The organism is Rivularia sp. UHCC 0363 (assembly GCF_034931125.1).
GTDB lineage: Bacteria > Cyanobacteriota > Cyanobacteriia > Cyanobacteriales > Nostocaceae > Rivularia.
On record NZ_JAYGHM010000032.1, the window covers coordinates 1 to 51513 of the forward strand.

The 51513-nt window shown below is 39.1% G+C and carries 41 protein-coding genes; 22 read left to right on the forward strand and 19 right to left on the reverse strand.

What is annotated here, in order from left to right:
* Positions 1-223: 223 nt before the first annotated feature.
* Positions 224-1255: a hypothetical protein gene (locus VB797_RS18560; protein WP_323239204.1), complete on the reverse strand. Its 1032-nt coding sequence runs from the start codon at positions 1253-1255 to the stop codon at positions 224-226.
* A 241-nt stretch (positions 1256-1496) separates the two neighbouring features.
* Between VB797_RS18560 and VB797_RS18565 the strand changes: the two genes are divergently transcribed.
* Positions 1497-2120, forward strand: coding sequence for a helix-turn-helix transcriptional regulator (locus tag VB797_RS18565; RefSeq protein WP_323239205.1), 624 nt, complete (start codon positions 1497-1499; stop codon positions 2118-2120).
* Between the two features lie 84 nt (positions 2121-2204).
* Here the strand turns inward: VB797_RS18565 and VB797_RS18570 are convergent, their stop codons facing one another.
* Positions 2205-2696: a Coq4 family protein gene (locus tag VB797_RS18570; RefSeq protein ID WP_323239206.1), complete on the reverse strand. Its 492-nt coding sequence runs from the start codon at positions 2694-2696 to the stop codon at positions 2205-2207.
* A 263-nt stretch (positions 2697-2959) separates the two neighbouring features.
* Between VB797_RS18570 and cofG the strand changes: the two genes are divergently transcribed.
* The 3 genes from cofG to VB797_RS18585 all read left to right on the forward strand — a co-directional run bounded on the left by cofG (position 2960) and on the right by VB797_RS18585 (position 7320).
* Complete coding sequence (gene cofG, locus VB797_RS18575; RefSeq protein ID WP_323239207.1) at positions 2960-3946, forward strand: 7,8-didemethyl-8-hydroxy-5-deazariboflavin synthase subunit CofG; 987 nt, start codon at positions 2960-2962, stop codon at positions 3944-3946.
* Between the two features lie 309 nt (positions 3947-4255).
* Positions 4256-5602 (forward strand): ATP-binding protein, encoded by a 1347-nt coding sequence (locus VB797_RS18580; protein ID WP_323239208.1) that lies wholly within the window; start codon positions 4256-4258, stop codon positions 5600-5602.
* Positions 5599-7320, forward strand: coding sequence for a tetratricopeptide repeat protein (locus VB797_RS18585; protein WP_323239209.1), 1722 nt, complete (start codon positions 5599-5601; stop codon positions 7318-7320). The genes VB797_RS18580 and VB797_RS18585 overlap by 4 nt, the downstream gene beginning before the upstream one ends.
* Before the next feature lie 26 nt (positions 7321-7346).
* Here the strand turns inward: VB797_RS18585 and VB797_RS18590 are convergent, their stop codons facing one another.
* The 4 genes from VB797_RS18590 to VB797_RS18605 form a co-directional block, all read right to left on the reverse strand.
* The gene (locus VB797_RS18590) at positions 7347-9728 is read right to left on the reverse strand and encodes an ATP-binding protein (RefSeq protein WP_323239210.1); all 2382 of its coding nucleotides are present in this window, start codon (positions 9726-9728) and stop codon (positions 7347-7349) included.
* Between the two features lie 4 nt (positions 9729-9732).
* Complete coding sequence (locus tag VB797_RS18595) at positions 9733-10257, reverse strand: Rab family GTPase (protein WP_323239211.1); 525 nt, start codon at positions 10255-10257, stop codon at positions 9733-9735.
* 51 nt (positions 10258-10308) lie between these two features.
* Positions 10309-12492, reverse strand: a complete 2184-nt coding sequence (locus tag VB797_RS18600) for an OmpA family protein (protein ID WP_323239212.1) — start codon at positions 12490-12492, stop codon at positions 10309-10311.
* A gap of 87 nt (positions 12493-12579) precedes the next feature.
* Positions 12580-13221, reverse strand: coding sequence for a hypothetical protein (locus tag VB797_RS18605; RefSeq protein ID WP_323239273.1), 642 nt, complete (start codon positions 13219-13221; stop codon positions 12580-12582).
* Positions 13222-13586: 365 nt separating this feature from the next.
* Between VB797_RS18605 and VB797_RS18610 the strand changes: the two genes are divergently transcribed.
* Positions 13587-14798 carry a response regulator gene (locus VB797_RS18610; RefSeq protein WP_323239213.1) on the forward strand — a complete coding sequence of 404 codons (1212 nt, stop codon included), beginning with the start codon at positions 13587-13589 and terminating at the stop codon, positions 14796-14798.
* Between the two features lie 159 nt (positions 14799-14957).
* Here VB797_RS18610 and VB797_RS18615 read toward each other — a convergent pair whose 3' ends face one another.
* Positions 14958-17441: a response regulator gene (locus VB797_RS18615; protein ID WP_323239214.1), complete on the reverse strand. Its 2484-nt coding sequence runs from the start codon at positions 17439-17441 to the stop codon at positions 14958-14960.
* A gap of 159 nt (positions 17442-17600) precedes the next feature.
* Here VB797_RS18615 and hflX point away from each other — a divergent pair, with 159 nt between their 5' ends.
* The 3 genes from hflX (at position 17601) to gshB (ending at position 21418) form a co-directional block, all read left to right on the forward strand.
* The gene (gene hflX, locus VB797_RS18620) at positions 17601-19352 is read left to right on the forward strand and encodes a GTPase HflX (RefSeq protein WP_323239215.1); all 1752 of its coding nucleotides are present in this window, start codon (positions 17601-17603) and stop codon (positions 19350-19352) included.
* A gap of 619 nt (positions 19353-19971) precedes the next feature.
* On the forward strand, positions 19972-20229 hold the full coding sequence (grxC, locus tag VB797_RS18625; RefSeq protein WP_323239216.1) for a glutaredoxin 3: 258 nt from the start codon (positions 19972-19974) through the stop codon (positions 20227-20229).
* 214 nt (positions 20230-20443) lie between these two features.
* Positions 20444-21418, forward strand: coding sequence for a glutathione synthase (gene gshB, locus VB797_RS18630; RefSeq protein ID WP_323239217.1), 975 nt, complete (start codon positions 20444-20446; stop codon positions 21416-21418).
* 117 nt (positions 21419-21535) lie between these two features.
* Here gshB and VB797_RS18635 read toward each other — a convergent pair whose 3' ends face one another.
* The 4 genes from VB797_RS18635 to VB797_RS18650 form a co-directional block, all read right to left on the reverse strand.
* Positions 21536-21757, reverse strand: coding sequence for a hypothetical protein (locus VB797_RS18635; protein WP_323239218.1), 222 nt, complete (start codon positions 21755-21757; stop codon positions 21536-21538).
* Between the two features lie 27 nt (positions 21758-21784).
* Positions 21785-23086: a cell division protein FtsZ gene (ftsZ, locus tag VB797_RS18640; protein WP_323239219.1), complete on the reverse strand. Its 1302-nt coding sequence runs from the start codon at positions 23084-23086 to the stop codon at positions 21785-21787.
* An 868-nt stretch (positions 23087-23954) separates the two neighbouring features.
* Positions 23955-24122 (reverse strand): hypothetical protein, encoded by a 168-nt coding sequence (locus tag VB797_RS18645; protein WP_323239220.1) that lies wholly within the window; start codon positions 24120-24122, stop codon positions 23955-23957.
* Between the two features lie 278 nt (positions 24123-24400).
* Positions 24401-25240, reverse strand: coding sequence for a cell division protein FtsQ/DivIB (locus VB797_RS18650; RefSeq protein ID WP_323239221.1), 840 nt, complete (start codon positions 25238-25240; stop codon positions 24401-24403).
* Between the two features lie 744 nt (positions 25241-25984).
* Between VB797_RS18650 and VB797_RS18655 the strand changes: the two genes are divergently transcribed.
* Both VB797_RS18655 and VB797_RS18660 read left to right on the forward strand, forming a co-directional pair.
* Positions 25985-27340, forward strand: coding sequence for an ATP-binding protein (locus VB797_RS18655; RefSeq protein WP_323239222.1), 1356 nt, complete (start codon positions 25985-25987; stop codon positions 27338-27340).
* Between the two features lie 217 nt (positions 27341-27557).
* Positions 27558-32756 carry an eIF2A-related protein gene (locus VB797_RS18660; RefSeq protein WP_323239223.1) on the forward strand — a complete coding sequence of 1733 codons (5199 nt, stop codon included), beginning with the start codon at positions 27558-27560 and terminating at the stop codon, positions 32754-32756.
* A 131-nt stretch (positions 32757-32887) separates the two neighbouring features.
* Here VB797_RS18660 and VB797_RS18665 read toward each other — a convergent pair whose 3' ends face one another.
* Positions 32888-33190 (reverse strand): hypothetical protein, encoded by a 303-nt coding sequence (locus tag VB797_RS18665; protein ID WP_323239224.1) that lies wholly within the window; start codon positions 33188-33190, stop codon positions 32888-32890.
* Between the two features lie 646 nt (positions 33191-33836).
* On the opposite strand from VB797_RS18665, the gene VB797_RS18670 reads away from it, so the two are divergent.
* The 7 genes from VB797_RS18670 (at position 33837) to psaI (ending at position 41462) form a co-directional block, all read left to right on the forward strand.
* Positions 33837-33968: a hypothetical protein gene (locus VB797_RS18670; RefSeq protein ID WP_323239225.1), complete on the forward strand. Its 132-nt coding sequence runs from the start codon at positions 33837-33839 to the stop codon at positions 33966-33968.
* 338 nt (positions 33969-34306) lie between these two features.
* Positions 34307-35149 carry a photosystem II manganese-stabilizing polypeptide gene (locus VB797_RS18675; RefSeq protein WP_323239226.1) on the forward strand — a complete coding sequence of 281 codons (843 nt, stop codon included), beginning with the start codon at positions 34307-34309 and terminating at the stop codon, positions 35147-35149.
* 809 nt (positions 35150-35958) lie between these two features.
* A complete protein-coding gene (locus tag VB797_RS18680; protein WP_323239227.1) occupies positions 35959-36738 on the forward strand; it encodes an RNA polymerase sigma factor SigF in 780 nt (259 codons plus the stop codon).
* A gap of 191 nt (positions 36739-36929) precedes the next feature.
* Positions 36930-37901 (forward strand): hypothetical protein, encoded by a 972-nt coding sequence (locus VB797_RS18685; RefSeq protein WP_323239228.1) that lies wholly within the window; start codon positions 36930-36932, stop codon positions 37899-37901.
* A 3-nt stretch (positions 37902-37904) separates the two neighbouring features.
* Complete coding sequence (locus tag VB797_RS18690; protein WP_323239229.1) at positions 37905-38144, forward strand: hypothetical protein; 240 nt, start codon at positions 37905-37907, stop codon at positions 38142-38144.
* Between the two features lie 464 nt (positions 38145-38608).
* Positions 38609-41239, forward strand: coding sequence for a hypothetical protein (locus VB797_RS18695; RefSeq protein ID WP_323239230.1), 2631 nt, complete (start codon positions 38609-38611; stop codon positions 41237-41239).
* A gap of 112 nt (positions 41240-41351) precedes the next feature.
* On the forward strand, positions 41352-41462 hold the full coding sequence (gene psaI, locus VB797_RS18700; protein WP_323239231.1) for a photosystem I reaction center subunit VIII: 111 nt from the start codon (positions 41352-41354) through the stop codon (positions 41460-41462).
* A gap of 219 nt (positions 41463-41681) precedes the next feature.
* Here the strand turns inward: psaI and VB797_RS18705 are convergent, their stop codons facing one another.
* The 6 genes from VB797_RS18705 to VB797_RS18730 all read right to left on the reverse strand — a co-directional run bounded on the left by VB797_RS18705 (position 41682) and on the right by VB797_RS18730 (position 44172).
* Positions 41682-41801, reverse strand: a complete 120-nt coding sequence (locus tag VB797_RS18705; protein WP_323239232.1) for a photosystem II reaction center protein J — start codon at positions 41799-41801, stop codon at positions 41682-41684.
* A gap of 247 nt (positions 41802-42048) precedes the next feature.
* Positions 42049-42168, reverse strand: a complete 120-nt coding sequence (locus VB797_RS18710) for a photosystem II reaction center protein L (RefSeq protein WP_323239233.1) — start codon at positions 42166-42168, stop codon at positions 42049-42051.
* Between the two features lie 9 nt (positions 42169-42177).
* Positions 42178-42315 carry a cytochrome b559 subunit beta gene (gene psbF, locus VB797_RS18715; protein ID WP_323239234.1) on the reverse strand — a complete coding sequence of 46 codons (138 nt, stop codon included), beginning with the start codon at positions 42313-42315 and terminating at the stop codon, positions 42178-42180.
* Between the two features lie 9 nt (positions 42316-42324).
* On the reverse strand, positions 42325-42573 hold the full coding sequence (gene psbE, locus VB797_RS18720; RefSeq protein WP_323239235.1) for a cytochrome b559 subunit alpha: 249 nt from the start codon (positions 42571-42573) through the stop codon (positions 42325-42327).
* 140 nt (positions 42574-42713) lie between these two features.
* Positions 42714-43736 (reverse strand): photosynthesis system II assembly factor Ycf48, encoded by a 1023-nt coding sequence (locus VB797_RS18725; RefSeq protein ID WP_323239236.1) that lies wholly within the window; start codon positions 43734-43736, stop codon positions 42714-42716.
* A gap of 103 nt (positions 43737-43839) precedes the next feature.
* Positions 43840-44172 (reverse strand): rubredoxin, encoded by a 333-nt coding sequence (locus tag VB797_RS18730; protein WP_323239237.1) that lies wholly within the window; start codon positions 44170-44172, stop codon positions 43840-43842.
* 189 nt (positions 44173-44361) lie between these two features.
* Between VB797_RS18730 and ndhC the strand changes: the two genes are divergently transcribed.
* From ndhC to VB797_RS18745, 3 genes are read left to right on the forward strand one after another with little or no spacing between them, the layout of a single operon-like run.
* Positions 44362-44724, forward strand: coding sequence for a photosynthetic/respiratory NAD(P)H-quinone oxidoreductase subunit C (ndhC, locus tag VB797_RS18735; RefSeq protein WP_193920417.1), 363 nt, complete (start codon positions 44362-44364; stop codon positions 44722-44724).
* On the forward strand, positions 44715-45437 hold the full coding sequence (locus VB797_RS18740) for an NADH dehydrogenase subunit K (protein ID WP_323239238.1): 723 nt from the start codon (positions 44715-44717) through the stop codon (positions 45435-45437). Before ndhC ends, VB797_RS18740 begins: the two co-directional genes overlap by 10 nt.
* The gene (locus VB797_RS18745; protein ID WP_323239239.1) at positions 45430-45954 is read left to right on the forward strand and encodes an NAD(P)H-quinone oxidoreductase subunit J; all 525 of its coding nucleotides are present in this window, start codon (positions 45430-45432) and stop codon (positions 45952-45954) included. Before VB797_RS18740 ends, VB797_RS18745 begins: the two co-directional genes overlap by 8 nt.
* A 250-nt stretch (positions 45955-46204) precedes the next feature.
* On the opposite strand, the gene VB797_RS18750 is transcribed toward VB797_RS18745, so the two are convergent.
* The gene (locus VB797_RS18750; protein WP_323239240.1) at positions 46205-47092 is read right to left on the reverse strand and encodes a hypothetical protein; all 888 of its coding nucleotides are present in this window, start codon (positions 47090-47092) and stop codon (positions 46205-46207) included.
* 1247 nt (positions 47093-48339) lie between these two features.
* Here VB797_RS18750 and VB797_RS18755 point away from each other — a divergent pair.
* Both VB797_RS18755 and VB797_RS18760 read left to right on the forward strand, forming a co-directional pair.
* On the forward strand, positions 48340-50667 hold the full coding sequence (locus VB797_RS18755) for a ribonuclease R family protein (RefSeq protein WP_323239241.1): 2328 nt from the start codon (positions 48340-48342) through the stop codon (positions 50665-50667).
* Positions 50668-50877: 210 nt separating this feature from the next.
* Positions 50878-51495, forward strand: coding sequence for a flavin prenyltransferase UbiX (locus VB797_RS18760; RefSeq protein WP_323239242.1), 618 nt, complete (start codon positions 50878-50880; stop codon positions 51493-51495).
* Positions 51496-51513: the final 18 nt, after the last annotated feature.

Consider the following 51513-nt stretch of genomic DNA (forward strand, 5'->3'; position numbering starts at 1 on the left):
TATCAAATGAATGATTTATTAGGTCTTTTGACCCATGTATTTATACTATCCTAAATATTTCAGTTTGTAAAGCTTTTTCAGAAAACAAATGTAGCTAATCTTGCAATCCTAAAGATGTATATTGTTCAAAAAGCTTACTGTGCAAAGATTAAAAGCTAATCTAATCAAAAATAAATTCTCATAAATCAAATTGAATTATTAAAATATTATTAAAGTCGCGGCATTAATCAAGTTTAAGATTTGATATAGCTTGTTCAATATCGAGGGTCAAATACTTATCTAGCGCCATGTACATCCAATAAAGAGATGTCTGTGGGTCTTGGCTAGTTTTCTGAAAACCCATAGCTAATGCCAAACTTTGGGCGAATGGATGAATAGTCAAGGTATATAAATCGCAAAGGTTGGGAAAATCTGCCTGCATACTAATTAGAGTTTGTCGGGCATCTTTTAATAATTGACACAAACTTTCGTGGTGCAGATAGCTCGAATCGATTTGAAAGCTGCGGATAAAAAGAGAAGTGCAATCTTCATTACCGGGTTCTGCAATATTAAAAGGGTCGGTTTGACTTGCAGTACTCATATGTAGACTTTTACTCGGAGGTAGAAAAAAATTCTCTTCAGATTCGGAAGCTACAGGATAAAGAATGTAAACACCAACGGGGTCTTGAGTATCGCAACGACGTAAAACCCGCATCCCTTGAGAATATTGTTTAGCCCAAGTACGCAGTTTGTGGGCTATTCTTTGGGGTGCAGCGGTAGTTTTTTTATTCATCCAATCGTATTGACGAGCTAAAAAAGTTGCAACGGGTATAGCGTCTGTACGGGGATTAAAGCGATCGGTGATAAGTTCGATTGACTCAGCAACTTGTGTAGATTCATTAATATCTGACAATGTAGAGCAAATACGAATACAGATATTATTGCCGTCGAATTCCTTTTCAATCAGCCCTAGAGCCACCAACTTATCAATCATCATCCCCGCAGCACGTTCGCTTCCTCTGTCTTCTTCTGCGTAAAACAGTTCGTTGGCTTCGCGGTGAGTACAAGGAACGAAACCTTGAGGTAAATCAAGTTCCGTCAAAGGTTTGACAGCAATTCCTAATTCTTGCTGCTGCTTGAGCAATAGATACGCCCATAACTTTACAAAACATTCAGATCGACGGCGTGTCAAACCGACTCTTCCTTTCAAAAGAGAAATATACTTATGCCGATGTTCGACACAAAACCACTCATCAATACTGGCAAAATCCCTCACCGCAGAAATCCCTGGTAAATTCTTCTAAAAGTAAAGTAGCAATGTTCACAGTCATTATGAATCGATTAACCATACTATACTGCTGAACTTAAGAAAAACTTCACCTCACTTCAGAGGAATTCTTTAAATTTCACTGTACCTTCACTTACTTCAATACGGGTTATAGGGTTGCCGCTCAGTCATTGCGAGTACAGAATCCCGACTATAACAATACTGCTAAGAACTTAAAAGGACATAAATAATGAGTGTTTCGCTTTTAGAGCAGTATCAAAAAATTACATCTACCCAAAGAAGTAAATTTTACAATGGGGCAGCAAAAACTGATATACAGCCTGTATCTAAACTTCATCTGATGCAAGCTGTAATTGAAAGTTTTCTTGACGGAATTTTCATCCTGACAATACAAGGTGATTTAGTTCATGCTAATGAACGTGCGCGTAATATTTGTCAGCAACTTGGGGGTATTGATACAAATCGAGTCCCCGATGAAGTTCAACGTATTTGTCAATCTTTAATCGAAAGTCATCAACTATTTCCCAATCAAAACATATCGATTGAATCAGAAATTGAGACACATACATCAGTCAAAATAAGGATTCGCGTTCGATGGTTACAAACAAATCAAAATAACGATAAGTACTTGCTAGTTACTTTAGAAGACCGCAAACAAACTAATCAAATTATGGCAATTTCTGAAGCTAAAAAATATGGCTTAACTGAAAGAGAATCGCAAGTTTGGTTATTGCGTAGAGCTAATTATTCTTACCAAGAAATTGCTCACGAACTTTATATTACTATCAATACAGTAAAAAAACACTTGAAAAACATTTACGCTAAACAGGAGACAGTTATCAATTATCAATGAACAATTATCAATTATCGTTAACTGTAATAGCTTATCTGTATAAAGATCCGTTTAAATCAGGCTATGCGGGTAGGCTTTATAATATTAGCTGCGGGTGTTTTTGTAAGGCACGGAAGCAATAACACCTAATTTTTCTCTAACTTCATTTAAAGGAGTAGCCCAATCAGATTCTATATCCCAATCAATTAAATCTTTCGCCATTTTGCCATTTTTGATCGCATGAATAATTTCTTTTAAATTACATCTATGTATTAGTAAACCAGCTAATACGAGTATGGCACTAGAAGGACGAAAAACTTGAGAACGAGTAAAAGCTTGCAATATGAATTCATCATTTTTAGATGGAGAAAGCCCGGTAACAACGTGCCAAATATCATGAGTGCGCTGTATCCAATCTCCGGATTTCAGCGGTTCAAAACCATTGTCATCGAAAAACCGTGCTACTTCTCTACCTAATGTACCTTCGGGAAGTTGACGTAATTCTAGCAAATTGATGTCTAACTCTCGTCCAGGATAAATCTGAGGATTTATCGTTTGAGCCATCTTTAAAATAAAGCCGAGATTCCCTTTCTCCATAGTTTAATTTATCCTGTAAACAAATTAATACTTCACAGTCATTTCTGTTAAATGGCAGCTTTACTAAACTTCGCTTACCGTCATGTATCTATTTTAAAAAGGATTGCTTTTTATGCGAAGTACCCCAGCGGGTACCTTTTTTTATGTAGATGATAGAATATGTGGAATAATCCTATATATAGATTTGTATTTAGAATAAAATTATTGCAATATAGATTGCAAATTCAGATTATTTTAAGATTTATTTTTATATTATTTATCTGATGTCATTTTCTAATTCTCGTACAGTTTCCTATAGCCCTGCTTACACTATAGTTCCCACCTACGAATGCTTTAACAGGTGTAGTTACTGCAACTTTCGCACCGACCCCGGAAGTCCGATGCTTTCGTTATCTACGGCAAAAGATATTTTCAAAAGACTCCAAAACCAAAATGTTTGTGAAATATTAATACTTAGTGGAGAAGTACATCCACATTCATCACGCCGAGAACAATGGTTTAACTTGATTTATGATTTGTGCGAATTAGCGTTATCAATGGGTTTTTTACCTCATACAAATGCGGGAATTTTGAGTTTTGGGGAAATGCAAAAGCTAAAAAAAGTTAACGTTTCAATGGGGTTAATGTTGGAACAGTTAACACCGGCTTTATTGCAAACCGTTCATAAACACGCACCAAGTAAATTACCGGAATTGCGGTTGCAACAATTACAGTGGGCTGGTGAATTAAAAATACCTTTTACAACCGGATTATTATTAGGAATTGGAGAGACAGAAGTAGATTGGTGGGATACATTAGAAGCGATCGCTCAACTGCATCAAAGTTATCAAAATATTCAAGAAGTGATCTTACAACCGCACAGTCCGGGTACTCAGCAAAGTTTCGATTTTCCACCCTTTAATCCGCATCAACTACCAGAAGTTATTGCTAAAGCACGGCAGATATTACCAGCAGATATTACAATTCAAATTCCGCCAAACTTAGTTAAAGATCGACAATGGTTGCTTGCTTGTATCGAAGCAGGTGCAAGAGATTTGGGCGGAATTAGTCCTAAAGATGAAGTAAACCCCGATTATCCGCATATTCAAGAAAAGGAATTGCGAGAAATATTGCAACCAGCAGATTGGGATTTGGTAACGAGATTACCCGTTTATCCGCAGTTCGATGGATGGTTGTCTGGGGATTTGGAAGCTGGTGTGAGGAGGTGGAGGGAAGAGTTTGGAGTGTTATCTTCCAGCATTCTCAGTTAGCCTCGCAAACCGCCTTGGAATAAATTCCCAAAGTCAAAGTCAAAGTCTGATAAATCTTACATCTTGCACCAGTTGCAATAACCGCCTTGGAATAAATTCCCAGGCTCATATACGAAGTCTTCTAAAGAAGACTGGGTAAGAATTTTAGTGCGTTTTAACGTACTTTGTATATTAGCCCTAAAATTGATTTCAAGGCGGATTTTTAGGCTTAAAGAAATAGTTCAAGATTTTAGTTGGAATAAGCTTAAAAATTTTTACTGATATAGCCAATTTTTCTTATACTTAAAAAATACCGCTAGAGTGCGAAATATGCTTCAAAACTCTCCACAAGAAAAGGAATTACTCAAAAATCTATACAATGCCTTTGACCCTTTTCGTCCTTTACCTGCTGGCGATCCAACTTATGTAGATTGTCGCGAGGTGCGCGGTGATGGGGATATTTTGGAGGATTTGGGGAATCGGATTTTGCTTTCTGATACAAAGACTTGTCAGCTATATTCCGGTCATCGGGGTGCTGGTAAATCTACGGAATTGCTGAAATTAAAGCAAGCTTTGGAAGAACAAAAGTTTTATGTGGTTTATTTCGCTGCTGATGAGGAAGATATTGAATCGGAAGATGCTGAATATACCGACATTCTGCTTGCTTGTACTCGACACATTTTAGAGGAACTGAAAAATAGCGCTAATCCTAACCTATTATTAGACTGGTTAAAAGACCGTTGGGAAGATATCAAAGATTTAGCGCAAACGGAAATGTCCTTTGATGGGATGAGTGTGGAAGGACAAATATCTCAGTTTGCAAAACTAACAGCGAATTTGAGAACCGAACCTACTCTACGTCATAAAATTCGCAAAAAAGTAGACCCTTATACAGTTACTTTAATTGATGTTTTAAACCAGTTTCTCAAAGAAGCAAAAAAGCAACTTCCTAACGGTTGTACAAAATTAGCGGTAATTGTTGATAATTTAGATCGAATTGCACCAATTATTAGTGATGATAATCAAAAGACTAATCATGAAGAAATATTTCTTGACCGTAGCGAACAACTCAAAGCTTTAGATTGTCATCTAATCTACACCGTACCCATATCATTAGTATATTCGCGACGGGGAACCGATCTCAGAGATATTTATAGTGATACTCAAGTTTTACCAATGGTTATGGTGCGGACTCCCGATGGAAAAGTTTACCAACCGGGGTTAGATAAAATTAAAGAAATAATTATTAAAAGAGTCAATCAACATACGACTTATTTAACTATAGATACAGAAATATTTGACAGTCCCGAAACATTCGATCAACTGTGTTTAATGAGCGGGGGACACGTGCGAAATTTACTGTTGTTAACTCAGGATGCTATCGCTCGTACAGCACAATTACCAATTTCTCAAAAAGCAGTCAGACGAGCCATTACGGAAGCAAGAAATACTTATCGTCAAACGGTTGAACATAGTGAATGGGATTTGTTAGCAGAAGTATTTCGTTCCAAGCGAGTAGTTAACGACAAAAAGTATCGCAGTTTATTGTTTAATCGCTGTCTTTTGGAATATCGTTACTTAGATGCAGAAGGTGAAATTGAGCGTTGGTGTGACGTTCATCCTTTGATTCAAGGAATACAAGAATTTAAAGAATTAGTGGCGAAAAATCAGCCATGACATCAGAAATTGATTGGGACGAAGATTTACCCGCTCAACCAGAAGAAGAAATAAGCGCATTTGTTCGCACTTTGGAACGATCGCAAGGTTTTCGTTTATTATTTGTGCGCTGTACTCCAGTTGAAGGTGAAGAGTTAATTATTAAAGTTAAAGAAGATTTACCGAAAAAGACAATTGAAGTTTTACGGTTTGACGAACCCATCGATAATTTATATGAGATTGTCAAAAAATTACCAAACCGAGAACAGATAAATATTTTATTTATTCAGGGTTTAGAACATTCACTATACGAGTACGAGCAAACCAAATTTGGTGAAAAAAGCGAACGATTTGCTTATAGTTGGAAAGGGATTCCGAAAATCCTTAACCACTTAAATTTACATCGAGAAAGATTTCGAGATACATTTAATATTTGCTTTGTTTTTCTGCTTCGTTCGTTTTCCTTAAAATACTTTATCCATCGCGCTCCAGATTTTTTTGATTGGCGCTCTAGCATTTTTGAGTTTCCGACGAAGCCGGAATTATTAGAGCAAGAATCATCTCGTTTGATTGATGAAGGGGATTATAAAAAATATTTAAGCTTAACTCCACAACAGAAAATTCAAAAAATTCTGGAAATTGAAGAATTACTGGAAGAAAAGCACCAGACTCTTGATAAGAAAGCTGAATTATTAAGAGAGCAGGGAAGATTACAGATTGCTGCCCAAGAGTATGAAGCAGCTTTTGAAGCATTAGACAAAGCAGTTGAAATTAAACCCGATTATCACCAAGCTTGGTACAACCGGGGTAATGCGCTGCGTCAGTTGGGAAGATTAGAAGAAGCACTCGCATCTTACGATAAAGCAGTTGAAATTAAACCCGATTATCACGATGCTTGGAACAACCGGGGTATAGCGCTCGATGATTTGGGAAGATTAGAAGAGGCGATCGCATCCTACGACAAAGCTGTTGAAATTAAACCCGATGATCACCTAGCTTGGGGAAACCGGGGTATAGCCCTGCGTGAGTTGGGAAGATTAGAAGAGGCGATTGCATCTTACGATAAAGCAGTTGAAATTAAACCCGATTATCACGAAGCTTGGAACAACCGGGGTATAGCCCTGCGTAAGTTGGGAAGATTAGAAGAGGCGATCGCATCCTACGACAAAGCCATTGAAATTAAACCCGATGATCACCAAGCTTGGTACAGCCGAGGTATAGCGCTGCGTCAGTTGGGAAGATTAGAAGAGGCGATCGGATCTTACGATAAAGCAGTTGAAATTAAACCCGATTATCACCAAGCTTGGTACAGCCGGGGTTTAGTGCTGCGTCAGTTGGGAAGATTAGAAGAGGCGATCGCATCCTACGACAAAGCTGTTGAAATTAAACCCGATAAACACGAAGCTTGGTACAACCGGGGTATAGCCCTGCGTGATTTGGGAAGATTAGAAGAGGCGATCGCATCTTACGATAAAGCTGTTGAAATTAAACCCGATAAACACGAAGCTTGGTACAACAAAGCTCGCTGTTACGCTCTACAAAATAACATCGACCAAGCAATTGAAAACCTACAAATCGCCATCAATCTAAATCCCGAAGAATATCGAGAAATGGCAAAAACGGATAGTGATTTTGCTTCCATTCGTAATCACGATCGCTTCCAAAAACTTATATACAAGGCTCAATCTAGTCAGCGCAAGTGGGGTTTGCTTGGATGGTTCTCCAGATTTATAAACTGAGGGCTATTTGATGCGTCGCTTTCCACTTAATACTTCTCCCGCTCCTGTATCAAAGCAATTTCTACATTTTCATATTCAGCTTTAATTTTATCAATTTGTTCTTTTACTTCTTCCCACATTTCATTGATTAACGTCATCTCTAATTCCGTACATAAACCGGCAAAATTAGATGCTCCTAATGTTGCACTACTCGAAGAAAGTATATGAACCAGTCGCCGAAGTGTATTAAAATTACTATTACTTAATGCAACCTGAATCTCTTGCAAAAATTTTGGAGTTTCTTGTAAATAATCATCGATAGTTGTTAGTACAAATTCTTTGGCATTTACCGCACAATTAAAATTAGCTATGCGATGAATTTCTTGTAATGCCGCAGTGTCTATTATTAAATCATTTTGATTGCGAGATTCTGCTTGATTAACTTTGATTACTTTGTTAATCTGCTCTCTATTTATTTGACAATTAGTAAGCACCTCCATCAGCTGTTCAATGTGAAAAGGTTTAGCAAGGAAATCATCGATCCCAGATGCTAAATATTTTTCTTTATCGCTTAACATTGCACTCGCAGTTAATGCAATAATTCGGGGACGCACTGAGGGTTCCCACTCCTGAACAATATGCTGTGTTGCTGTCATGCCATCCATTTGAGGCATTTGCATATCCATTAATACCACATCGTAGGGCTGACTACGCAATGCTGTGAGTGCTTCTAAACCATTGTTGGCAACGTCTGCTTGATAGCCCATTCGCTGTAACATTAAAGCGATCATTCTTTGATTGGTTGTGTAATCTTCTACTAAAAGTATTTTCAAAGGATGTTTTTGGGCGATCGCAGTATCAATCACAATATCAGATGCTTTTGCTTCGCTTTCCCATTGCTGACTTAATTGTGTTTTGATCGCCCGAGTCGTAATTGTGAAGTAGAATGTACTACCTTGATTTGGCTGGCTTTCAACCCAAATTTTACCACCCATTAATTCGCTTAATTGTTTACAAATTGCAAGTCCTAAACCCGTACCTCCATATTTTCTAGTTATCGAAGAATTTACTTGACTAAAAGCTTTAAATAAACGATTTATCAGATTGCTTGGTATACCAATTCCAGTATCTTTGACTGCAAACTGAATTTCTAAATTATTTTTTTCATTACCAATAATTTGACGTTCACGACTTGTTACTGAAAGTTCAACACTTCCATTTTCAGTAAATTTGATAGCGTTATTTAGTAAGTTAATTAAAATCTGCCGTAGTCGGCTTATATCCCCGACAATAAGGGTTGGAAGTTCGGAATTGCGATGGAAAATAAGTTCTAATTGTTTTTCTTGTGCTTTTAGGGTTAATAAGGAAAGAGCTTCTTCAATACAGCTATTTAAATGAAAAGGTTCTTGTTCAATTTCTAAATTTCCGGATTCAATTTTGGAAAAATCAAGAATATCGTTAATGATTTCTAGTAATGCTTTACCGCTGTTACGAATAGTTTCAACAAATTCTTCTTGCGGTTCTGACAAATCAGTATGTGAAAGTATATCAGTCATCCCAATTACTGCGGCAACTGGAGTCCGAATTTCATGACTAATCATTGCTAAAAACTCTTGTTTTGCAAGCTCAGCTTGTTTGCGGGCTGTCATATCTCGCAGTATATAAACATAACCTTGAAAATGCTCAATTTCTGTCTGGACTTTAGAGCATGAAAAAGCTACTGGAATTGTTTTTCCGCTTTTAGTTTGACAAAATGTTTCTACTTCTTTAACTAAAGGAGTTATCGGACCAAACAAAGGAGTTTGAATATTACCTCTTTGCGCTATTTCTTCTTTCCAATTGTCAACTTCTTTTAATACGGTAGAAATAGATTCTCCACAAATTTCTGCTTCATCATATTCTAATAAAATTTGTGCGGTACGGTTTATTGTTTTGATTTTTCCTGATGCAGTTGTCACTAATAAAGCATCAGCCATAGATGTGACAATTTGGTCAATATATTGTTTAGAAGCAGTCAGAGTACGTAATAAAAGATTAGCTTCGTTAGCTCCTTGTACCAAAGATTGTTCGAGAACCATTCGTTCCGTCACATCTTCAACAACTATTAATAGCTGATTACTAATTAAATTATCTTTAATATTGTTGGCAATACGAATATCAATATAAATTGGATTTAAAGCTTTTTTAGTACGAATTATTCCTTTAAGTTCAAAATTATCTTGTTTTCCCTCTCGAATATCGCTAGCAATAACCTCAACTCCAAATAATTCGGGGAAACCAATCCGCACATCTTTCCCTAACTGCACTTCATGAGAATATTCAGCCAGAAGGTTTACTTTTGGAGATAGTTCGATAATCTTCCAAAATTCGTTGATAATGAGATATTCAATCCGACGTAAGGATAATATATTTGTAAATAAGGAATTCATGTTATTAAATTATTGAATGTGCTAAAGATTGAAAGATGTTATCAACGTTGGTTCCAGTTTTAGCCGAACTAGCATAAGTTGCAACAAAGCTACTATCATCGCTAAAACTATAAATTTGCCGATATTTTTCTAAGTATTCGCTATCAATTAAGTCCGATTTATTTAAAGCGATCGCAACTTTACCTTTCGGATTAACTTTTAAGAATGCTTGTAGATGTTCTGAAAGATTTTCCAGGGATTCTGGACGAGTCACATCACCAACTAAAATTGCTCCTGTTGCTCCTTGAAAGTAGCTTGCAGAAATTCCTTTAAATTTACTGCTTCCTTCTATGTCCCAAATTAGTAACTGCAACGTTAGATGTTTTGGCTGTTCTGAATCGGTGACTTCTAGAGATTTACGAGAAATTTTTACTCCCACAGTTGAAAGATATTTATCGCTAAACTGTCTATCGACAAATCTACGAATTAAGCTCGTTTTTCCTACACCAAAATCACCAATAAGACAGATTTTTTTCGATATACTTGACATAATTAAAAATAAATTTTTAGGTATATTTGTTATAATTGTTAATATAAATATTTAATTTTTATCTTTATGAATTGGTTCTAAAACAACGCAGCGCATTAACCATGAAGGTTGATTTGCATTAATTGCTGGAGGTAAATCTGTTTTACCAAATACTTGTAAACGAGATGGAGAAATACCTTGCTTAATCAACTCTTGCTGTACCGCTTCTGCTCGTTCAAGCGCTAGTTTTTTAGTTACTGAAGTACCAGATTGAGAATAAATATAACCAATAAGTTTTAAATTCTGCGTTGGATTTTCATCCAGAAATACTTGTACTTGCTTTACTTTATTTTCTAAATCTTCAGGTACTAAAGTTAGCGAATCTGGCTGGAAATAAAACCGCACGTCAATAGAAACAGGTTTGATTTGTACTGTACTTGATACAGTTTTCACTCCGGGAATTTGTTCAAATGCTTGAGTAATTGTTTGAGCGTCTGCAATTTGGTTAACAGTACCCGCGATCGCAACTTTTCCATCGGTATAATCTGCGGAAATCGCGGTACCATTCATCCGATTTAAAACTGCGGTAACTCGTTCAACTTCAGAAGCAGCTAATACTGGTGATGCTGGTATTTCTACTGAAATAATCTGATTGTCAATTTGCCAATTAGGAACTGTGGAAGTAGCAATTTGTTTTGCTTTTGTTTTCAAGAAATCATTGGGTACTCTTCCTGTTAATTTGAGTTTATCCCCATCTGCTTTAACATCAAGACGATAAACTGATAATTCTGGTGTAGAAGCTAAAGCCAACGCTGTTTTATTTTCAACTGCACTAATTACACTACTACGATATTGCCAAAGACCCCAAGGAATAAAAATAATTCCCAGAATTGCTAAACTTAACATTAATAAAGGAGAAGGTTTGTTTTTCTTTTCCTCACGCTTAAAATCTATTAAAGCTTCTAAAAGTGTATTTATTTCATTTGGAATTGTCTCTAAATCGCCCTCAAATTTATTTATAGACTTCCCATAAGTTGTGACAATTTTACTGAGAGTTTCCCGCATTTGAAAAATAAATCGTTTCGGGGTTTCTCCTTTGACAATAATTGCCAAATAACAATATCCTGCAACTTCTAAAATTATTTTAAAATTACCGTAATCAATCTCATCAAGTTCGGAAACATTCCCCGACTGAGCCATACAATCATTAGCAAAGCTGCGAATTGCCGTCAGCATTCCTGCGATCATATCTGACTCAAGCCGTTCCGAATCAGCAGATTGAATATCGCAAATAATTAACCCCGAAGTTTTGTGAATTAAAAATATCGCTTGAGGAATGAAAGATATAGATTCTCTAACAATTAATTCTGCCTCAGAAACTCCCTGTAACTTAGCTTGAATCTTGCGTTTTATACCTTCAACACTTAAAGTATTTTCAACTTGTTTATTAATTGCTTGAATAGTTTCTCCCATATACTTGGCAATTGTGTTACCAATTACGGGGTAAAGTGCATCCACGATTTTATCTTTTTCTAAGACAATTTGTTTTTGAATTGCCTCTCCCATCGCTGGTGCGATCGCGTTTGTAAATTCCTCTGAATTAACGTTGATTTGTTGAGCAATTGCGATGGGAACCGCCGCTGCTAAAGCCGCTCCCATACTATCTTTATCTTGCTCGACTCTGCTATGAATCGCAGTATCAATAATTGGTGTAATTGCTTCTACAACTTCCGCTTTTGATTCTATAATTTTACGTCTCAAAAGTTCGGTAATTTGCGGTAAAAGTAGCTTCAACAATTCATCAGAATCGTACAGTTGATGGTTGAGATTAGCTATGTCTTGCTGAATTTCTGCTAACTCATCTCCAACTAAAATATCCTGTAACTGTTGAAAAGCAATAATCTTTTCTGCGGAGTTATCTGTGTTTAATTGACTTAAATCTGATTTGTGTTCATATGGCGTAATTTGTACTGCAATTTCTTCTATTGGTTTCTGGTAGCTTGGTAATTTAGCTTGAATTTGAGGAGAATCCAATTCAGCTTCTAAGTAAATAGTAGATTGATTTTCCTTATCATTTTCAACAGACGATATATCATCTCGATTACGCACTTGCGACGAATTTAAGGGAATCTGAGATTGGTTTTTTTCGTCACAATTATTATCCGGTTGTTCGATAACCGTTAATTCCACAAGCAAATTGAGAAAATTCTCAAGCTGTAAGGTTTCTTCCCGATTTAACTCAGCAGATTCAGACATTTAATCAGTTAAAAGTTAACAGCAAACAGTTAAGAGTGAGGAGTTAATAATTACCAATTACCTCTCCCCTCATTCCCCCATGTATTATCAAGAATTAGCTTCCGAAGCACCGTTAAAGTGAGAAAGTAATTCTGATTTCTCTTTTCTGAGCAACATAAAAGAATTATTCTCGCTGTTATCGTCTCCTGCTTCGCGTAACATAGGAATAAATTCGTTTTCTTTAAGACGCATTCCCAAAGCGAATAATGTCTCAGCCATATCGTCTTTAGAAACTTTACTTTGTCTTAAAGTAGAAAAACGTTGTTCAATTTCTTCTAAGACTAAATCTCGTAAAGTTAAGACTTCTTCTTCTAGTTGAATTTTTGTTTGAGAAATATCTTCTCGAATAGATTTCGTTTGAGAATTTAATTCATTATCTAACGATTGTACGCAACTGGAAAATCTTCTATTCAATCTATCAACCTGCTGACGTAAATCAGCTGCTTCTTCCTCGTGGTTAAGATTAAATAACTTCAGTTTTTTCTCTAAGCTTTCAAATCCCGTTTTTAATTCTGCTGAAAAGCCAACCTTAAGTTGCTCGACGTGAGAACGCATCTCTTGCTGTAAAAGCGAAATATCTGATTCTAACTTGCCAAATCTGATATCATATTCTCTTAACTGCGCCCCAAAAATAATATCGCGGATTTGGTCGATATTACCAAGCCGTTCCCTTACTTCTTCTCTAAGCATTTGATTCACTGAACGTATCCCTTATTGGTAGATTTACTGATATATAAAGTTATTTCTCAAACTTTGATCTAGCTTGTAGCTTCTAGTATATGAAGCTTCCAGCAACAGAATTTATCTGTCTCATAAAGTCATTATTCCCATTTATATGAAGTTTCTATCAGGGAGCGCTAAGATTTTTTCCAAACTGCTTCGTGCTTTAATTTAGTTACGTATCTATGTCACGGCATTGTCACATTGTTTCGTTAGTGTTATGAATGTAAGCAGCTAGAATTATCTTTAATAATTTAAGCTGTAAGAAACTTAAATTTGATTTTTTTTTCTTCTACCATCTACCATCTGCCTTATTTTAAGAGAACAAAGTTATCATGGTGCATACAGAATTGATAGCATATAAAGACTTAATTGAAGAATTTAAAGCTTGTACAAAAACCCAATATAGCGGCAAGTTAGATATTATAACTTCTAAAAACAAATGGAGTTTATATTATCGGTTTGGACGCATTATTTGGGCAACAGGGGGTATTCATCCGTTTCGACGTTGGCGCAGAAAAGTTACTCAATATTGCCCTGAGATTAATATTGATGAAATATATTTAGAACCGATTGAATTAGAAAAGGAACTTTGGGACTTTCAATTATTAACTACTTTATATAAACAACAAAAAGTAGATAGAACTCAAGTCGAATATGTAGCAAAGAATGTTATTTTAGAAGTGTTATTTGATATTGCACAGCAAGCAAATTTTGAAGATGTATGTTGCGTTCGCAATCCTAAAGCTGTCTTAGATATATCGCTCACTTTCATGAATACCGATTTCTTCATCAAGCGGATGGAAGAAGAATGGCTTGCATGGTCATCGGCTGGATTAGCAAGTTTTACTCCTCATTTATCACCAGAATTATTGCAAGCAAACGAAATTCAAAAAATCGTCACTCCGAATGTTTACAAAAATTTTGTTAACTTCATTAACGGCAAATATACTTTGCAGGATTTGGCTATTAAATTGAAGTTTAATGTATGTAAAATATCCTCAGATTTATTACCCTTCATCCTCAGAGGATTTATTCAACTGTCGGAAGTAAGCGATTTACCTTTATCAGTAAAACAAGTCAAAAATAATCTCAAAGTTTTACCGCAAAAAGAATTAAAAAGACCACTTATTGCCTGTATTGATGACAGTCCTCAAGTATGTGGAATGTTAGGAAGTATTATCATCTCAAATAATATGAGGTTTGTCAGAATTCAAGATGCGATTCAAGCTTTACCAATTTTAATCGAGCAAAAACCAGATTTAATATTTTTAGATTTGATGATGCCAGTTGTCAACGGATACGAAGTTTGCGCTCAAATCAGAAGGGTTGCTCAACTTGCCCATATTCCCGTAATTATATTAACTGGTAGCGATGGTCTCTTTGATCGATTCCGCGCTAAGGTAGCTGGTTCTACTGACTTTATGACTAAACCAATAGTTGCAGAAAAGGTTTTAGATACAATCGAGAAATATCTAGATAAAACACCGCATTTACAACAGCAAACGCCATCTAATAAAGTATCACAACCACAACTTGCAGTATAAATTTAACACTACCTAAATAACAGAATATTAATCCGAATAGAGCGGTTCCCTCTGGTTCCCAGACTCTGGCTGGGAACATATTGCATAAGGCTCCGCCTCTCATCACTATGGGAGGCAGAGCCTCTAATTTAGGGTTACTAGGCGGAGCCTAGTAACCAGTCATCCTTCCCAAAGATGACGCAAACGGTACATAAATGCCGAAATATTGCAAGGAACGTTAATATAATCAAAACACCCCAAACAAAGAGCTTTTTCTACTTCACCTGTAGTTTGAGATAACCACACAACTTTAGAGCTTTGGATAACTTTATCTCGCTTAAAATGTTTAAGTATTTCTAACCCATCTAATCCTGGTAAATTTTCTTCAAGTAAGATAATTCCACCATGTACGGAAGGGCTTTTTTCTGCCAATACTTTTAAAGCTGTTTTCCCATCTTTTAGCCAATGGACATGATAGCTTCTGGTTAATAATGCTTCCATAATCAAGTGGGCAAATTTTGAATCTTGATGTAGTAGAATTACATCTTTGTAGACAGGTAAACGATCGGATAGAAGCGGCTTCCAATTGAAGGGTAAAATGCAATTTCCACCAGATTCTTTGGCTTTTTCCATTGTGGAAGCAGCGCTTTGATAAAGTGTTTGTATATCGCTGCCATCTTCTGGATATTGGGTAACACCAGAGCTAAAACTAATATGAATTTTTTCTTCTTTAAATTCAAATTCAATTGAGCGCAGCATCTCTAATATTTCTGCTAACCATTCAACTCCATAACCGCGACTGATACCATACATTCCAACTAAAAACTCTCCTCCATTCCAAGAAGAGACAATATCTTCAGTTCGTAATTCTTTTCGCAACAAACAAGCTAAACGACGCAGTATTTTATCGCCAAATTCATGTCCTAAATTACGATTTATTTCCTGTAAACGATCTATTCTCAATACTGCTAAACAAAAACACTGTTGATATTGATTCGCTAAATGTAATAGTTTTTCTAAATCTTGGGTGGAACGTTGACGATTTGGTAAACCAGTTAGGTGATTAATTTCTGCTTGTTCTTGTAATAAACGAGTACGTTCTAAACGATTGAAAATACGGATAACTAATTCCGGAGCAACAACCGGCTTATTAATAAAATCATCAGCCCCTGCGGAAAATACTTGTTGAATAGTCTCAGCATCTCGCTGTCCGGTAAGAAATACAATCGGTAGCCAAGCCCACTGAGAATCATTACGTAATAGTTGACACAGTTCAATGCCATCAATATTAGGCATTTGTACATCTAGTATGAGCAAATCCGGCAACACCGATCGCAGTTTATCCCAAAATAGCCGCGAGTCACTTAAGGTCGTTACCTCTATTCCCCAAGGTTCGAGCAATGTTTGTACCAGTCGTAGAGTCATGCGATCGTCATCGACTACCATTACTTTAGCTTCGATTTTTTTTGCTGGTTTTAAGGTTTGGGTAACGGCTTCAAGTACACGGTCTGGGGAAATCGGTTTATGAAAAAAGCCTTGACTTTTACGACGAGCAAGTGCAACTCGATCGGTCGATAATTCTTGATGGGTAAATATCAGTACGGGAATGGGAGGAACATGATTTGACATTTCCTCCAGAAACGTAAATTCATCTTTTGTCGTATCAGATATATCCATCAAAATAATATCTGGACGAACCCGTTGTAGTGCATCTGAAGCAAGCTTCGGGTTAAGCGCGATCGCAGTTTGCAATCCTTGTACTGTTGCAGCTTCTACCAAATTATCAATAAAATCTTGATCTCGATCTACAATCAATAACCGAGTTTGCGATTCATAGGATTCAATTGGATGCTGACTTTGCACAAGTAATGGTTGTACAGTATGAGAATTATTTTTGAGGAAAGATATTTTATTCTGTGATTTTGTAGAAATACTAGAAACAGATTTGTTACTCAACTCAAAACTACTATCTGTTGAAGAAGCTTTCTGAAATATTGGATTCAACCTATACCCCAATCCGAAAACTGTTTCAATCAAATCGGGAGCTTTCGCAGCTTTTAATTTCTGTCGCAGTCGTTTAACTAGCGTCCTAATCGCATCTCTAGTTGGCGGTTCGTCTTCAAAAGTCCACAGTTGATTTAAAATGCTATTTTGGCTGTGTATTTTTTGTGCATCTCGCATTAATAGCTCTAACAAACAATATTCTTTCTTTGTTAAATTTAAAGCAGCATCAGCGTATCTGATCTCTCCAGTTCTAGGCTCCAAACAAAGATTTCCCCATTCCAATACCGTCGATACTGCGGTAGTCTTTCGCCGCAGCAAGGCTCGGATTCTAGCAGTTAGCTCCGGTAAAGATACTGGCTTTACAACGTAATCATCAGCACCAGCATCCAACCCTTTAACCTTATCTTCACTAGTGGCTCTGGCAGTTAAAAACATCACCAAAACCTGTAAACCTTTGGCACGCAAGCGACTGCAAAAAGTAATTCCATCCAGCTTTGGCAATATCACATCTAGCACAATCAGATCGTATTCTTGTGCTTCAACAAAATCCCAACCTTCTTGTCCGTCTACCGCAACATCCACAACATACCGATGTTCGGTTAGATTCGTTTTCAGATCTTTTGTGAATCGCTGATCATCATTTACCAGTAGAATCTTCATCTCTAGGGAACATATTAGTTAAATATTTTTTTACGGCAAGTATAGCTTAGGGGGATGGGGGGATGGGGGGATGGGGAGACAAGGGGAAGTTAATTGATAATTGTTGATTGAGCTAACATATATATAGATGTATACGGGGGACTAGAAAACTAGTCATTGATGCCTATAGAGACTATTTATGGTAAACTCCAGGGTCTCAAACACAGCCAGCAAAAGCAATTGCAGCGGCTGTACCACCAGCGCATACCGGGTGATAGTTTTACAACTCCGGAATTCGCTCAAAGACTGGCGGCAATTAGTACTGAGATAAATCAGCCAGTATGTGCCTATCTTAACCGTCGCGGACAAGTGATTCGGGTTGGGGTAGGGACTCCGCGTAAGACCCAAATTCCGCCGAGTGAATTGCCACGGTACGGTGGAGAACGACTTAGCGGTATTCGTTGTATTGCTACTAATCTAAAGCCAGAACAGCCCAACGATGAGGCTTTGACGGCTATGGCACTACAAAGATTAGATGCTTTGATTGTACTTAATGTTACAGGAGCGGGATTTCAACGCCGGGGTGGTGGGTCTACTGGGTATGTTAAGGAAGCTTATTTGGCACACTTAGCACCTCAAGACGCTCGCGCTCTAATTAATAACCCTAGTTCTCAAGTCGCAACCAGCGATTATACTTCTCCTAGTTGGAGTGTTTCACCACCAATGAGTCTGGATGCATTGAGCAAACAAGACTTTCTGGATTTGGTTGAAGGGCTTGAAGAAGAATTCCAGCGAGAATTTGTAGCCAAAGAAGTAGATAGCGATCGCGATCTCGTCGTTATTGTTGGGGTTATAACTCAAGATAAAACATCTCACCAACAGTTCAACGATACTTTGACAGAACTAAGTCGGTTGGTGGATACCGCTGGGGGACAGGTTTTACTGACCATGCAGCAAAAGCGATCGCGAATTCATCCTCAAACGGTTGTCGGTGAAGGTAAGGTACAAGAAATTGCTTTGAGCGTTCAAACTTTAGGAGCAAATCTTGTCGTTTTTGACCGCGATTTATCACCAGCGCAGGTCAGAAATCTCGAACTTCAAATAGGGGTTCGGGTAGTTGACCGTACCGAACTAATTCTAGATATTTTTGCTCAACGCGCTCGTTCCGGTGCTGGTAAGCTGCAAGTAGAACTGGCGCAGTTAGAGTATATGTTACCGCGACTAACTGGTAGAGGTCAGGGAATGTCCCGACTTGGGGGTGGTATCGGTACGAGGGGGCCCGGTGAAACCAAGCTGGAAACCGAACGTCGTGCCATTAGTCAGCGCATTACTCGCTTGCAAAAAGAAGTAAACCAATTACAAGCACATCGAGAACGGTTAAGACAAAGAAGACAGCATCAAGAAGTACCGACAATTGCAATAGTAGGTTACACCAATGCCGGTAAATCTACTTTGCTCAATGCTTTAACTAACGCTGATGTTTACACCGCAGACCAGTTGTTTGCAACCCTTGACCCGACAACGCGCCGCTTGGTAGTTCCTTACGGTGAAACACAAGAAACACAAGAAATTCTATTTACGGATACGGTAGGGTTTATACACAAATTACCAGGGGCGTTAATGGATGCGTTTCGCGCCACCTTGGAAGAAGTGACTGAAGCAGATGCCTTAGTACATTTAGTCGATTTATCTCATCCGGCTTGGCTCAGTCACATCCGCTCAGTCAGGGACATCCTAGCGCAAATGCCTATAACACCAGGCCCCGCGCTGGTAGTCTTCAACAAAATTGACCAAGCCAATAGCGAAACCTTAGCCTTAGCTAGGGAAGAATACCCAATGGCAGTGTTTGTTTCCGCATCTGGGCGACTTGGGTTAGAAACCTTAAGAGAGCGTTTGGGGCAGCTAATTCAATACGCTATCACTACCGGATAAACACGTAGACCATCAATCTTAAATAAATTCACGCTCCTGGAGAATTTTTCTTTAGGAGTAATTTTGTAAGTAGGGAGTAGCGAAAAGTTAGGAGTTAGGAGTTAAGAATTAGGAACTATACCATTTCTTGATAAAGATACGCCTAATAACAGCCTACGCAGGTAGGCTTTGTAATATTAGCCCCAGCCTTCTAGGCTGCGGGTATTTTTTAAATTCCCCCCCATCCCCCCATCTTTTTCATGCGGTAAATACTAGGTACTTTTTTAAACAATATAAAATAGATCAGTGTCAATACTGAGGTATACCGTATTTAAACTGAAATACTATAAATTTGTTACGCACCTGGATTCAAGCCAACAGAATTCTTGTGTTTTGTGCCTTATATGAGTCTGCTGTTGCTCCTGATAGTAGGCTCATTCGCACTTACTCTATAGTTTAAAGTTTCTTTTGAGTCTTATTTAACACATATACAAAGTAATCCAAATCACTATTTTATACTTTAATACTATAAGATTGCAGTTTAGATATGTATCAAAAGTGGATAAAATTACTTATGAATCATCAACAGCTATTTATAAGGTTCTAAAATTAAGAATTGCTAAGTCAACAAGAGGACGTTATGGCTGCCAAAGTAGAAATTTACACTTGGAGTACTTGCCCGTTTTGTATACGCGCTAAAAGTCTGTTGAAGAGAAAGGGAGTTGACTTTATCGAATACAGCGTGGATGGAGATGAAGAAGCACGAGAAAAGATGGCTCATAGAGGAGATGGACGACGTTCCGTACCGCAAATTTTCATCAATGATGCCCATGTTGGTGGTTGCGACGATATTTATGCTCTAGAGTCTCAAGGCAATTTGGATGAGCTATTAGCTTAAGAATATAGATATGGCTCATAGTTAGATATTCCTTGAAGCTGACTCCCACCCGTGGGTTAGGGTGGGTTTTCTAATTTTAGATTTTAGATTTTAGATTAAAGAAGCAAGCTTGGACGAAAGTAAAAAGTTATTGATAATTGTTAATTGTTCAAAGGGGGGGATAATTTTAAAGGAATCACCGCAATATGAATGAACGCTTAATTGAGGCAATCGCGTGAAACTGGCTTTTATTATCGATCCTATCCAAAACTTAGACCCTTGTCATGACACTAGCGTTGCCATGATGGAAGCGGCTTGTATTTTGGGACATGAAGTATGGATAACCCAAGTAAATCATTTGAGTGTTGTAGATAATGCTGCTTGGGGGCATCTCGAACGAGTCGAAATTATCCCCGTTGAGCTACTGGAGGGAGGCTACAAAGCTGCAAATCCCTGGTACAAGCTAAGCGATAAAACTAATATTTGTTTAAATGCAATGGATGCCGTTTTCATGCGGACAGATCCACCAGTAAATGATGTTTATCTTTACGCTACTTATATTCTGGACTATATCGACCAAAACAAAACTTTGGTTGTTAACAGTCCTAAAGGTATTCGGGATGCTAATGAAAAAATGTATGCTCTCCAGTTTACCCAAGCCATTCCCGAAACCATTGTCAGCGCGGATAAACATCTAATTCGCAAGTTTGTTGAAGACAAAGGTGCTGCGGTTCTAAAACCATTGGGAAACAAAGCGGGAGAAGGAATTTTATTTTTGGAACCAGGCGATCGCAATTTTAATTCCATAGTAGAACTGAGTACGCTACGAGGACGAGTACCAGTGATGTTACAAACCTTTTTACCGGAAGCAAAACAAGGAGATAAACGAATTATCTTACTTGATGGCGAACCAATGGGGGCGCTGAACCGTCTTTCCGCTCCTGGAGAATTTCGTAATAATATGGCAGCCGGTGGTACGGTTGCTCAAACAGAAATTACTCCCAGAGAACGGGAAATTTGTACTCAATTAGCCAAAACTTTACAAGAAGATGGCTTAATATTTGTCGGGATTGATATTATCGGTGGTTATTTGACTGAAGTTAACGTTACTAGTCCTACGGGTATTCGCGAAATTGATCGATTTAGCAATACAAGCTTAGGTAAAAAAGTTATTGAATGGATCGAACAAGCGACTCGAAACCATAAGTAACAATTAAATCAGTATTTAAGATTTGCTCTGCAAGTCTTAACCTCACACTAAATAGAATTTTGCCAGTTTTTTGGTAGTTTGCGATTCTGAAATAGAAGTAAAATAATGCACCAAGATTTAAGTGTAAATACAGTTTAAATCCTTAGAAATAATGGTCAGAAAATTAGACATTACACAATATATCGCCGACATTGATGTCGCGATTAAGCCACGTAATGAGACTAGATTTTTTTGCGAGATATTGGCAGACAATGATTTTTTATCAACACCCTGCATCCCCGTCGCGACCGCAACTAAATCGGCATCGTAACCTATGCTTCCTTCAAGGCTTGTAGCCATTAAGTAAGCGGTCAATCAACTAAACATTTAGTTGTTCGGATTACGTCGTTTTTGCAGAAACGGAGGAATTTCCAATCCAGGTTTTTCTTTGGGTTCGACTGGCTTTTGAGAATTGGAATTAGCGGTTGATGATGGTTGGGGCATTGTCCGCCGCTGCTGGGCTGCGGGCGGTGGGGCTACTCTACTATTGGGAGTAACGCTTTGCTGTTGTTGGGATTGGATTTCACCTGTAAATCCAGTAGCAATTACGGTAATTCTGACTTCTCCTTCGAGTCTGTCATCAATTACCGCGCCAAAAATAATATTGGCATTGGGGTCTACCACTTCATAAATTGCTTCAGCCGCAGCATTCACTTCATGTAAAGTTAGGTCGCTACCGCCGGTAATATTAAATACCACACCTCTAGCACCTTCGATAGAACATTCGAGCAAAGGTGAAGAAATTGCCGCGATCGCCGCTTCCCGAGAGCGTGATTTGCCAGAACCAATGCCGATTCCCATCAAAGCTGAACCTGCATCTGCCATCACGGCTCGCACGTCGGCAAAGTCAACATTTACCAAACCGGGAATGGTAATGATATCAGATATGCCCTGTACACCTTGACGCAATACATCATCCGCGTAACGGAAAGCTTCTTGGACGGGTGTTTGCTCTGGAATCACTTCCAAAAGTTTGTTGTTGGGGATGATAATTAAGGTATCTACCCTACTTTTCAAAGCCTCAACACCTTGCTCTGCTTGACTAGTGCGACGACGACCTTCAAACACAAACGGACGGGTCACAACACCAACCGTCAAAGCACCCATTTCTTTAGCAACTTCAGCGACAACCGAAGCTGCACCCGTACCAGTACCACCTCCCATTCCAGCGGTGATAAATACTAAATCAGCTCCATCTAAAGCCGATGCAATTTCATCTCTAGATTCTTCCGCTGCTTTTTGACCAATAGCAGGATTACCACCCGCACCCAAACCCCGCGTCAGCTTTTGTCCAATTTGCAGACGACAAGGAGCCGCAGCCATTGTTAAAGCTTGAGCATCGGTATTAATCGACCAAAATTCTACTCCACTCAAATCGGAAGCAATCATGCGGTTAACAGCATTTCCACCACCACCACCAACACCAATTACTTTGATATTGGCAACCCTACCGGGGACGATATCCCCAATGGGATTTTCTTCGGGAGAATGGTTGTTGCTGTTTTGCCCCAAACTTAGCCCAGAATGACCAAAAGGGTTATTGGTACTGATTCCTGCTAGCGAGATTCCTTGCTGTCCGGGAGACTGCGAGTTTTTATAAGTAAGCCCTTGGTTATTATCAAGTGTCATTGGATTTACGTGCATTCAGATAAACGACTTCTAGGGGTGTAATTTACCCGCTCCCGTCAATAAATAAACATTGCTTCAAAAGAAAGTCGCGGCAATGTTTTTTTCTGTTCTTGGGCTTCCCAACAGCAATAGAGGTTGAGGAGCGTGATTCTTTTAGTTGGCGATCTTCTTATTTTCCTCGATGGACAACTAATTCAAGAGTTGTATACTTAATTTACTTAAACAAAGAACTGTATAAGTTCAACCGATTTTACTATTTTTACTTGTTGTTGCCTTCATATAAGCTCGATAACTCCAAATTCTTGTTGATAATGGATATTGGTCATTAATTTTACAACTAATAGCGTTTTTTTTGGTTTATCGCCAGAAATACTGGTTTAATTTTGAAAAAAATTGAAAACAATTAAACAATTAAACAAGTAATACACCGATCCAAGCATGGAAATGATGACGTTAAAATTTGTTTACCAATATATATTGCGAGCTATGAGGACGTAAATTATCTATATGTAAAATAAATGTTTGACTCCTCACTCGTGGGGTTCCTACTCGTATATTTTTTCAAGATGCGTCTTAACACATCTTTTCGATGAATACGGTCATTACCGCAATTTGGTTAGATAGATGCATGATGATTTCTAACCGTTACTTAAAAAATGGGCAATTCTCCCCAAAACTGGATAAAACTACCCATCATCACCTGACCTTAACGGCTAGTTCAGGATTACAGCTTGGATTCTCACCAAGTTCCTTAACACGAGTCACATTTGATGTACCGACCTCCACAAGTCTTCCAAGCTGGGGTTTCCCCGCGTTCCTTGTAGAGTGACTGCTAAGGTTCGCTGTTAACGAGTGTTGATTATAAAACTCATGACGACGTACCGACTTGAGCTTTTTGTTGAGTCGGTACCATGAAGCCCAAACGTGTCTCCTGCGAACCTTTCCCTGCCGGGAGAGCGATATGAGCAGGCACTGACTCACTTAGTCCCATTGCTCTTCGAGCAAGAACTAAACCGGAGGCGGTATCGGAACTCATTCCATACAACGCCATAAACTTTGTCAACCCTCGAAACTTCATCATCACAAATTGTCTTACATCTTGCACCCTTGGATTTAAGCGTAACTATAACAAATGGGAGATTTATACTCCCTAACGGTAGGTTTTTTATAATTTTGCCAAACCTAAGACGACACAGCCATGTTAATTGTGGTGTAAGTTACTCCCAAAACAACAATCATTAATATATATTTATCAGCATAAAACTTATTTACAAACTAGGAGTGTTTTATACATTCGTCACCATAGGAATATTTTTAGGGAGTTTGAGAGTCAATCTTCTTTAATTTATGGTTCATCTGTACTAAAATTGTTTCAGGATTTGTTAAGTCTATAAACTCAATTTGACTCATATTTTCTTGAACTGGTAAGCGGCGAATTTTTGCCAATAATTTGATTTTCTCTGCTAATTCAGAAGTTGGGCTGCCAATATGTACGAAACCTAATTCTGTTTTTAAAATTATGTTATTAGGATTTTGACAATCAATTTCCATTACTTTTACAGAACTGTTGTTTACTGCTTGATAAAGCGGTTTCCAAAAGGAACGGCATTGCTGTAAATCGCCGATTAGTTTGAGACTAGGTAATTTATTTGCAGGAATTGATTTATAGTTTTCTATCCTCACCTCAACACCATTGATATCTATTAATCCCTCTACTAGTTTTTGATTTTTAGTATCAGCATCCTCTATCTTCTGATTTTGAGTAATTGCTACAGGCAATATTTCTGATACTTTAACTGTCAGTCCCGGTGGAAATAAACGACGAGTTACTGTTGCTTCCGTTATACCTGGTTGCTGCTTTAAAGACGCACTCAGACGACTTGGTTCAACTCGCCATAAAGACTGGGGATAAGATAATTGCATTTTTGACTGAATCGATTCATCAGATAATAACTGATTTCCGGAAACAGTAATATCTTTCTGACTTTTGAGTACCCATATTGGTTGAATTAAAAACCACAGTAAACCACCCGCTAACCCTGTTATTGCAAGGGTTCGCCAGATTTTGCTAATAATTTTTACCTGTCTGTTACGACGTAGTTTTTCGCGACGACCTGCCAATTCGGTGGAGGAAACTGATAATATTTCCGGCATCTAAACCTCGAAATGCATTTTGGTTCAAGTTATTGTATGAAGATGAATAAATTAGTTGAAGCCAAGGCTTTTGAAGTAAATAATTTATTTTCTAAGCATTTTCCTTTAAGTTTTCCCATAACAATAGTGGATTTAAAAAAACGCGAATCATTGACGTGTATTTTTGCTCTAATGTAGCCTTTTTACTTTAGAGTGACATTTATTTTCAAGTCAAACGGCTACAAATAATATAGAATTTACAACCATTCTTTTACGTATTCGGCTCAGAAACATTGACCGTCCTGCGTTACACCCCTTTTTTAATTTGGCTTATCGCTTAATAATCGCCCAATAATTAAATGCCACATTATACACGCTCAAGGCTTACTGCATCCAAAACTAATACCAATTTATTCTTTTTTGAAAAAAAAACCAGATAAACTCAAGTTGACTTGACGTATTTTCCAAAAAATGATATGCATGGGTTGCTACAATTAATACTTAAGTGTAAATTAAGGGGTGCTGATAATTATTCTTTTTTATACTAAAAAGGTAATTCAGCGATTCAATACAAAAGAGTTATAGTTGAAACCACGTATTTTTGTCAAAAGATTGCCGATGCTGGTATAGCGAGGCAAATAACGGCTAGGAACATCAGGGAAAAGAAAAAATTAATCAGATCTCGTAATTTGGGGAGCGAGTCAACTCAGTATTTTAATGCTTGAGTTAGGGTTAATGGTAATTATTTATATCTAGTGCATCTACATGAAAACTACGTTAAATTTGTCAAGGTTTTTTAAAACCTGTAATCCAAGCAGAACCTTGGTTATGGGTGATGATTTCGATAGAAAATACTATATAGATTTTTCAGAAGTACGGGGTTGTAAAATTGTCGAGGAATTGAAGCGAACAATTGTCCGTATTTCTCCTGATGAACCAACTTGCCAATTATTTACAGGTCATATTGGCTGCGGAAAATCAACGGAGTTGCAGCGTCTCAAAGCAGAGTTAGAGCAAGCCGGATTTCACGTAGTATATTTTGAGTCCAGCCAAGATTTAGACATGGCGGATATCGATGTCAGCGATATTTTGTTGAGTGTAGCTCGTCAAGTCAGCGCCAGTTTAGAAGCGATCGACATTAGGCTCAAGCCCGGTTATTTTGCCAATTTATTCAAAGAAATCGGCGATTTTCTGCAAACTCCCATAGATCTATCCGCAGAAGCGGAGTTTTCTTTAGGTATTGCCAAAATTAGCGCCAAAGCCAAAGATAGCCCCCAGTTACGTTCCCAACTTAGGCAGTATCTAGAACCGCGTACAAATAGTATTTTGCAAGCGATTAATGAAGAGGTTTTAGATAAAGCTAGCAAGCAGCTACAGATGAGGGGACAAAAGGGAATAGTTGTAATTATTGACAACCTAGATCGAGTTGATATGCGCCCGATGCCGTCAGGGCGATCGCAACCGGAATATTTGTTCATTGACAGGGGTGAACAGTTGCGTCGGTTGAAGTGTCATGTAGTTTATACGATTCCTTTGGGTTTGATTTTTTCTGGCGAATACGAAACGCTGAAAAATCGTTTGGGGGGTGGTATTGCGCCCAAGGTCTTACCGATGGTGTTAGTGCGTCAAAGAGATGGTGGTGACTGCGAAGCAGGAATGTCTTTGTTGCGTCAGTTGGTTTTAGCAAGGGCATTTCCCGAAGTTTCTGCCGATCTTAGATTGAAATTGATTCAGGAAATATTCGATAGTTCCGAAACTTTAGACCGTTTGTGTCGCGTAAGTGGCGGTCATATTCGGAATTTATTGGGGTTGCTTTACAGTTGTTTGCAGCGACAAGACCCACCCTTCGAGCGTTCTTGTTTGGAAGCAGTAATCAAAGATTATCGCGACGATCTACTCTTAGCTATTGACGATGAAGAGTGGCAATTACTTTATGAAGTCGTCAATCAACAGACTGTCAAAGGCGAATCTGAATACCAAAGATTGCTGCGGAGTATGTTTGTTTTTGAATACCGAGACATTAGAGGACGCTGGTTTGGTATTAGTCCAGCACTATCAGAAACTGAAAAAGTCCTCGCTTGGGAACGCTCCGAATACAAAATTCCAGCAATTCCTGGATAGAAAAAATCAATTTGGGTAGGAAGGGGTGTATTTTTCACCATTCTATTCCTCTTCTGCACTAATTCTTGATTACTTTTTTAAAACGAAACAGTAAATAAGTTTTCCAAGGTTCGATTAAAAAATTAGATCAAGCGTTTGTAGATTTATAGTTTTAATTTTTTAATTTGAATTTGAATTGGCCTTATACATATGATGCGGTAAGCAAGAGCGAATAGATATGAGTGAAAATACAGGTCTTACGGACATTGCCATTTCTAATCAGCACACCCTGCATAGACTGATTCGGGCAATTGCGCTTTCCAACGGTCAATTTTCTCTAATTTTAGTACGGTGCAATTACACAGAGTTGTGCAAACAAGTATTAGACAATATTCGCTCGCAAACCAAAGATGTAAATTTACGAGAAGTATTTCTGTCTCCTTCAACCACGGCTTTACACAGCACTATAGTCTCAGAACTATTTTTAGATATACCTGCTGTAAAGTCAGATTGTTTACCAACTGCCGTGATGGTATTTGGATTGGAGTCAATCACAAACTTAGAAGATTTACTTAGCGGTATTAACCAAGCCAGAGACATCTATGCCGATACCTTTCCTTTTCCGATAGTTTTGTGGCTCAAAGATGAAGTCGGGACATCACTTTCGCGGTTTGCACCCGATTTTAAAAGCTGGGCAGCAACTACAATTAAATTTGAAATGGCTGCGGATGATTTAGTTAATCTAATTCAACAGCAAACACAATCTTTATTTGACAAAGTTATAGATGCAGGAGCGCAAAAATTTTTATCAAATGCGGTCTTACTTTTAGATCCAAAATCCCAGCAGCGTCGAGAAATTGAATCAGCACGCAACGATTTACTCCGTCTGTACAACATCAAATTAAAACCACAATTAGAAGCAAGTTTAGAATTTGTCCTCGGACGCGATAACTACGTCAACGACAACATTGACAAAGCATTATTTCATTATCAGCGCAGCTTAGAACTGTGGGAAGAAGAAATAAATATCAAGGAAGTAGGGAGTAGGGAGCAGGGAGCAGGGAGTAGGGAGCAAGGAGTAGGGAGTAGGGAGCAAGGAGCAAGGAGTAGGGAGCAGGGAGTAGGGGAAGAAACCAAAATCAATTCCCCCCAAATCCACCAAGCAGTAGTCATGTTCCACCTGGGGCTGTGCTACCGACGCTTAGCGGATTTACAACCTGCTGCCAATATGAGCTTTTGGCAAAATGCTTTAAATTGGTTTAAGCAATGCTTGGATATATTTGAAGCAACACAAAGAAAAGACTTAAGCGCTAAATTCATTTTTCCCGCTTGTGAAATGCTGCAATCTTTGCAACAGTGGGATGACTTATCGCAGTTAGCAACGTATTCTTTGGAATTACACCAATTATCTGGGAATAAAAGATTAATTGCTCAAGATTACGGATTTCTTTGTGTTGTCGCTGCTTCTAAATCCGATTGGCTGCAAGCTCATGAATTAGCAAATACAGCTCTTGCGATCGCAGAAGAAGTTCCATTCGTTTCCCGACAACAAGAAAGCTGGTATCTTCTATTACTTGGGCGAGCTTTGCGGAACTTGGGTGAATGGGACGAAGCCGTTAATACTTTGGAATGGGCAAAAGTGGTTTGTGAAGCTCAATACGAACCATCTTTGTATCTAGAAATTGTGGAAGAATTACGCTCGCTCTATTTTTGCGAACGTCATGATTACTTAGAAGCTTTTAAACTCAAACGCGAAAAGATTCAAATTGAGCATCAGTACGGTTTTCGCGCTTTTATCGGAGCTAGTCAATTACAGCCGCAACGCTACAGAGTTAACCCAGTTTTACAATCGCAAAAAATCTCATCGATACCCGAACAAGTTGCCCAAGAAATCGCAGCTTCGGGAAGACAGCAGGACGTGCATCGGCTTCTAGAAAAAATGACTCGTGCTGACTGTAAACTTACGATTGTTCATGGACCTTCGGGAGTTGGGAAAAGCTCAATTATCAAAGCAGGTTTAGTTCCAGTCTTAAAACAAAATTTCATTGGGGAACGCATCGCTTTACCTATTGTTTTATCTGTTTATACCGATTGGACTACTGCTTTAGGACGCAGCATCAATCAAGTGATTGCTCGCACTTCTATATCTTTGGCAATAGAAATTACGGTTGGAGTTATTTTAGAAAAACTCCGGCTATTAGCAGATAGTAACTATACGGTTATTTTAATTTTTGACCAGTTAGAAGAGTTTTTCTTTGTCAATCATGACAGTACGCAAAGAATAGAGTTTTATCAGTTTTTTACTCAATGTCTAAATATTCCCTTTGTTAAAATTATTATTTCTATACGGGAAGATTATCTACATTATCTATTAGAATTTGAGCGATTAAGCTATTTAAGTAATCAAGACCAATATGATTTGGGAGTAATTAATCGAAATATTCTTGATAAAAATATCCGTTACTATTTAGGTAATTTCTCTCGTAAAGATGCCACGAGTATTATCCAAAGTTTGATCGAACGTTCTCATTATCAATTAAGTGAAGAACTAATTAATAAGTTAGTAGAAGATTTAGCAGGAGAAACTCACCAAGTACATCCGATAGAACTGCAAATTGTCGGCGCTCAATTAGAAGCAGAAAATATAACTACACTCGGAGAATATCAACGTAGCGGTGGTTCGGAAAAATTAGTCCGGCACTGGTTAGAAAAAGTTATTTTCGATTGCGGTCAAGAAAACGAACAATTAAGCTGGAAGCTGCTGTTTGAATTAACCGATGAAAAAGGTACGCGACCGCTAAAAACTAAAGCTGAGTTAGTTACCGCCATTTTTAGAGAAGATGCTTGTTTGGAATTGGGAGATTCTCAACTAGTTTCATCGGTGATGGATCGAGCTTTTGAGCGACCCAAGGAAACAGATTCTATTTTAAAGCAATCTGTTGGTAGCTATGGGGAAACTCAAATGGTGGTAGAAGATGATAACGGCTTCATGCATTCCTATAATGTTAATACCGTAGAATTAATCTTAGAAATCCTTGTCGGCAACGGTTTGGTGTTGCGAGTACTCCAATCTGGGGAACGTTATCAGTTGGTTCACGATTATCTAGTCCAACCAATTCGCGATCGCAATGACTATGGAATTACGGTTGAACTAGAAAAAATCCGCTTTGAAAAAACTGAAGCGGAAGTTGCCCAAAAGCGATCGCAAGCAAAGCTCAATTCGATACTACAAAAAAGATTGCGAGAAGCACGTTTAGCAGGTTTCGCTTTAGCAGTGATGTCAGCGACTATCGGTGGTTTGTGGTGGCAAGCTGACTTACAAAAGAAAGCTGCAATTAGTCAAAGTTTACGAGCAGAACGTAGCGAAACTAACCTCCAAATCAGTGCTTTAACTGCTGCTTCTGAAGCTTTATTTGCCTCTAACAAAGAGTTTGATGCTTTAGTGGAAAGTCTACGGGCTTGGAAAAAGCTCAAACGCGGTCATGGAATTCAGCCAGATACCCGAATGCGAGTAATTACGGCTTTGCAGCAAGCAGTTTATGGAGTCACGGAAGTCAACCGTTTAGAAGGACATGGTGATATTGTTTGGGATGTCACTTTCAGTCCTGATGGTAAGTTACTAGCGTCGGGAAGTCTTGATAAAAGCGTGAAAATCTGGCGTACTGATGGTAAATTGTTGCAAACTTTACAAGGTCATCACGAGAGTATTACCAGTTTATCTTTTAGTCCCGACGGTCAAATGCTAGCTTCTGCAAGTCGGGATAAAACCGTAAAAATTTGGCGTAAAAATCCCGCTACGGGAGAATTTGATTGGCAACCTGTTAAAACTCTCGGTCATGGAGATTGGGTGGACAAGGTTAGCTTTAGTCCTGACGGTAAGTTATTAGTTACCGGGAGTAAAGATCAAACAGTTAAAATTTGGCGCAGTGACGGTAAATTAATTAAGATTCTCCGGGGACATCAAGGCTGGGTAAATTGGGTAAGTTTCAGCCCCGACGGTCGGTTTATCGCTTCCGCTAGCGATGACGGTACCGTGAAAATATGGGGAATTGATGGCAGCTTGTTAACTACTTTACCAGGTCATCAGGAAGGGGCAACAGTTGTTAATTTTAGTCCTGACGGTCGAATATTAGCATCAGGCGATCGAAATGGTGTAATCAAATTTTGGCGACGCGAACAAGATGCTACAAATAGCTTCATATACCGTCCTTTTCGGAGTTTACAGCAGCATAGCGGGACAATTTGGAGTCTAAATTTTGATTCTCAAGGCGAAAAGCTTGCTTCCGCAGGAGATGACAATATGATCAATATAATTGACGTTAGTAATGGTAAATTGCTGAAAACTTTTAAAGGTCACAGCGATGCTGTAGTTAGTGTTTCATTCAGCCCCGATCGTAAATTATTAGCATCGGCAAGTTATGACAAAAGTGTCAAACTTTGGAGCTTAAATCCTCCTAAATTACCAGTTTTAAGAGGACATGAAGACCGAGTGCTAAGTGTTGCTTGGAGTCCTGATGGGAAAATGTTAGCCTCTAGCAGTCGCGATCATACAGTGAAGCTTTGGCAGCGACAATCGAGTAGTACTGTGGAAACTCGTTTTTACAAGACTTTGTTAGGACATACCGATCGGGTCGCGAGTGTTAGTTTTCACCCGAACGGCAAAATATTAGCATCAGCAGGTTACGACAAAACCATCAAAATTTGGCGACAAGACGGTCAACTACTCAAAACTCTTTCCGGACATACTGACAGCGTAACGAGTATCAGTTTTAGCCCCGATGGACAATTCTTAGCATCTGCGAGTACTGATAAAACCGTAAAACTGTGGAATCAAGAAGGTAAACTGCTCAAAACTTTAAAAGGACATCAAGCAAGGGTAAACAGCGTTCGTTTTAATCCTGATTCTCAAGTTTTGGCTTCTGGTTCTGACGACCAAACTGTAAAATTATGGCGACGAGATGGGACGCTATTAAAGACATTCTTACCTCATTCTGGGTGGGTGCTAGGTGTCAGCTTTAGTCCCATTGATAACTTGCTTGCTTCTGCTAGCTGGGACAATACCGTTAGATTATGGCGTTGGGATGGTACTTTATTAAAAACTTTGTTAAAAGGTTATGGCGATAGCGTTAGTGCCGTGACCTTTAGTCCAAATGGCGAAGTTCTGGCTGCGGCTAGCTGGGATAGTACTGTTAAGCTGTGGAGTAGTGAAGGTAAGTTAATTAAAACCCTTAGCGAACATGAAGCTCCGGTATTAGATGTTAGCTTTAGTCCTGATGGTAAAACTTTAGCGTCTGCGAGCGATGATAATACAATCGTTTTATGGAATCTAGACTTAGATAATCTACTAGTACGCGGTTGCCACTGGGTAAACAATTACCTCAAGTACAACCGCAATGTTGAAGGACGCGATCGCCAACTTTGTCAAGGTATCAGCTAGGACCACCGGAGTTAGGAGTTAAGAGTTAGGAGTTAGGACCACCGGAGTTAAGAGTTAATAATTAAAAATTTTCTCCCCATCTCCCTATCCCCCCATCTCCCTATCCCCCCATCTCCCTATCCCCCTCGACCCTACTCATCGGCAACATCTAAATTTGCCATCAAATCTTGAATCCTCATCCGCTCAATATAAGGCCATCCTCCTTCCGCTTCAATGTCTTTCAACAGCGAGTATAGCGCCTGACGATTTGATGGTAAACTTTCTTGAAAAATACCGTCTCTAACTTCTCGGTGCAATTTTTCTAACTGTCTAAGCAATGCTAAAACTGCTAAAATATCTCCTTTACAAAGCATCGAATATTCGTGTATACAGTCGGCAATTTCTTGTAATTTGTAAGATAGTTTCTGCAAATCGGGATTTTTATCGTTGCTCATAATATTCGCTAATTATATTTACCTTTTATTAAGCCTAATATTTGTGACGGGAAAGGCATAACTTTGGATAACTATAGCAATTCGTCGCTAAATAGTAACGTCAAAAACAGCGCTCCCCCTGCAAATAATAAGTCTACTTGTCTAAATTAAGAATGTCTTTCACTACAACACTAAAGCTCTTAATATTTTGAGACTTAGATTATATAAATGTTTTTTTGTCAAGCCTTGCTTTAAAGATGAATCAATAAGACCCAATCTCCACAGTGATTTTCGCAATGTTAAGAAATGTATAAACAAACAATATCTAGATATTAGCGATCTATGAAGCACGGTCAAATACAGATTGTTTCACCTCCGCACCTGGAAACTATTTATTTTCAGGTTGAAAAAATAGTAATATAAAACTTTAATAAGGATATAATCTTGTATATAAATTTTTCTGTTAGTACAAAACTGTAGGAGAATGAGATTAACTCAATACCAAATTTCATGTCGATCGCTGTTAAAGGAGAACTATAAAAACTTAACTATAAAAACATCTACTTTAGGTTGGCTATGGGTGGTGAGGTGATCTAACTCCAAATAAGAAAACTACAAAGGTCTTTTATTTGGCTGTTGCAAGCATCTTACGAAGACGATGATCGAGATGTCAGATAAACCCGCAGGGGAACAACTAGGAAATCTAAGAAGTGATTCTAAGATAGCTCCGCACCTGATTGTCGGAGAGATTGTCACATTTTCTAGCAATTACGAAGAAAATAATTGTGTGAAATCTTGATGGGATTTTTCTGGATTAAAAGTGAGCGTCAGAAAGATTTTTCCACTTAAACTTTTAGTGCTTGCTTGTCTCGAAATATAGTGGATATTGTTAGCCAATATTTTGAGAGAATATAGGATAGATGACAATGCACATGGCTAAGTTTTACAAAGGAAAGCTGCTGCGTGCCTACTTTAGTAAATGCTGGTAATTGTTAAACTGCTGCATTGTCAACATAAGATAGCATATCCTAATTAAAGTTAATGATGTGCTTAGTAGCTGGAGTAAAAACTCTGGGTACATCTAACTTTTTTTAGTTTAACAACTGAGAATATTAATTTTTGACATTGAGGTTAACCATGAGGTATCGCGCTTTAATAGTTGGTTTAATGGCTGTAATGTTTGGTTTGTTAACAGCTTGTAGCCAAGATTCAGATATAGCTAGAGGTAGTACCACTAAAGATTCACTGACTTACGAACAGATTGTAGGTACTGGCTTAGCGAACAAATGTCCTCTACTCTCAGAGACCAGCCGTGGTTCTGTCGCGATCGATCCAAACAAGTCTTACAAGATCAAAGAACTTTGCATGGAGCCGACCAGTTTCTTTGTTAAAGAAGAACCAGTTAACAAAAGACAAGAAGCTGAATTTGTTGGTGCGAAAATGTTGACCCGTAAAACTTCGTCTCTCGACCAAATTCAAGGAGATTTGAAAGTTAATGCAGATGGTAGCTTGACTTTTGAGGAAAAAGATGGCCTTGACTTCCAAGCGATCACCGTATTGCTTCCAGGTGGGGAACAAGTTCCGTTCTTATTTACTGTGAAAAATTTGGTTGCTCAAACCCAGCCTAATTTAACCAGTATTAATACCTCAACGGATTTTGAAGGAGATTTTAAGGTTCCTTCTTACCGTGGTGCAACTTTCTTAGACCCTAAAGGTCGTGGTGTGGCTAGCGGTTATGATAACGCGATCGCGCTACCTTCCCAAGCAGACAGAGAAGAACTTAGACGAGCTAATGTCAAGAGTGTTGAAGGTGGTAGCGGCAAAATTTCTTTGAATGTTGCCAAAGTTGATAGTGAAAGTGGTGAAATTGCCGGTACTTTTATCAGCGAACAGCCTTCAGATACTGACTTGGGTGCTGGTGAACCTCTAGAAGTGAAGGTTCGCGGCTTATTTTACGCTCGCATTGAACCAGTATCATAATAAAAAATCTGCTTATCAGTTTATCGAATTCAATTGATGTGAATTGAATTACCAATTTATTTAATTTAGAGGGCTTATAGCCCTTTTTTTATTTATAATCCCGCTCAAATTTTATATCTACAGGAATTACGTAATACTGTACTTTTTTTGGTGAAGTTGGCAGGATATCGATGTCTGGAATACTATATCTACCGAGATCGCTGCTCCTAGTCCCGATCTAATTATTTGATTTGTTTAAGAAAACTTTTTACTATCGGTATTTTCTCTGAAAAACTATATTTGTTAAGCTACTTAATTGTTTTGCAATATTTTTTTATCCATAATTCAACTAATTTTTTATAAATCTAAATTACGTAATAATTCGGTTACGTTCTTGAGCCATTTTTGTATAATTTGTTATATGTAGCGTATTTAGCTACAGAATTAAAAAGTTAAAACATTGCTTTGATCGTGCCTTAATTCTTGAAAGATAGATGGGAATTTTTAATCAATTGATGAATAATTTGCACGAAAATGCACTATGCGCGTTATAGGAGTTTTTTGGTTATTCAGAGTAAACCTTCTCTAATACAAGAAACAAATTAACTGTTGTGTCAGCTTGCATGAATTCATCAGCATACTGCCTTAAAAGCAAGCCGCGTTAACCTTCTGAGCCGTCCTCATAGTCTCATAATCATCCGTTATTGACCCTCGATAACGGAGGAATATGTTCGCCTGTATTTTCCGTATAAGTACTTAGATTCAGTGCATTACCAGCAATAATAGCCGTTCTAATTATTTAAATATTTTTTACCAATCATCAAGGTGCCATGTCTACTACCTTACTTACTAAAGAACTGAAGCATGAAATTTGGCAGTTATTGCGAGAATACGAGCAATCTCAGTCAGCAGATGTTCGCAATCAACTGGTAAAACTTAATTTTGGACTTGTCAGAAAGGAGGCTTACTATTGGATAAATCAATGTCACGAAAGTTATGACGACTTACTTCAGGTTGGCTGTTTGGGTTTAATTCGTGCGATTGAAAGATTTGATATTTCCAAAGGTCACGCATTTAGTTCTTTTGCGATTCCTTACATTCGCGGTGAAATTCAGCATTACTTGCGAGACAAGGGGGTGACTGTGAGAATTCCCCGACGCTGGTTAGCGCTGCAACAGCAGGCTATAGGGGTTTCTCGTTCTTTGCGGGAGCAGTATAATCGTCAACCGACTGACTCCGAAGTCGCCGCAGCCTTGTCCATTTCTCTTGAAGAATGGCAGGAAATCAAACTAGCTTGGGTAAATCGCGCTCCTTTAAGCCTAGACGTGCCTGTATATGATGGGGATGAAGATTCGGCGAGTTTAGCGGAATTGGTTCCCGACCATAGTTACCGGAGTTTTCAATTAGCTCAAGAAGACCAGCTACGCTTACAGCAAGCATTGCTTCAGTTAGAAAATCGTACTCGTCAGGTTTTGGAATTTGTGTTTTTGCAAGATTTAACCCAAAAGCAAGTAGCCGAACGGCTTGGTATTAGCGTAGTTACAGTTTCTCGTCGAGTCAAAAAAGGGCTTGATTCCCTTAAAAGCCTCATGGTTGCGGCAGAAGATTAACAAGCCCCATAAAATTTGAATAATTTCAAATAATTTCAAATTAATCTATAAAAAACACAGGTAATGTATCAAACAACCCTTGACGTAAAAAAAATTAGGTTATAACTGGATCAGATTTCACTTTTGATACACATTTCAAAAGCTAGATTTCAACTATTCCAAATTTTCCTGTCTTCTCTTGAGTATGGCTAATGGGTAGACATTTAAAAATCACAATTGCATCTATTTTAGTTTTGGCGATCGCCGGATGTTCTGGTGAAGAGGAACAACAAACTGTTGCTCCGACCCCCACCGTAACGGCAGATAGCCAAGGAAAGACACCCTCTTTTGAAGACCCTGTGGTGCCTGGGAACAAAAATACACTTATTGCTCAGGCTCCTTCCACTTTAATCCAGCCAACTAATCCTACTGAACGAGTAGGAATAGTCGCGAAAGGACGTACCGATCCGTTTGACGATATTATCTCGCCTGTAGTTATTCGTACAGAAATAGATAGTAATAGCACTGGTAGTAATACCGGACAAAGAGTTGTGCCTGTATTACCTCCTTTGCCAGGAGTTAGCAGTAGAAATACTGCATCAATACAGCGAGCTAGGAGAAGTGCAGTTATTTCTGCAACTGCTGGAGGAAACCGAAGCGGTAATTATCCAACTGCTAGAGCAAGCCAGGGAAGGAATATTAGTAGAAATTCTAATTCAGCCAGGGTAAATTCAAGACAATTACCGAAAGCAACAGCTAAAACAGGCTCCAAGGGTAGCATGAGTCCAGCTATGGTTGTACCGAAAATCATGCCTGGGGTGATACCACAACCAGATCTTGCATCTGTGTTGCCACCACCACCGCAACCAAAATTAGCTCAAGCCGTTTTAGTCTCGGGGGTAGTTCAAGTTGGGAATCAACCCCAAGCCATCATTAAAGTACCTAGCGAACCTACTAGTCGGTATGTTCAAGCAGGACAAAGATTAGCGAACGGACTGCTTGTTAAAAGGATTGAAATGAATGAAGGTTCCGAACCGATTGTTATTCTGGAACAATATGGTATTGAAGTAGCCAGGATGGTAGGAGAATCTCCTATGGGAGCAGTTGAACCAAATACGGCTTCTACATCCAATCCTGTTTCGACATTACCATCGTTACCAAATGCATCGGTCGGAGCTTCTTAAGATATGGAAACAAGGGAAAAGATTGTTATACCGGGTTTATCTTTGACGGTTTACCGTGAGATTGCCGCTCATTTGGGTTCTGTAGAAGGAATCGAAGTGGGATTTATGGAACAAACTTCTCAAGAATTTGATTACAACCAAAGCCAAGTCGGTGGTTTATGGATTGATTACACATCATCTACGCAAGCTAGACAATGGGTAAGACAAATTCTGGCTTATTATCAACATTGTTACGGTGTTTGATTGTAAACAGCTTTTCCTGCTTAACTAAAGCCAATTTATAACCCCTCTTCTTTTTTAGGAGAGAGGGTTTTAATTTTTATGACTGTGGCTAGCCAACTATAAAATATGGCTTTGTGAAACTAGAAATATTACCAAGACTTTGATGGTCAAATAACGTCACACCCACCTTCAAGTCTAATTTAACGGTCTTTACCTTCATTCGACCAAAAATAACATAGATACAAGATAGCAAAAAAGCTGTTGATATACTGCTCTAGTAAACTGCCAAAACATTTCTCAGTAGAAGTTTGAGTCAACAGCGATTATGATAATTTTAATTTAACTATACCTAAAGCCAGTACAAAATTATGTTTTAATCAAAACAACAATTTGTATGATGCAAATACAAATTTAGTACGGTAAACTTGCAAGCAAGGTAATGCAAATAATACTACGGCTGGTATGAGCTTTAGGCATCATTCACAATGGAAAAGTGGCAATTTCTGATACAAAAAGAAGGCGAACGTACTTGGCATCCTTTGCAGAAGCCAAGGGTAGAAATCATGGAAGGTCGGTATCGAGTAGTTGCTCGTTCTCACCGTAGTAATACTGATGTGGAAGTTAGGGTAACTCACTCTTCTCTTTCAGAGGTTCCACCTAGGCGACGTATTCAAAAACGCAGACGACGTACTAGTCCAGAAGGCTTAACGGCTGTAATTCCTTTTACTTATCTCAAATCGGGAATTTGGGAATTACAATGTTCTGGCGATTTGATGTCAGACCTTCTGGGTGCATCTTGGCAATATACTGTCAGTCTGGTGGTTGTAGCTTATGGTGCCGAGCAAAAATCAGTTGCGCCAAAAAAATCTCAAAGCCAGGAAGGGATACAGACACAAGCTAAATCAAAAGCAAAAAATATCGAACCAAGCCCTTTATCTAAGATCGAAACCAATGATGCTGGATTAATATCTTCTATTTCTATAGAACCTGTCAAAAACAAAAGTCGCAATGTTGGCGATCGCCAAATCATCTCAACCACATCAGTCAAAATTTCGGATCGAAGCGTTAGCGAGAAACCGGCTGATAAATTACGAGAGTCTCTCAAAGGGGCTTCTAATAAGCAAAAAACCGTAAGTAAACTACGAGATTCTATTAAAGCGACACCACATAAGGTTACTACTACATCCGTTCCAAAAGAAAAGCCACAATTACCAGAAAAATCATTAGCGACACAAAATAAAGACGTTAGCGAAACACCTACCCAAAAAAATTTAGCAATAATCGAGCAAACTGCCAGTCCGGCAAGAATTAAGGGAGATACAGCAGAACAGATTTTACAAAATTTGATCGAGTTAGCCTTACCGTCTTCGGATTTATTTGTCGATGAAACGGTTGAATATATCCCACCCCCACTACCATTACTGTTAAATCTCGATCAAACTAACTACGTCGCACCTTGGGGAGATAGCATTAATATTGAAGGAGTTGTTCAAGTCAAGGAAACAAATGAGCTTAAACAAATAACACAAACTGAAGTCATAATTGAATTGCGATCACCGCAAAATTCTGAGTTATTGCAATCTAATCGTCAACCCACCAACCATCAAACCCTACCATTTGCGATCGCGTCTTCAATTAAGATTCCTTCAATTTCTTCTAAGTTAATTCTGGGTGAAGTTAAAGTATATGGGGCATTTTCAAGTGACGGTGCTGTAGAATTATTAGCGTGTCAGTCATTTACAATTACGGCAGATATAAGTGCGTTATTAGCAATTACCGTTGCCGACCCCAGTGAATTAGTTCGCTTTGATTATTCTACAAACGAATTATCTGAAGTAAGTGATGCGTCTCAAATTCTAGAACCGGGGATGTCTCTGGATTTAGAACTGTTTAATTTAGCAAAAACAGCAAAACGACAGCAATCTTTACCAGGAGTACGATCCAAAAAACAATCTTTGCCATTGCGAGTAGAACCCCGAAATCGCAAAAAAACTGTCAATCCGCTGAAATTACCGAGTGTCCCTGGTTATCAAGAAAAAATTGATCGGTATATAAATAACGGTTATATCGAAACTGTTTCTGGTTCTACTATTACGGGTACTAGTTTTCCTTATTTACGAAAGTCAAAAGCTTTAACAAGTTCTGATGTAGAAGTAGAATCTGAAACTGAGGCTTCTGTTGGTGCAACATATGTAAATGTTGCCGACAATCAAAATATACCTGACTTAGCTCAAACTGAAAATAGTAATTTAACTGAGTTGGTGGTTGACGAGCAAAAAGATGATAATTCCTTTGAGTTTGAACCAATTACACTTCGTAGATCGGAATTTATTGCAGCAGAAAGTTCCAACACATCTCCTTTAATTAGACAGTGGATGCTTTCTCAAGGATATTCTTTACCCGAACCGATTAATGTGGAGTATGAAGACTATGAGATTGAGACGACTAATCAAAAACCTCATCAACATACTCCAACCGCTAAAAGCGATCCGCAAGAGGTAACTCAAAATGTTTCTTCCAGCCTAAGTATACAGTCAACATCATTCCCTTATTTCTCTATTTCCTCTAATTCTGGATGGGAAATTAGTAAAATTGCCACACCATCTACTCAAATAGCTCAGGAAATCGTAGTAGACGATCCAGATACTTTTGCAGATAATATTCCAATTGTAGAAACGCAAACAGATCGACCGATAGATGAACCGCTTAAAAAACTATCAGCCCTGTGCGTTATCGGTACTCAAAATATAGAACAGTTGCCAATTCCTCAACTATACGTACCACAAGGCGAACTGATTTCGGGTAAAGCGCTCAACGTGCGAGTACGTCTACCCCAAGGAAACTCCGATCTTGCCGTAAAGTTATGGTTAGAAGATTGTCAGACGAGACATTTGCTTGACGGTCCACACCTACTGAGCAATTTAACCCCGAACAAAAATGGAGAATTAGAAGTAATAACCAAACTAAATATTCCTTTTGGCTGCATAGAGATTCGCTTGGAAGCGATCGCCATAAATATAGTTACCCAGCAAGAAAGTCATAAATTGACAATTCAACGTACTGTAATACCCCCGGATTTGCCTAATATTCAATTTGATGCAATTTTGGGGATGTAAAAACCGATATTGAAAGATGTTGTGTTAAAAATATGTACGATTTCGCTTCAAGACGGTGCAATTAGAGTAAGCTCGTGTTGAATTGTAATGCGATTTTATAGGAGGTTTTACTATGGGTGCTTCTTTTTTGCCATCCATCCTCGTTCCTTTGACTGGTTTAGTTTTTCCCGCTGTAGCAATGGCATTTATGTTGTTGTACATGGAACGCGATGATATCGGTTAAATTTTAACCGTAGATAAGCAGGCAGGATACTCTACTTGAATCTTAAATACAAGAAGTTGTAGTACAGGTATCCTGCTTGTTTATTTTCTAAAAGCAATATTTCTGTAATTGCTAAAACCGCCCATCTACAATAGACAGGCGGTTTTTAAAAAATAATTTCTAATTAAATATTAGAAAATACTTGAAAAATCGGACTTTTTCTAAATGGTTCAAAGTTTTTTAAATCGAAGAACCGAGTCCAGCGTAGGCTCCGTAAAAGAAAATACCTAAAACAGTGATCACACCTAATCCTGCGACTGTAGCGACAACCCACAGGGGAATTCTTCCGCCTCCAGACATAATACTTACCTCCTTAATTACAATGTTCGGTGAATCAATTTTGGATTTTGCGGAAAGTTAGGGGTGTAGATTTTCTTCCCCCTAAACTTTCCAAGACAGATTTACGATTTTAGATTTATTGCATAGTTGAATTCTTACTTGAAACCTTTAACAATTTAATCCAAAATCCAAAATCCAAAATCTAAAATCGTCGTGGTTAGGTTAAATAAACAATGATGGATTTATAAATTAATCCCAGTCCGACTAGTTAGTTAAAGAAGTAACTAGAAAACAGAATTCCTAGAACAAACACTAGTAAAAGTCCCAAAAACAGGGATGTGCGGTTTAACTCTACCGGCTGATTATTGGAATTGGTATTTCTTTCCACAAAAAACTCCTAGCGTTGAATAAATTGCATTGCCGCGATCGCGCCTAAAAAGAATACAGTAGGTACTGCTAAAGTATGAACCGCTAGCCATCTAACGGTAAAAATTGGATATTGTACTGGTTGGTTGATGTTATCTGAGTTTGTCATAATTAAAAATTACTTTCCGATAAATACGTCAACTTGTTTTTTTGCATCAAAACGATTGTTTACAAGTGGCACTTCTTGCCTTTCTTGCGTGTAATAGGTATCTGGACGGGGAGTCCCAAATGCATCGTATGCTAATCCGGTGCTGACAAACAACCACCCAGCTATAAATAAAGCTGGAATGGTGATGCTGTGAATCACCCAGTAACGGATGCTAGTGATAATGTCTGAAAACGGACGTTCTCCGGTAGTTCCACTCATAAGTCTTGCGTACCTATCAAGAATATAGCTAAATGACTGATGTGTTTATTATCCTACAAAGTTAAGAAAGAGTTACAAGTTGCAACATATTCTCATAATTGGGAAGAAGCATTTTGGCTCAAATTGCGACCAAAATTATTTTAAGCTTTGGATGACTCCGTAGACGGTGCAATATCAGGCTGATACTTCAACAAAAAGCCACGATCTCCGATAATAAATCCTTTCTCAGGAGACAAGAAAACGATTTTGTAAAAATTTGTTGCAACATTTTCTACATCACGGTCTTTCTCCCAAGTTTGTCCTCCGTCAGTGCTGCGAAGTAAATTAGCGCTACCCCCACTAACCCATATTTCGGATGGAGTACGGTAGGCTAAATCGAGCAATCCCCAACTTGTGGATATTTCTGGATATTTAGCGTCAAGCCATTCTTCCAAATTGTTTGGTTCGCTAAACTGGATTTGTCCACCTCGCGCTAACATCCACATTTGCCCGTTTTGAGCAAAACCCATGTTTTCTACTTTGCGAGAACTATTGCGGTTGTGCTGAACCCAAGCATTTTGTCCGGGTTCCCAAGTGGAATAGAAGTTACCTTTACCAGAAACCGCAATATATTTACCATCTTCGGAACGTTCAATGTTGCGTACAACCCCAACAGATTCTGCAACTTGCGCTTTCCAGTTTTTCCCTCCGTCAGTGGTTTTGTATATTGCTCCCACGTCAGTAGCCATTTCAGCGCTATTTTTACCCAGAGCCACAATATTAACGGGATTACCGGGTAGCTTTTCGCTCAAAGGAATGCTCGACCAAGTTTTACCTTCATCGTTGGTGTGTAGCAATGTAGAAGGTTCCACAGCTATCCATCCTTCATCTCCGGCAAAATCGATGGCATTAAAACGGTAGTTTTCGTCATCCAACTGCAAAGCGATCGGCTTCCATGTTTCACCACCGTCTTGGGTTTCTAAAAGAGCAGCTTTACTACCAACGATAAAACCGTGATTGGGATTGCCGGTAAAAGCAATATCGAACAGCTTGGCATCAGTAGGTATAGAAATTGGCTCCCAAGGGTTGTAACTCATGGAAGGAACGGTACTACAACCGACACACATGAGAGCGATCGCCAACAAAGCCACTATTTGGCGGCTAATTCTCAAATTTGATAACATTTCTATCAGTTCTATTCAGTTAACTTTTTCTTAATTTTCTTAATTTGTGTATTGAAAGCTGGCTGTAGGTGGTTTATGTGTCCACCATTACATACATGGGTTCTCATTTTAAGCCATACAGACTGATAAAAAACAGGAACCCAAGAGCCAAAGCGCCAAAAATCAAGAGATTTTTTTGACCAGGTGTCAATTTATTAACGCCAAATCCATAGCCAAGATTTTCCGAAAAACCGGAAGCAGTCCCGGCAGGACCGACATTTTCAAAAGCTTTCATTTTTGCCGTACAAACTGGACAGCGCCAAGTTAGAGGCAAATCGGCAAAAGCAGTACCGGCGGGAATGTTATGGCTATCATCCCCTTTCTCTGGTTCGTAGACATAACCGCAGGCACGACACTCATAGCGGTCTAGCTCGGTATTTTCAACAAGTTCGCTCATGATGCTAGACAAGGCAAAGCTTAAATATACGTTAAAAATTATGACACAGTTGTCAGGTATTTCTATGAAAAGCGAAAACTAATCAAATAGCTATCCGCGTTTATTTAACACGTTTTAGAACGCTCGAATCGATATAATGTAAAAGAAAATTACAAAGTTAATTTCGTTAATAACGGATTTGTATTTATTGTGTTTGTCCTCTCCGGTTACGAATACCTTTTAGGCTTTTTAATAGTGTGCAGCTTAGTGCCTGCACTAGCTTTATCTGCTTCCAAACTTTTGCGACCGAGCAGTCGCAACCCGGAACGGCGCACCACTTACGAATCTGGGATGGAACCGATTGGTGGAGCCTGGATTCAGTTCAATATCCGCTACTATATGTTTGCGCTAGTGTTCGTGGTCTTTGATGTTGAGACCGTATTCTTATATCCTTGGGCAGTTGCCTTCCATCGTTTAGGTTTACTCGCATTTATTGAAGCGCTTGTTTTTATAGGAATTCTCGTAGTTGCCCTAGTGTACGCATGGCGTAAAGGAGCTTTAGAATGGTCTTAGATAATACAAAAGAAGAACGTATTCTCAATCCGATACAGCGCCCCAACGTGACCCAAGAGCTATCGGAAAATGTGATTTTGACTACTGTTGATGACCTCTACAACTGGGCGCGACTTTCTAGTTTGTGGCCTTTGTTGTTTGGTACAGCTTGCTGTTTTATTGAATTTGCGGCTTTAATCGGCTCTCGATTCGATTTTGACCGTTTTGGATTAATTCCCCGTTCTAGCCCCCGGCAAGCCGATTTAATCATTACAGCTGGTACAATCACCATGAAGATGGCACCCCAACTAGTGCGTCTTTACGAACAAATGCCAGACCCCAAGTATGTAATTGCGATGGGTGCTTGCACGATTACCGGGGGTATGTTCAGCGTAGATTCTCCTACCGCAGTGCGGGGAGTTGATAAACTGATTCCGGTAGATGTTTATTTACCAGGTTGTCCTCCACGTCCGGAAGCGATTATCGATGCGATTATCAAACTGCGGAAAAAGATTGCTGATGATTCGATGCAGGAGCGGGGTTTAATTAAGCAAACTCACCGCTACTACAGTACGACTCACAGCATGAAGCCTGTAGACCAAATTCTCACAGGACAATATTTACGCTCGGAAACGCGCATCGCTCCACCGAAAGAATTAACCGAAAGCATTGGTATGCCAGTACCGCCTGCTGTATTAGCTTCTCAAAAGCAAGAGGAAGTAGAACGTGGCTGAAGAATCAAAACCAGTACCCGCAGAAGAGCAGTCCCCTGTAGAAACAGGCAAAGTATCTAAATGGCTGAGTGAAAACGACTTTGCTCACGAGACTTTAGAAGCCGACCATAGCGGAGTAGAAATAATTAAAGTAGAGTCGGATTTTCTTCTCCCTATCTGTACTGCTTTATACGCTTACGGATTTAACTATCTCCAGTGTCAATGCGGTATAGATTTAGGACCGGGAGACCAGTTAGTCAGTATGTATCATTTGGCTAAAGTCAGTGATAATGCCGATAGACCAGAAGAAGTTCGTGTAAAAGTATTCTTGCCTCGCGAAAATCCCACAGTACCTTCAGTGTATTGGATTTGGAAAACAGCCGATTGGCAAGAGCGCGAATCTTACGATATGTACGGCATTATTTACGAAGGACACCCAAACTTAAAGCGAATTTTGATGCCAGAAGATTGGGTCGGATTTCCTTTGCGTAAGGATTACATTTCGCCAGACTTTTATGAATTGCAAGACGCTTATTAATGCAATTTGTATAAAAATAATAATTTTACCCCACGAGTAAAATCGGGGGTATTTTTTTCTCGTTCCCAGTCTCCGGCTGGGAATGCATCTCTTAAGGCTCTGCCTTGTTTATATACCGGAGGCGGAGCCTCCCGCAAGGCATTCCTAGGCAGAGCCTGGGAACGAGGAAACGAGGAAATTCCTAGCTCCTAACTCTTTTAATCCAAAATCCATTGACGCGAAAGCGTCTTCCCGCAGGGTAATCCAAAATCTAAAATCCCGCAAGGGGATCTGTTTCCGAAAGATCTGTTTGCATGGGTTGAGATTCTAGATGGTTGAGAAAATCGAGTAATTCTTCTTCTGTGAGTAAAGTTCTTCCTCGTTTACCGTAGGTGTCGATCAAATATTCTCTTCCTTGCTGTGGAGTCCAACCGAGACGCTCAAGCTCAACGTCGGTTTTGGCAATCACATCAGATAAATCTACGGGTTCGGTCTTTTTCCTTTTTTTGGTTGTGCTTGTTTTTGATGTTTTTTTAATAGAATCCGTTTCAGTGTTTTGATTAATTGGAGTAACGTTACTCGGAGTCGGATTTTCTTCTGCTTCGAGTTCGTCGTCGGACATGATATCCCTATCTTTTATTGGTGTATCAAACTCCGGCTCGTTGTATGTGGGAATAGGTAATGGTTTATCTAAGTCTTGGTCGTAAATCTCGCTGTAATCATCTGTTGAAAATACGTCTGGATTGGATGAAATTGCTTGCGGTGCTTGGGTAGGGCTGCTTGGTGGAGTTATTGGCGCGATTTGCGTTGGGGCCATTGCACTGGTATTAGCGTACTCAGGAGCTTCAACTGAGGGAACCGCAGAATGATTTGCAAGTAGCTGTAAGTTAGGTTTTGGAGAAGCTGAAACTTCTTTTTGAGCGATCGCTTTTTGCTGTACTTCTGTTTGTGGTTCTTCCTTGGTGATTAAAACCATTAATGCCCGAATTCTAGATTTATCTTCTGCTTCTTCAACGGTTTCGGCTGCGGCCATTCCGGTAGCACGGGTTACGCCTTCAATTTGTACGCTAGAGCGGACAATATATTTACCGTTGTAAATTTCTACTAATTCCGAGATTAGGCTACCTGTAGGATACAAGCTCTGAAATTGAGCCAACATAATATTTCTACCAATTTAAGTCTGCTTTTATGTGGATGGTTGCTGGTGAAAATTTAATTTAGATTAACTGCAACCTATTAGGGAAAACTATTTCTTACTTTAATTAAGCAAGGGTTTGAATTTGAAAAAATTTTCCCCTTTGAGATATCGTTCAGTCATGTATCAAAAAACTTGCTACAACCTTTTGATGTGTTATGGTATTTACCGACGGTGCTGACAGAGGGTGTTTGATATATTTTTCTTCGCAGAAAAATAGTTAATACCTGCACCGCAAACTACCCTAACATATGTACGGCTATGGTCGGGGTAATTTTATATGTGTTTCTCCATGATTTAATTCTGGCGTTGCATTTCGTTGTTAAACTACCAGACGGCTGTAGTTCTATTTTGATTGCAGGATCTGTCCTACTGTAACGAAGTCCGCTCTCGGTGTTTCGATTGTAGCGAATGTTGGAGTCGGTGAAGTCATTTTTTAGCTGCTGCTGAGTAATTTTTAGTGGCGTTGCTATAAATGCTATACTAATTACCCAAATTGCTATCCAGAAAATAGTTCTGGAAGTACGCTCCTTATTTACAATAATGAAGTAATGGTTCCACCTCACTACGCGGTTTTGCTGCTGACCTGATTGTTACCGATTCTACATAAGGGGCTGTTCGGTTCGTCGGCAGTTTTTCCGAGTACATTCTCAGAGTTTGGCGGCACTTAAGTACCCGAATGTGGCGAACAATAGAACATGGACTCGTTAACCGCAGACCAATAAACGGAAAACTAGTTAGGCGATTTGTTCGCTTGTTACTCATTGCTCCGCTACTCGTAATTGGTTCGGGCGGGGTAATAATTATTTCAGGCGTGCTTTGTCAGATTAGGAATAATGTTGGAACTTTTTGCCGAACAAACTCTGAGATAATTGTGCAATACCTTCCAAGGGGGCGGGTAATTCGTTTCTAGATAACCGAAACAATTTTAGATTTTGCGGAAAGGTTGGGGGTGTAGATGTTCTTTCCTTCAAACTTTCCTGCGGCAGATTTTGGATTTTGGTTTCAACTAAGATAATTTTTGTAGAAATGAAATTTTTTGCAAATTGTAAATCTAAAATCCTCAAAACTCCCGATTCATCGGTGGAATTAATCTAAAACCGCAAATTGCAAATCCAAAATTGACTGACTTCTTTTTTGTGGTCAGGGTATACGCAATCGGGCGAACCAATTAAAAAAAACGATGTTTTGACCAAAGGTCGGTTCAGTGCATGGAATTTTCAATCGCTACACTCCTTGCCAATTTCACTGATGATAAATTGGTAGCTCGCAAACTTCTGGAGAAAAAACTTGGTTGTGAAGATGATGAGAGCATACAAAAACTGGAAATTGCCTTAGAGGTTTTAGAAAAAATCGGAATTTTGGCGAAGGAACGAGGCAAGTACCGCCGTCTTTCGGAAGATTCTTTGATTGAAGCTAAACTACGATGTTCCTCTAAGGGCTTTTGTTTTGCAATTCAAGACATAGAAGCTGCTGAAGATATTTACATCCGGGAAAGTCATTTGAGCAATGCTTGGAATGGCGATCGCGTTTTGGTAAGAGTTCTCAAAGAAGGTAGCCGCAGACGTTCACCAGAGGGCGAAGTCAAACTGGTTTTAGAACGTTCTAACCACACTTTGTTAGCACGAATTAAGCAGATAGAAGGAGGTTTCCGCGCCGTACCTTTAGATGACCGGCTGCTGTTTGAACTCAAATTGCAGGATAATAATATTACTTTAGATCGTGCGATCGACCATCTTGCTCACGTACAAGTACTGCGCTATCCGCTGGCTCAGTACCCACCTTTGGGTAAAGTGGTACAAATCCTCGGTAGCGATGCGGAAGCTGCTGCGGATATCGATTTAGTCACCTGCAAACACGACCTTTCCCGGACTTTTCCGGCGAATATCGAAGATGCAGCCGCCAAATTACCCAAACGGTTACTTAAAGCAGACCGTAAAAATCGCCTCGATTTAACAGACAAGTTTACTATTAGTATTGGCTTTAATGCTGAATCGGTAATAGTTAGGGAAAACGCCATATCTCTAGAAGAAACTGAAGAAGGAAATTGGTTGCTGGGCTTTCATATCGCCGATGTTTCTCATTACGTACAGCCTGATGAAGCTTTAGACCGCGAAGCTTTAAAGCGGGGAAGAACCGTTTATTTAGGGGACTTAGTATTGCAAATGCTACCAGATGGTGTTGCTGCAAGAAGTTCCTTGGTTACGGGAAGCGATCGCTTGGCGATTTCTTTTCTAATTACTTTGGATGGAGAAACCGGAGTTGTTCTGGACTGGGAAATTCAGCCCAGCGTGGTTAATGTTGATAAGCATTTAAACCAAAAGCAGGCTTTGGGAATTCTTGCGGCTGATACTAAGGAATCTCCTGATGTCATAGAAATGTTGCAACAGTTGCAAGCTTTAGCGACAGTTCTTAAAGAACAACGTTTGGCTAGAGGTAGCTTACAGTTAAATCTGCCTTGCAAGCAAAACCCTTTCTATGATGAAGGTGCAAGCGGGTGCGTCACACAAACCGATTCGCCAGTTAGTTCTTTGTTAACGGAATTAGTACTGCTAACAAATCAGTTAATGGCAAATCATCTGAACGCTTTGGGTGTTCCTGCGGTGTGGCGAGTTCAGGGCGCACCTGACTCTGAAGATGTCCAGGAAATGCTGAAGCTGGCTATTAATTTAGGTGTAGAACTAGCGCTACCGGATGATATTGAGATTCAACCTTTGGATTACCAACACTTGACTAAAGTGTTTGCAGAATCTGCTTCCGAACAAGTTCTAACTTATTTATTGCAAGACACTCTTAAACCACCCGTTTACACTACCAATCAAGGGGGACACTTTGGTTTAGCGCTGCCAGACGGTTACGTTCACTGTACTGCTCCTTTACGGCGCTATCCCGATTTATTGATGCAACGGGTATTTTATGCCTTAATCGAAAACGGACGTGATCGCCGCAATACTCGGGTCAAAGAACGAGTGAATCTTCGTTCGAGTAATTGCCACGGTGAAATTAACTGGAATGTTTTATCTCCGGAGTTACAGCAGGAATTACAAATCGATTTGGCAAGGGTGATTACCCAAATCAACGATCGCGAAAAGGAAGTCCAAGAAGCTGAAGCCGATTTAGAAGGTCTCAAAAGAGCGGCTTTGATGAAACAGCGGATTGGTGAAGTCTTTAGTGGTGTAATTACTGGTGTCCAATCCTACGGGTTTTTCGTAGAAATTGAGGTGCCATCGCCAGATGAAGAAATTAACAACGTACCTTTACGTGTAGAAGGACTGGTACACGTTAGTTCTCTCAAAGACGACTGGTATGAATATCGCGCTCGACAGCAAGCATTGTTTGGTCGTAAAAATCGAGCATCTTATCGGTTGGGCGACCGTGTAGCTGTCCAGGTTAAGAGTGTAGATTATTACCGTCAGCAAATCGATTTAGTAACTGTTGGTAGCGAAGGTCCAACTGGCGATCGCGATGAACCGACCGGCTATTATGTGCCGCAACATTACGAGTCGGACGATTTAGAAGACTATGAAGAGGAAAATTAATCGTTAAGTCGTCAGTTAAAAATTAGGAGTTAGCAGTGAGGAGTTGTGAGTTTTTTGATCGAACTGCCGTTTCTAACTCATCTTAAATGTGAATTAACGCACCGATAAACCTAAATTAGGATAAAAGGCGTTTTTAATTTACCGTACTGCATAACTCCTAATTTTTTTTATCAAATTCTCAGATAAAAAATAATTACTACAAACAACCAAGTGTCCAATAACGTCAAGCCATTAATATTAGGTGTCTCAGGTGCATCAGGTTTAATTTACGCCGTTCGCGCTCTCAAATTTTTGCTAGAAGCAGAATATGCTGTGGAATTAGTCGCATCCAAATCCAGCTTTATGGTTTGGCAATCGGAACAAGGTACCCCCATGCCGTCGGAACCAAAAGCACAGGAGCAATTTTGGCGACAGCAAGCAGGAGTGGAGCTAACAGGAAAACTATACTGTCATCCTTGGGCTGATGTCGGAGCAAATATTGCTAGCGGTTCCTTCCGCACTTTAGGAATGATAATTATGCCTTGCAGTATGAGTACTGTAGCTAAATTAGCTGGTGGGTTGAGTTCGGATTTATTAGAAAGGGCTGCCGACGTTCAACTTAAAGAGGGGCGAAAGTTGATTGTCGTACCCCGCGAAACACCTTTTAGTTTGATTCACCTGCGTAATTTAGTTAGTTTAGCAGAAGCGGGAGCCAGAATAGTTCCGGCAATTCCTGCTTGGTATCATCATCCCCAAACTGTTGAGGATTTGGTTGATTTTGTTGTCGCTCGTAGTTTAGATCAACTTGATATTGATTGCGTCCCGATCAAACGTTGGCAAGGTCGTTGAGAGTAGGGAGTGGGGAGT

What these genes read in the sequence shown, in the direction of transcription:
- VB797_RS18685 (WP_323239228.1), top strand. Translation starts at nt 36,930, where the DNA reads ATGGGTAGACATTTAAAAATCACAATTGCATCTATTTTAGTTTTGGCG.
- VB797_RS18660 (WP_323239223.1), top strand. Translation starts at nt 27,558, where the DNA reads ATGAGTGAAAATACAGGTCTTACGGACATTGCCATTTCTAATCAGCAC.
- VB797_RS18680 (WP_323239227.1), top strand. Translation starts at nt 35,959, where the DNA reads ATGTCTACTACCTTACTTACTAAAGAACTGAAGCATGAAATTTGGCAG.
- VB797_RS18725 (WP_323239236.1), bottom strand. Translation starts at nt 43,736, where the DNA reads ATGTTATCAAATTTGAGAATTAGCCGCCAAATAGTGGCTTTGTTGGCG.
- VB797_RS18580 (WP_323239208.1), top strand. Translation starts at nt 4,256, where the DNA reads ATGCTTCAAAACTCTCCACAAGAAAAGGAATTACTCAAAAATCTATAC.
- VB797_RS18665 (WP_323239224.1), bottom strand. Translation starts at nt 33,190, where the DNA reads ATGAGCAACGATAAAAATCCCGATTTGCAGAAACTATCTTACAAATTA.
- VB797_RS18595 (WP_323239211.1), bottom strand. Translation starts at nt 10,257, where the DNA reads ATGTCAAGTATATCGAAAAAAATCTGTCTTATTGGTGATTTTGGTGTA.
- VB797_RS18695 (WP_323239230.1), top strand. Translation starts at nt 38,609, where the DNA reads ATGGAAAAGTGGCAATTTCTGATACAAAAAGAAGGCGAACGTACTTGG.
- psbE (WP_323239235.1), bottom strand. Translation starts at nt 42,573, where the DNA reads ATGAGTGGAACTACCGGAGAACGTCCGTTTTCAGACATTATCACTAGC.
- psbF (WP_323239234.1), bottom strand. Translation starts at nt 42,315, where the DNA reads ATGACAAACTCAGATAACATCAACCAACCAGTACAATATCCAATTTTT.
- VB797_RS18740 (WP_323239238.1), top strand. Translation starts at nt 44,715, where the DNA reads ATGGTCTTAGATAATACAAAAGAAGAACGTATTCTCAATCCGATACAG.
- VB797_RS18590 (WP_323239210.1), bottom strand. Translation starts at nt 9,728, where the DNA reads ATGAATTCCTTATTTACAAATATATTATCCTTACGTCGGATTGAATAT.
- VB797_RS18755 (WP_323239241.1), top strand. Translation starts at nt 48,340, where the DNA reads ATGGAATTTTCAATCGCTACACTCCTTGCCAATTTCACTGATGATAAA.
- VB797_RS18750 (WP_323239240.1), bottom strand. Translation starts at nt 47,092, where the DNA reads ATGTTGGCTCAATTTCAGAGCTTGTATCCTACAGGTAGCCTAATCTCG.
- VB797_RS18635 (WP_323239218.1), bottom strand. Translation starts at nt 21,757, where the DNA reads ATGGCTACAAGCCTTGAAGGAAGCATAGGTTACGATGCCGATTTAGTT.
- hflX (WP_323239215.1), top strand. Translation starts at nt 17,601, where the DNA reads ATGCCTATAGAGACTATTTATGGTAAACTCCAGGGTCTCAAACACAGC.
- VB797_RS18650 (WP_323239221.1), bottom strand. Translation starts at nt 25,240, where the DNA reads ATGCCGGAAATATTATCAGTTTCCTCCACCGAATTGGCAGGTCGTCGC.
- VB797_RS18600 (WP_323239212.1), bottom strand. Translation starts at nt 12,492, where the DNA reads ATGTCTGAATCTGCTGAGTTAAATCGGGAAGAAACCTTACAGCTTGAG.
- VB797_RS18565 (WP_323239205.1), top strand. Translation starts at nt 1,497, where the DNA reads ATGAGTGTTTCGCTTTTAGAGCAGTATCAAAAAATTACATCTACCCAA.
- VB797_RS18645 (WP_323239220.1), bottom strand. Translation starts at nt 24,122, where the DNA reads ATGAGTTCCGATACCGCCTCCGGTTTAGTTCTTGCTCGAAGAGCAATG.
- VB797_RS18615 (WP_323239214.1), bottom strand. Translation starts at nt 17,441, where the DNA reads ATGAAGATTCTACTGGTAAATGATGATCAGCGATTCACAAAAGATCTG.
- grxC (WP_323239216.1), top strand. Translation starts at nt 19,972, where the DNA reads ATGGCTGCCAAAGTAGAAATTTACACTTGGAGTACTTGCCCGTTTTGT.
- cofG (WP_323239207.1), top strand. Translation starts at nt 2,960, where the DNA reads ATGTCATTTTCTAATTCTCGTACAGTTTCCTATAGCCCTGCTTACACT.
- VB797_RS18690 (WP_323239229.1), top strand. Translation starts at nt 37,905, where the DNA reads ATGGAAACAAGGGAAAAGATTGTTATACCGGGTTTATCTTTGACGGTT.
- ftsZ (WP_323239219.1), bottom strand. Translation starts at nt 23,086, where the DNA reads ATGACACTTGATAATAACCAAGGGCTTACTTATAAAAACTCGCAGTCT.
- VB797_RS18705 (WP_323239232.1), bottom strand. Translation starts at nt 41,801, where the DNA reads ATGTCTGGAGGCGGAAGAATTCCCCTGTGGGTTGTCGCTACAGTCGCA.
- VB797_RS18675 (WP_323239226.1), top strand. Translation starts at nt 34,307, where the DNA reads ATGAGGTATCGCGCTTTAATAGTTGGTTTAATGGCTGTAATGTTTGGT.
- VB797_RS18610 (WP_323239213.1), top strand. Translation starts at nt 13,587, where the DNA reads ATGGTGCATACAGAATTGATAGCATATAAAGACTTAATTGAAGAATTT.
- VB797_RS18730 (WP_323239237.1), bottom strand. Translation starts at nt 44,172, where the DNA reads ATGAGCGAACTTGTTGAAAATACCGAGCTAGACCGCTATGAGTGTCGT.
- VB797_RS18570 (WP_323239206.1), bottom strand. Translation starts at nt 2,696, where the DNA reads ATGGAGAAAGGGAATCTCGGCTTTATTTTAAAGATGGCTCAAACGATA.
- VB797_RS18605 (WP_323239273.1), bottom strand. Translation starts at nt 13,221, where the DNA reads ATGCTTAGAGAAGAAGTAAGGGAACGGCTTGGTAATATCGACCAAATC.
- VB797_RS18655 (WP_323239222.1), top strand. Translation starts at nt 25,985, where the DNA reads ATGAAAACTACGTTAAATTTGTCAAGGTTTTTTAAAACCTGTAATCCA.
- VB797_RS18585 (WP_323239209.1), top strand. Translation starts at nt 5,599, where the DNA reads ATGACATCAGAAATTGATTGGGACGAAGATTTACCCGCTCAACCAGAA.
- psaI (WP_323239231.1), top strand. Translation starts at nt 41,352, where the DNA reads ATGGGTGCTTCTTTTTTGCCATCCATCCTCGTTCCTTTGACTGGTTTA.
- VB797_RS18670 (WP_323239225.1), top strand. Translation starts at nt 33,837, where the DNA reads ATGTCAGATAAACCCGCAGGGGAACAACTAGGAAATCTAAGAAGTGAT.